This is a genomic window from Crystallibacter permensis, assembly GCF_025960875.1.
GTDB classification, from domain to species: Bacteria; Actinomycetota; Actinomycetes; order Actinomycetales; family Micrococcaceae; genus Crystallibacter; species Crystallibacter permensis.
In genome coordinates this window covers 1-57671 of sequence record NZ_JAODLR010000016.1, presented here as the reverse complement: position 1 = coordinate 57671, position 57671 = coordinate 1, and the positions used below count along the sequence as shown (strand labels likewise).

Annotated in this window: 53 protein-coding genes, 1 pseudogene and 1 riboswitch (1 of these 55 running past the window's edge); of the genes and pseudogenes, 18 read left to right on the top strand and 36 right to left on the bottom strand. The window is 63.8% G+C overall.

What is annotated here, in order from left to right:
* From B0G38_RS16705 to B0G38_RS23405, 4 genes are all read right to left on the bottom strand, one after another.
* Positions 1-207, bottom strand: partial view of a heavy metal translocating P-type ATPase gene (locus B0G38_RS16705; RefSeq protein WP_264670454.1) — the 5' end (the start) only. Its footprint begins 2286 nt before the window's first position; the window shows 207 of its 2493 coding nt (coding positions 1-207); the start codon lies at positions 205-207; its stop codon lies beyond the left edge, outside the window.
* 854 nt (positions 208-1061) lie between these two features.
* On the bottom strand, positions 1062-1397 hold the full coding sequence (locus tag B0G38_RS16700; RefSeq protein WP_071416372.1) for a heavy-metal-associated domain-containing protein: 336 nt from the start codon (positions 1395-1397) through the stop codon (positions 1062-1064).
* Positions 1307-2050 (bottom strand): LOG family protein, encoded by a 744-nt coding sequence (locus B0G38_RS23410; protein ID WP_461610108.1) that lies wholly within the window; start codon positions 2048-2050, stop codon positions 1307-1309. Before B0G38_RS23410 ends, B0G38_RS16700 begins: the two co-directional genes overlap by 91 nt.
* A gap of 108 nt (positions 2051-2158) precedes the next feature.
* A complete protein-coding gene (locus B0G38_RS23405; protein WP_461610107.1) occupies positions 2159-2464 on the bottom strand; it encodes an LOG family protein in 306 nt (101 codons plus the stop codon).
* Between the two features lie 444 nt (positions 2465-2908).
* On the opposite strand from B0G38_RS23405, the gene B0G38_RS16685 reads away from it, so the two are divergent.
* Positions 2909-3334, top strand: a complete 426-nt coding sequence (locus tag B0G38_RS16685; protein WP_264670453.1) for a pyridoxamine 5'-phosphate oxidase family protein — start codon at positions 2909-2911, stop codon at positions 3332-3334.
* Positions 3335-3521: 187 nt separating this feature from the next.
* Here B0G38_RS16685 and B0G38_RS16680 read toward each other — a convergent pair whose 3' ends face one another.
* From B0G38_RS16680 to B0G38_RS16665, 4 genes are all read right to left on the bottom strand, one after another.
* Complete coding sequence (locus B0G38_RS16680) at positions 3522-5804, bottom strand: heavy metal translocating P-type ATPase (RefSeq protein WP_264670452.1); 2283 nt, start codon at positions 5802-5804, stop codon at positions 3522-3524.
* A 31-nt stretch (positions 5805-5835) separates the two neighbouring features.
* On the bottom strand, positions 5836-6057 hold the full coding sequence (locus tag B0G38_RS16675) for a heavy-metal-associated domain-containing protein (protein WP_264670451.1): 222 nt from the start codon (positions 6055-6057) through the stop codon (positions 5836-5838).
* Positions 6058-6093: 36 nt separating this feature from the next.
* Positions 6094-6426: a metal-sensitive transcriptional regulator gene (locus B0G38_RS16670; RefSeq protein ID WP_264670450.1), complete on the bottom strand. Its 333-nt coding sequence runs from the start codon at positions 6424-6426 to the stop codon at positions 6094-6096.
* A gap of 599 nt (positions 6427-7025) precedes the next feature.
* Positions 7026-7229: a hypothetical protein gene (locus B0G38_RS16665; RefSeq protein WP_071416379.1), complete on the bottom strand. Its 204-nt coding sequence runs from the start codon at positions 7227-7229 to the stop codon at positions 7026-7028.
* A gap of 1063 nt (positions 7230-8292) precedes the next feature.
* Here B0G38_RS16665 and B0G38_RS16660 point away from each other — a divergent pair.
* Positions 8293-8514 (top strand): annotated as a pseudogene (locus B0G38_RS16660) (IS1595 family transposase); the annotation flags it as partial.
* 17 nt (positions 8515-8531) lie between these two features.
* Positions 8532-8756, top strand: a complete 225-nt coding sequence (locus B0G38_RS16655) for a DUF305 domain-containing protein (protein WP_264670449.1) — start codon at positions 8532-8534, stop codon at positions 8754-8756.
* A 78-nt stretch (positions 8757-8834) separates the two neighbouring features.
* Here B0G38_RS16655 and B0G38_RS16650 read toward each other — a convergent pair whose 3' ends face one another.
* The 4 genes from B0G38_RS16650 to B0G38_RS16635 form a co-directional block, all read right to left on the bottom strand.
* Entirely contained in the window at positions 8835-9752 is a 918-nt protein-coding gene (locus tag B0G38_RS16650; protein WP_264670448.1) for a metal ABC transporter solute-binding protein, Zn/Mn family, read from the bottom strand.
* Between the two features lie 315 nt (positions 9753-10067).
* Entirely contained in the window at positions 10068-10376 is a 309-nt protein-coding gene (locus B0G38_RS16645; protein WP_264670447.1) for a hypothetical protein, read from the bottom strand.
* 155 nt (positions 10377-10531) lie between these two features.
* Positions 10532-11059, bottom strand: a complete 528-nt coding sequence (locus B0G38_RS16640; RefSeq protein WP_264670446.1) for a DUF2269 domain-containing protein — start codon at positions 11057-11059, stop codon at positions 10532-10534.
* Positions 11056-11265: a hypothetical protein gene (locus B0G38_RS16635; RefSeq protein ID WP_264670445.1), complete on the bottom strand. Its 210-nt coding sequence runs from the start codon at positions 11263-11265 to the stop codon at positions 11056-11058. Before B0G38_RS16635 ends, B0G38_RS16640 begins: the two co-directional genes overlap by 4 nt.
* Positions 11266-11375: 110 nt before the next feature.
* Here B0G38_RS16635 and B0G38_RS16630 point away from each other — a divergent pair, with 110 nt between their 5' ends.
* Positions 11376-11963, top strand: coding sequence for a TetR/AcrR family transcriptional regulator (locus B0G38_RS16630; protein ID WP_264670444.1), 588 nt, complete (start codon positions 11376-11378; stop codon positions 11961-11963).
* A 142-nt stretch (positions 11964-12105) separates the two neighbouring features.
* Complete coding sequence (locus B0G38_RS16625) at positions 12106-12684, top strand: signal peptidase II (RefSeq protein ID WP_264670443.1); 579 nt, start codon at positions 12106-12108, stop codon at positions 12682-12684.
* Between the two features lie 57 nt (positions 12685-12741).
* Here the strand turns inward: B0G38_RS16625 and B0G38_RS16620 are convergent, their stop codons facing one another.
* A complete protein-coding gene (locus tag B0G38_RS16620) occupies positions 12742-13638 on the bottom strand; it encodes an aldo/keto reductase (protein ID WP_264670442.1) in 897 nt (298 codons plus the stop codon).
* A 279-nt stretch (positions 13639-13917) separates the two neighbouring features.
* Here B0G38_RS16620 and B0G38_RS16615 point away from each other — a divergent pair, with 279 nt between their 5' ends.
* The gene (locus B0G38_RS16615; protein WP_264670441.1) at positions 13918-14793 is read left to right on the top strand and encodes a potassium channel family protein; all 876 of its coding nucleotides are present in this window, start codon (positions 13918-13920) and stop codon (positions 14791-14793) included.
* Positions 14794-14903: 110 nt separating this feature from the next.
* On the opposite strand, the gene B0G38_RS16610 is transcribed toward B0G38_RS16615, so the two are convergent.
* Entirely contained in the window at positions 14904-16139 is a 1236-nt protein-coding gene (locus B0G38_RS16610) for a DUF1624 domain-containing protein (protein ID WP_264670440.1), read from the bottom strand.
* A 316-nt stretch (positions 16140-16455) separates the two neighbouring features.
* Between B0G38_RS16610 and B0G38_RS16605 the strand changes: the two genes are divergently transcribed.
* From B0G38_RS16605 to B0G38_RS16585, 5 genes are all read left to right on the top strand, one after another.
* Entirely contained in the window at positions 16456-20658 is a 4203-nt protein-coding gene (locus B0G38_RS16605; RefSeq protein WP_264670439.1) for a Pls/PosA family non-ribosomal peptide synthetase, read from the top strand.
* A gap of 348 nt (positions 20659-21006) precedes the next feature.
* Positions 21007-21144 (top strand): hypothetical protein, encoded by a 138-nt coding sequence (locus B0G38_RS16600; protein WP_264670438.1) that lies wholly within the window; start codon positions 21007-21009, stop codon positions 21142-21144.
* Positions 21141-21335 (top strand): hypothetical protein, encoded by a 195-nt coding sequence (locus B0G38_RS16595; protein ID WP_264670437.1) that lies wholly within the window; start codon positions 21141-21143, stop codon positions 21333-21335. Before B0G38_RS16600 ends, B0G38_RS16595 begins: the two co-directional genes overlap by 4 nt.
* Positions 21336-21385: 50 nt before the next feature.
* Positions 21386-21514, top strand: a complete 129-nt coding sequence (locus B0G38_RS16590) for a hypothetical protein (RefSeq protein WP_264670436.1) — start codon at positions 21386-21388, stop codon at positions 21512-21514.
* Positions 21515-22191: 677 nt separating this feature from the next.
* Entirely contained in the window at positions 22192-22536 is a 345-nt protein-coding gene (locus B0G38_RS16585) for a hypothetical protein (protein ID WP_264670435.1), read from the top strand.
* A gap of 175 nt (positions 22537-22711) precedes the next feature.
* Here the strand turns inward: B0G38_RS16585 and B0G38_RS16580 are convergent, their stop codons facing one another.
* Positions 22712-23848: a sensor histidine kinase gene (locus tag B0G38_RS16580; protein ID WP_264670434.1), complete on the bottom strand. Its 1137-nt coding sequence runs from the start codon at positions 23846-23848 to the stop codon at positions 22712-22714.
* Entirely contained in the window at positions 23845-24567 is a 723-nt protein-coding gene (locus tag B0G38_RS16575) for a response regulator transcription factor (protein WP_264670433.1), read from the bottom strand. Before B0G38_RS16575 ends, B0G38_RS16580 begins: the two co-directional genes overlap by 4 nt.
* Before the next feature lie 565 nt (positions 24568-25132).
* Between B0G38_RS16575 and B0G38_RS16570 the strand changes: the two genes are divergently transcribed.
* Complete coding sequence (locus B0G38_RS16570; protein ID WP_264670432.1) at positions 25133-26365, top strand: heparan-alpha-glucosaminide N-acetyltransferase domain-containing protein; 1233 nt, start codon at positions 25133-25135, stop codon at positions 26363-26365.
* 188 nt (positions 26366-26553) lie between these two features.
* On the opposite strand, the gene B0G38_RS16565 is transcribed toward B0G38_RS16570, so the two are convergent.
* From B0G38_RS16565 to lgt, 4 genes are all read right to left on the bottom strand, one after another.
* On the bottom strand, positions 26554-27639 hold the full coding sequence (locus tag B0G38_RS16565; protein ID WP_264670431.1) for a matrixin family metalloprotease: 1086 nt from the start codon (positions 27637-27639) through the stop codon (positions 26554-26556).
* 470 nt (positions 27640-28109) lie between these two features.
* Positions 28110-29693 (bottom strand): cupredoxin domain-containing protein, encoded by a 1584-nt coding sequence (locus B0G38_RS16560; protein ID WP_264670430.1) that lies wholly within the window; start codon positions 29691-29693, stop codon positions 28110-28112.
* A gap of 584 nt (positions 29694-30277) precedes the next feature.
* Positions 30278-30520 (bottom strand): SHOCT domain-containing protein, encoded by a 243-nt coding sequence (locus B0G38_RS16555; protein ID WP_264670429.1) that lies wholly within the window; start codon positions 30518-30520, stop codon positions 30278-30280.
* Positions 30517-31509, bottom strand: coding sequence for a prolipoprotein diacylglyceryl transferase (lgt, locus tag B0G38_RS16550; RefSeq protein WP_264670428.1), 993 nt, complete (start codon positions 31507-31509; stop codon positions 30517-30519). The genes B0G38_RS16555 and lgt overlap by 4 nt, the downstream gene beginning before the upstream one ends.
* 236 nt (positions 31510-31745) lie before the next feature.
* Here lgt and B0G38_RS16545 point away from each other — a divergent pair, with 236 nt between their 5' ends.
* The 3 genes from B0G38_RS16545 to B0G38_RS16535 all read left to right on the top strand — a co-directional run bounded on the left by B0G38_RS16545 (position 31746) and on the right by B0G38_RS16535 (position 35178).
* Positions 31746-34523, top strand: a complete 2778-nt coding sequence (locus B0G38_RS16545) for a heavy metal translocating P-type ATPase (protein ID WP_264670427.1) — start codon at positions 31746-31748, stop codon at positions 34521-34523.
* 104 nt (positions 34524-34627) lie between these two features.
* Entirely contained in the window at positions 34628-34963 is a 336-nt protein-coding gene (locus B0G38_RS16540) for a hypothetical protein (protein WP_264670426.1), read from the top strand.
* 2 nt (positions 34964-34965) lie between these two features.
* Complete coding sequence (locus B0G38_RS16535; protein ID WP_264670425.1) at positions 34966-35178, top strand: hypothetical protein; 213 nt, start codon at positions 34966-34968, stop codon at positions 35176-35178.
* Between the two features lie 232 nt (positions 35179-35410).
* Here B0G38_RS16535 and B0G38_RS16530 read toward each other — a convergent pair whose 3' ends face one another.
* From B0G38_RS16530 to B0G38_RS16505, 6 genes are all read right to left on the bottom strand, one after another.
* Positions 35411-36442 (bottom strand): M56 family metallopeptidase, encoded by a 1032-nt coding sequence (locus B0G38_RS16530; RefSeq protein WP_264670424.1) that lies wholly within the window; start codon positions 36440-36442, stop codon positions 35411-35413.
* Positions 36439-36813, bottom strand: coding sequence for a BlaI/MecI/CopY family transcriptional regulator (locus tag B0G38_RS16525; RefSeq protein WP_264670423.1), 375 nt, complete (start codon positions 36811-36813; stop codon positions 36439-36441). Before B0G38_RS16525 ends, B0G38_RS16530 begins: the two co-directional genes overlap by 4 nt.
* A gap of 339 nt (positions 36814-37152) precedes the next feature.
* Positions 37153-39192 carry a copper resistance CopC/CopD family protein gene (locus tag B0G38_RS16520; RefSeq protein ID WP_264670422.1) on the bottom strand — a complete coding sequence of 680 codons (2040 nt, stop codon included), beginning with the start codon at positions 39190-39192 and terminating at the stop codon, positions 37153-37155.
* A gap of 719 nt (positions 39193-39911) precedes the next feature.
* On the bottom strand, positions 39912-40835 hold the full coding sequence (locus tag B0G38_RS16515; RefSeq protein ID WP_264670421.1) for a WD40/YVTN/BNR-like repeat-containing protein: 924 nt from the start codon (positions 40833-40835) through the stop codon (positions 39912-39914).
* A gap of 391 nt (positions 40836-41226) precedes the next feature.
* The gene (locus B0G38_RS16510) at positions 41227-41454 is read right to left on the bottom strand and encodes a hypothetical protein (protein WP_264670420.1); all 228 of its coding nucleotides are present in this window, start codon (positions 41452-41454) and stop codon (positions 41227-41229) included.
* A gap of 561 nt (positions 41455-42015) precedes the next feature.
* The gene (locus tag B0G38_RS16505) at positions 42016-42630 is read right to left on the bottom strand and encodes a recombinase family protein (protein WP_264670419.1); all 615 of its coding nucleotides are present in this window, start codon (positions 42628-42630) and stop codon (positions 42016-42018) included.
* A 590-nt stretch (positions 42631-43220) separates the two neighbouring features.
* Here B0G38_RS16505 and B0G38_RS16500 point away from each other — a divergent pair.
* A complete protein-coding gene (locus B0G38_RS16500) occupies positions 43221-44009 on the top strand; it encodes a cytochrome P450 family protein (RefSeq protein WP_264670418.1) in 789 nt (262 codons plus the stop codon).
* Positions 44010-44556: 547 nt separating this feature from the next.
* Positions 44557-45171, top strand: coding sequence for a DUF305 domain-containing protein (locus B0G38_RS16495; RefSeq protein ID WP_264670417.1), 615 nt, complete (start codon positions 44557-44559; stop codon positions 45169-45171).
* Between the two features lie 235 nt (positions 45172-45406).
* Here the strand turns inward: B0G38_RS16495 and B0G38_RS16490 are convergent, their stop codons facing one another.
* Entirely contained in the window at positions 45407-45679 is a 273-nt protein-coding gene (locus B0G38_RS16490; RefSeq protein ID WP_264670416.1) for a hypothetical protein, read from the bottom strand.
* 131 nt (positions 45680-45810) lie between these two features.
* Positions 45811-45986, top strand: a riboswitch (cyclic di-AMP (ydaO/yuaA leader).
* Between the two features lie 4 nt (positions 45987-45990).
* Here B0G38_RS16490 and B0G38_RS16485 point away from each other — a divergent pair.
* Positions 45991-46887, top strand: coding sequence for a LysM peptidoglycan-binding domain-containing C40 family peptidase (locus B0G38_RS16485; protein ID WP_264670415.1), 897 nt, complete (start codon positions 45991-45993; stop codon positions 46885-46887).
* Positions 46888-47121: 234 nt separating this feature from the next.
* On the opposite strand, the gene B0G38_RS16480 is transcribed toward B0G38_RS16485, so the two are convergent.
* The 9 genes from B0G38_RS16480 to B0G38_RS16440 all read right to left on the bottom strand — a co-directional run bounded on the left by B0G38_RS16480 (position 47122) and on the right by B0G38_RS16440 (position 56923).
* Positions 47122-48555, bottom strand: a complete 1434-nt coding sequence (locus tag B0G38_RS16480) for an NADH-quinone oxidoreductase subunit N (protein ID WP_264670414.1) — start codon at positions 48553-48555, stop codon at positions 47122-47124.
* A gap of 3 nt (positions 48556-48558) precedes the next feature.
* The gene (locus tag B0G38_RS16475) at positions 48559-50049 is read right to left on the bottom strand and encodes a complex I subunit 4 family protein (protein ID WP_264670413.1); all 1491 of its coding nucleotides are present in this window, start codon (positions 50047-50049) and stop codon (positions 48559-48561) included.
* Between the two features lie 2 nt (positions 50050-50051).
* The gene (locus tag B0G38_RS16470; protein WP_264670412.1) at positions 50052-51965 is read right to left on the bottom strand and encodes a proton-conducting transporter transmembrane domain-containing protein; all 1914 of its coding nucleotides are present in this window, start codon (positions 51963-51965) and stop codon (positions 50052-50054) included.
* Positions 51962-52264 carry an NADH-quinone oxidoreductase subunit NuoK gene (locus B0G38_RS16465; protein WP_264670411.1) on the bottom strand — a complete coding sequence of 101 codons (303 nt, stop codon included), beginning with the start codon at positions 52262-52264 and terminating at the stop codon, positions 51962-51964. The genes B0G38_RS16470 and B0G38_RS16465 overlap by 4 nt, the downstream gene beginning before the upstream one ends.
* Positions 52261-52824: an NADH-quinone oxidoreductase subunit J gene (locus B0G38_RS16460; protein ID WP_264670410.1), complete on the bottom strand. Its 564-nt coding sequence runs from the start codon at positions 52822-52824 to the stop codon at positions 52261-52263. The genes B0G38_RS16465 and B0G38_RS16460 overlap by 4 nt, the downstream gene beginning before the upstream one ends.
* A 3-nt stretch (positions 52825-52827) precedes the next feature.
* Positions 52828-53778: a complex I subunit 1 family protein gene (locus tag B0G38_RS16455; protein WP_264670409.1), complete on the bottom strand. Its 951-nt coding sequence runs from the start codon at positions 53776-53778 to the stop codon at positions 52828-52830.
* The gene (locus tag B0G38_RS16450; RefSeq protein WP_264670408.1) at positions 53771-55171 is read right to left on the bottom strand and encodes a hypothetical protein; all 1401 of its coding nucleotides are present in this window, start codon (positions 55169-55171) and stop codon (positions 53771-53773) included. The genes B0G38_RS16455 and B0G38_RS16450 overlap by 8 nt, the downstream gene beginning before the upstream one ends.
* Positions 55162-55506: an NADH-quinone oxidoreductase subunit A gene (locus tag B0G38_RS16445; protein WP_264670407.1), complete on the bottom strand. Its 345-nt coding sequence runs from the start codon at positions 55504-55506 to the stop codon at positions 55162-55164. Before B0G38_RS16445 ends, B0G38_RS16450 begins: the two co-directional genes overlap by 10 nt.
* A gap of 298 nt (positions 55507-55804) precedes the next feature.
* Positions 55805-56923, bottom strand: coding sequence for a glutamate--cysteine ligase (locus B0G38_RS16440; protein ID WP_264670406.1), 1119 nt, complete (start codon positions 56921-56923; stop codon positions 55805-55807).
* Positions 56924-57671: the final 748 nt, after the last annotated feature.

The following is a 57671-nucleotide window of genomic DNA, read 5'->3' as shown; positions in this document are numbered from 1 at the left end:
GTAGCCGCACTCACGCACCCACCGGGTCAGTTCCGCGACCGAAGTCCGGTCCGGGTCGAAAGTGACGTTGGCGGTCTGGGCCACAGGATTGGTCTCCACGCTGAGCACGCCCGGTCTGCGGGACAGCACGGATTCGCTGACCGACTTGGACGAGGCCCAGTGGACACCGGATACCTCCATGACCGCGGTTTGGGTTTTTTGATTCACGGGTATTTGTTCCTCTCGGAATTGACGTTGCTCAAGCGATGCGGAAGTTCCAGCTCAGCGTGATCGCACGCCGGGAACATGCGGTGGCGGAAGGACCTGATCCGCTGGTGCCCGGCAAAATGGATCAGGTCAAAGTTGTCCTAAACGCGGCTGGTGGAAAGCTGAAGAAGGCAGACGGGTTTCGCGTGCGTCTTTGATGTGTCAGCCGTAGCAGCCGGCGGACCCGCCACCATGAAGGTGGGGCTGAAATCGGGTCTGTCCGACAAGGACTCCGTCAACACCGCAGGGGCTATGCCAGTGGAGCACTTGGCTTCCTGGCCGTCGCTGTGTGGGCAATGGTCAGAGGGCGCCAAGCTGTCGGGAAGGACTGAGGCAGAGACGTTCGCCGCAGCGGTGTTGTCATTGGAGAGGCGGTGGCCGTGGTCCGGGGAATCTGAACCCGCCGGCGCGGGCGGTTCGAGTTGAGCGCCCCATCCGGAGGCTTCGGACCATTGGCCTGGATTCATGGGGAAGCCGATGCTCACGGCGGTAAGAACGGCGAGCAGGGTAAGTGCCGCCAGCCACGCGGACAAGGGGGAGCGAAGGCATCGGCGCCGTGCTCCAGGCATAGTGCTTACCCCCTGATCTTCGATCTGAAAGTCCCGCCGGGGCAAGCCCCAAGTCCGAGCATACATGCGCACTCAGGGCTTTGAGCTTTTGTTTCCAACGATCCGCCGTGCGTCCCGGTCTTTGCCATATGGCGGCAGGAGGCAGGGGGAGGAGGAGGGAATCCGGGGGATGTGTCTTCGCCGGCACTTTCACTGTGACGGGTCAGCCTTGCCGGCCCGCACAGTGCAGGCCGGCGTCAACAGCGGCTACCTGCTTCCGGCGAGCTCATAGCCCGCATTGGCTACCGCGGCGCGGACGGCCTCAGGGGACAACGGTCCAGTGCTGCGAACCGTAATCTTCGAGGTGCCGCCGGGAACCAGCGAGACCTGGACATCACCGACACCGTCGAGCCTGCCGATCTCGCGCGAGACGCCGGAGGCGCAGCCCCCGCAGGTCATGCCGTTAACCAGGTATTCCGACTCTGTGGCGGCAGGGGTTGTGGTCTGGATGATCACTTCGGAGTGCTGGGCCGGGCCGCAGCAGGAGCAGCCTGGCGCGCTGTTGGTGTTCCGGGGGGTTTCCTGGACTGTTGAACCGCACATATCGATCTCCTCAAAGATGGTTGCAAAGCGTGCGGTGGGGCCGATTTTGACCTGGGAGGGCCCGGCCCTGCCGCACTGCGGGGACCTTCATCGCGTAGGACCCTTCGCGGGGCCGAGACAGCATGTTCCGGTAATCCCAATGTATACCCACTAGGGGTATGCGTCAAGGTCTTTACCATGGGGTATGGCTCACACCCAAGGCAGTATGGTGAACTGTGTCCCCGGGGTCCGCCCGCCGGCTTCCAATGCCAGCCGGAATCATCAGGGCGTGACCTGATGGGGGAGGATTTCCGGAAGACCCGCCATGGGGTCAAAGGGCTTCGTGTGCAGCCGGTACCGGGGAAGGGGCGGGCGGTGCTGGTGCCGTTGCAGGGCGAGTTGGCGGAGGTGACACTCATGGGCGAACCCGGCGGCGTCGTCGACCTGTCGGCAATTCGGAGCAACCGTAAATCGGCCGGGGCGATCAGGCCCCGGCTTCCGGGCTTCTCGGGCAACCACGAGTAGAGGCCGCTCCAGCACTCGGAGCCCAACAGGACCACTGCGAATTCGTGCATCTTCCCTGGCTGCACCAACGTGAGCGCTTCAAACAGTTCGTCCAAAGTTCCAAACCCACCGGGAAGTACCGGGAACGCTGATGAATATCGAACGAACATAAGCTTTCGCGCAAAGAAGTATCTAGAAGTATCTAGAAGTATCTAGAAGTATCTTAAACGTGACGGATACATCGAGGTAGTCGTTTAAGCCTTGCTCGTGGGGAAGCTCTATGCCAAACCTACCGAGGTTCCGCCCGCCTCCTTAGCACCCCTGTTCGCGGCCATGATGCCGGGGCCACCGCCGGTAATGACGGTGAATCCCTGTCCGGCTAATTCTGCTCCCAGCCGTCGTGCCAGGTCATAGTCGGGATCCTCACGCGGCGTACGGGAGGATCCGAAGACCGTGACGGCTTTGCCTATCCGGGCCAACGCATCGAACCCTTCCTCGAATCCAGTCAGGATCCTTGCCACCCGTGCCGGATCATCGGCAGGGCCGGCCGGTACTGATAGTAGTTCGGTGTCGGTCATTTTCATTCGGACCACAACCTTTCCCCTACAGCGCAACGCACAGGCCCGCACGCTTCAAAGCTCGTCGCGTCATTTTGCCTGCCCGTACCCATTCTCCGGCACACGCGGCTGCCGAAGAACGGCAACTGTTCTTATGCGGGACTCGAGGTGCCGGAATGCCTGGCACCAATTTGCCGGTGGCCTGGCTGACTGTCCTGCCCGGTCCGGGAGTGCCGGACTGTTGCAGCAGAATCCACACACGTACACCCTGATGCCAGGGGCAGATCATTGGGGGTACCGCAAATTCCCTGGAGCTGGCACAGTTGCCCCTTGGGCGCTCAAACGAAGGCAGTCGCCGGCGGCTCCGGCCACGAGGCGGGGCAGGCCTGCCGCACGGTTTACCCACCCGCACCGGGCGGACTGTCGCTGAACCGCTTTGCTTTTGCAGCAAACCTTTGAAGAATGGGGGGCATGATGTTCGAACATGACGATCCGATCCTTGAACTCACCGACGACCAGTGCTGGAAGCTGCTGGAAAAGACCCGGCACGGCCGGATTGTCCTGACAGCGGCGGGGGAGACGGACATCTTCCCTATTAACTACCTGGTGCACGACGGAGTCCTGCTCATGCGCAGCGCACCGGGCACGAAGCTCGCGGAGATCACCATCAACGAGAACGTGGTGTTCGAAACGGACGGTATCGGCAGTGACGAAGCGTGGAGCGTCGTCGTGAAGGGAACAGCCAGGGTCCTGCAGTCCGGCGCAGAGATTGCCGAAGCCGAAAGCCTGGGACTGAAAACCTGGGTTCCCACGCTGAAGGACTTCTACATCGAGGTGAAACCGGAGCGCATCAGCGGCCGGCACTTTATCCTGGGCGAACAGCCCGAGCGGTTCTAACGCTTCAACGCCTTTAGGCAGCGGCATGGACTGTGACCGATCGGAAGCGAATACGCCCGGTTCACACAAGGCGTGATCCATCCGTCTTTCTGCCCCGGAGCCGGCCACAGAGGGGACTGTGGGCCCTCCCCGTCTCGTTCAGACCCTTGACCTGCAATGACCTGCTGCTGCTCCAGCTCTGATTGGACTAGCGTCCGAAGCGGCGCAGCCGGAGCGAGTTTGTGACGACAAGTACGGAGCTGGCAGCCATGGCGGCACCGGCGATCATTGGGTTCAGCAGTCCTAGCGCGGCGACCGGGATTCCGACCGCGTTGTAGAAGAAGGCCCAGAAGAGGTTTGTCTTGATCGTGGCGAGGGTGCGGCGGGAGAGTTCGATGGCCTGGGCTACCTGCGGCAGGTGGTCGCCCATGACCGTCAGGTCGGCTGCTTCGATGGCCACGTCGGTGCCTGATCCCATCGCTATGCCCAGGTCGGCCTGTGCCAGGGCAGCGGCGTCGTTGACGCCGTCGCCGGCCATGGCCACTGTCCTGCCGGAGACCTGGAGGCGGCGGACGTGCTCGACTTTCTCATGCGGGAGGACTTCGGCCAGCACATCGTGCGCGTCGATGCCGACGGCCTTCGCGACCTGCGCCGCGACGGCGGCGTTGTCTCCGGTGAGCAGCATCGGGCGCAGCCCCAGCTCCCGGAACCGGGTCACGGCCGCCTTCGAGCCGTCCTTGATGGTGTCCCGGAGGCTGATGATCCCGGCAGGTGTCCCGTCGACGGCGACCCAGACGGCGGTCGCACCGGCGTCCTGCAACTCGGACAGCAGCTCGCGGTGTTCCTGCATGACGGTGATACCGTGACCGGCCAGCAGGCCTTCGCGTCCTGCCACGACGGTGTGCCCGCTGACAGTGCCGCGGACCCCGCCGCCGGGGGTGCTGGTGAAAGCGCTGACCGCCGGGAGCGGTCCGTGCTGCCCGGCGGCGGCGGTAATGGCGCGGCCGAGCGGGTGCTCGCTGGCGGCTTCGACGGCTCCAGCCAACTGCAGGATCTCATCCTCACCGATGGAGGCCAGCGGGGTGACGGCGGTGACGGCGAGGTTCCCGGTGGTGACGGTGCCGGTCTTGTCCAGCACGATCGTGTCTACCGTGCGGGTGTCTTCGAGGACCTGGGGTCCGCGGATCAGGATGCCGAGCTGGGCTCCGCGTCCGGTGCCGGTTAGCAGCCCCACCGGGGTCGCGAGCCCGAGGGCGCAGGGGCAGGCGATGACGAGCACGGCGACGGCGGAAGTGAAGGCGCCGTTCAGGTCACCGGTGATGACCATCCAGAGGACGAACGTCAGCACGGCGACGGCCAGGACGACGGGCACGAATACGGAGCTGATGCGGTCGGCGAGCCGGGCGATCGGCGCTTTGCCGCTTTGGGCCTGGCTGACGAGGCGGCCCATCTGCGCCAGAGTGGTTTCGCTGCCCACCCTGGTTGCCCTGACGAGCAGGCGGCCGGAGGCGTTGATGGTTGCCCCGGTGACCGGGTCGCCCGGTGTCACGTCCACCGGCACTGATTCTCCCGTGACCAGAGAGACATCGACCGCGCTTTCGCCCTCTGCGACAATGCCGTCGGTCGCGATCTTTTCGCCCGGGCGGACGACGAAGACATCGCCGGCGGCCAGGGATCCGGCCGGGACACGGGTCTCCACCCCGTTACGCAGGACCACGGCCTCTTTCACCCCGAGGTTCAGCAGTGCCTTGAGGGCGTCTCCGGCCCGCTGCTTGGCGTTGGCTTCCAGGTAGCGGCCGAGCAGCAGGAAGGTTACGACCACGGCGGCGACTTCGAAGTAGAGCGCGTGCGCATCCATGTCCATGCCAGGGTGGGCGGTGAGGTCAGGGTCGGCGAAGAGCTGCCAGGCAGAGAACAGGAACGCGGCGGTGACCCCGAGCGAGACCAGGGTATCCATCGTCGATCCCAGGTGCCGGGCGTTGATGGCCGCAGCCCGGTGGAACGGCCAGGCTGCCCAGCTCACCACCGGAAGCGTCAGGACAAGGGCCAGCCACCCCCAGTTCGGGAACTGGGCTCCCGGGACCATCGAAACAACAACCACGGGAACGGTGAACACCGCGGCTACGATCAGCCGCCGCAGCAGTCCGGCAGCGTGCACATGGACCGGTGTTCCGGCTGCCGCCTGCCCCTCACCGGGACCGCCGGTATCGGGTGCAATGGCACCCCGCTCCGGTACCTCCGGGGCGGAGGCCGTCTTGAGTGTGGCCTTGTAGCCGGTCGCGTTGACCGTCTCGACGATCTGTTGGTCGGTTACCGTCGCCGGGACCGTGACCTGGGCTGACTCAAGCGGAAGGTTGACCGTGGCGCTGACGCCCTCGAGTTTGCCCAGTTTCCGTTCGACGCGGGCCACACAGGAGGCGCAGGTCATGCCTTCGATGTCTAGTTCAACGATGCGTGTGTTCGGCGCTTCTGTCTGCGTCGTGGTTGCCATAATCCTGTTCCGTCGCTGTGGGGTGAGGTGTTCAGGCGCCGTTGGAGACGACGACGTAGCCAGCCTCCGCGACAGCTTCGCTGATTTCCGCCGGCTTCAGCGGCGTGCTGGAACTGATGGCCGCGCGGGAGATACCGCCTTTGTTCAATTCCACGTTGACCTCTTCGACACCGTCGAGGGCCGAGAGTTCCTCGGTCACGGCGTCCACGCAGTGTCCGCAGGTCATTCCGGAGATGCTGATGGTAGTTTCCATGGTGATTGTCCTTATCGGTAGCTGGGGAGGTTTCGGCTAGCGCAGCAGGCGGCTGATCGCCTCCGAGGCTTCCCGGACTTTGTCCTGGACTGCGGCAGGGTCCCCGGTGGCCACGGACTCGTTCGCTGCACCCACGACGCAATGCGAAATATGCTCCTCAAGCAGTCCGATGCTCACCGCGTGGAGCGCCTTGGTGACCGCGGAAATCTGCGTGAGAACGTCGACGCAGTACTTGTCGTCCTCAATCATCCGTGCGATACCGCGGACCTGCCCCTCAATCCGGTTGAGCCGGCGTTTGTAGGCGGCCTTGTCGGCGGTGTATCCGTGAATGGCCCCCTCGTCAAGGGGTGTCGAAACTACGGCTTCCATGGCCGGTCCTTTCATCGTTTCCTCCAATATATACCCCTAGGGGGTAATCGGTCAAGGTATCGCGCTGGCCTATTAAAGTGCTCGGCGCGAGCGGTGGGTCGGCCCTGCAGGCTGAGCGTGCGCGGCATCGTGAGACCGGAGCGGACGGGGAGCGAGCACAGAGCGGTCACGAAGACCATTGCCATCGGCTGCGCCGGGCCCGTCCGGACCTCCAAGAAGTCCATTCCGGGTGAGTTGTGCGACGTGACCGGCTGTCACTGCGATCAGCCCGCAAAGCCATTCGCCTCGCACTCGTGTTCTGGCCAGGCAGGGTAGCGCCGTGCCCGTTGAGCGGAGCGATGAAGGCCGCACAGGCCCTCGCTGCCGTGGTCCACCAGGTCTGCTGCAATAGCAGCGGAGTGTCCATCGCCAAGGCCTGCTGCAACGGGCCGGGATTGAGCGAAAGGTCCTGCCAGTTAGTGGCTGCGGCGTGGGGTGCATGTATGCGATGTCGGTTTCCGGCTGGCTATGAGCCCGGCGGATTGCCTCGCCCGGCATTCGACAACGGGGCAGGCCCGGTCGTCCTGATTCCGCACTTAAGCGTTACGGCCTTGACACAATCAACGCCGTCCACGGGAAGCCCAGGCTGTGACGATGGCCAGGACCGGGCCCAGGAGCGGGACAAGCGATCCGACGAGCATGCCGATCCTGGCCACCGCGCCACGCCGACCCGTACTGCCAAGCACCAGGAGGAAGGAGGCCGAATGCACTACCGCTGAGGCGACGACGATGCCCATGATGGCGTCCCCTACCAGCTCCTCCAATGGATCCTCCTTTGGCGACATCTGTAAAGCTGTAGTGCCCACGCCCGCCGTCTGTCATGCCCACCGGCCCCGGGGTTTGAAAACCCAGCCAGCCGGTTTGAGTTTACGGCATCTGCCTCCCGGCTACGGATGACGCGGCAGCGGTCAGCCAACGTGAAGCCGGGGGATAGCGCGCGGGTTGGCGTTGTTCCGGCTGATGACTTCTCGTACCACGCAGGCCGGTCTTTGTGCGCATTCGGTAACCCTTCAACTGGCTGGCACCCTGCCGGCAACACCATCGTGTTACGGCGGACAGCCCAAGGCAGCGGGCCCCGGGGCCCGGTATCGCCCTTTGCTGTACGCAGGGGGTGTTGTTAGCGGCCGTGGCCGGGTGGGACGATCCAGTATGGGTGACGAATGAGACGAGGAAGCCGGCTCCCGGCGGCAGCCTGCCACTTCTGCCATACCCCTGATCCTTCCCGAGGCCGACGGTAGCTGGGGCAGCGGGCTGCGGGGACAGATGCGCCGCCGCCGCGATGCCGCAGAGAAACTTCGCCAACACCAGCAGCAGGCCAGGGAAAAAGCCGAAGGGCAGGACAACGACGGGGAATCCGGATGCGCATCCTCCTAAAGCAGCGTCGGCGGCGCGGCTGCTCCGCCCTGACATCGGCTTCGCGGGCGGAAGATGGTGCAGTATCGGTCCGGAAGGCGGATCATGTCTTCTGCTCGGCGCATGCTTAGCTCTGCCTGTTCTGCCGGCCCCGGCAGGGGAACGCCCCGCTTCAGGCGGCGACGAGCTGATCGCACAGATCGTATTCGGCATGGTCCGGCTGATGCGGGGCGGGAGTGTAGACAGAATGGTGGCCAATGACGGACTCGGGGTCTACACACAATTATCGTGGCTTTCGCGCACATCGCCTTCGTCGCGTTTTTGCTGGGCAGCACATTGGCCAATATCTTCCGGTTCCCGTGGTTCGTATAGGCAGATGATCCAAAACCTGCCGTTCAGCGCCTGGCAGGAACCGCGGAACTGGTGAGCGCTCAGCTTGCCGTACTTCTGGCATGGGGGTCTGTTACCATGATTGTCGCCTCCCAGCTCAAGCGCTGGATGATCGGCACCATGCATTACGGCGCCTCAAGGGAACAGTTCGCCTACTACCTCGACGAGTTCACCTTCCGGTTCAACCGGCGCACGTCCAAGAGCCGCGGGCTGCTCTTCTATCGCCTGCTGGACCAGGCTGTGAGTACCGGCCCCCATCCACTGAAAACCCTCGTTATCCCGGAAAACGAGAAGGACTTCAGCTAAGCAGATACCTAATACAAATGATCAAAGAACTGCGCCGGGTCGATGAAGGCGAGGGCTTTGACAAAGCCTTTGTCATGCGCATGATCCCGCATCACCAGGGCGGAATCATTGAGTCCTTGGAGCCGCAGTCCAGGGCGCCCCATGCCCAGCTGAGGGTGGCTGCGGCCACTGGAATCCTGAATCAGGAAGCGGAAGTTGTCGACTTCCGCACCTGGCTCTCCGCACAGGAGGGGGAGGACTGACCCGCGCCTTCAACCTGACTGCGTCGTGCCGCCGGGCTCACGGTCCGGCGGCATGAACGTCGAGTATTGTCCCCGCTGCTAAGACTGCAGGGCGCCAGCGATGTTGTCGGCATTCTCATTCATCCATTGAACGAATGTTGTACCTTCGGGCAGCGTCTCGCTGAACTCGACAACCGGCAGTTTGGCCGCATCGGCAGCCTCCCGGACTGACTCCGTCTGCGGACCGGAAGTCTGGCTGTTGAAGGCCAGCAAACGTACGCTGTCGGATGACATGAGCTCAACGGTTTCCTTCAGCGCCCCTGCCGGTGCATCAGTGCCTTCCTCGACCGCTTCCAGAAAATCTTCGGGGGTCCGGTTTACCAACCCGGCAGCTTCAAGCATGTATGCCGGCAGCGGTTCGGTGAGTGCTGCGCCTTCTCCCGCATGTGTGGACTTAACGTCCGCTAATTTGTCGGAGATCTGCCCGATGTCGGCCTTGAAGCGTTCAGCGTTCTCTGTGAACAGTTCGGCGTTTTCGGCATCAAGGTCACCGAGCCGCGAAGCAATCAGATCGGCAACCGCTGCAACGGACGGCATGTCGTACCAGATATGCTCGTTGGAGCCGCTGCCGTTTTCTCCGGAGACCTCCACCGCATCGATAATTTTGGCCGGGCCAAGACCAAGGCTGTCGGTAAGGGTGTCGAGGAAGGGATCGTAACCTCCTCCGTTGCTGACAACGAGGTCGGCTTCCGAAACCGCGAGCCTATCCCGCACCGTCGGCTCATAGGAGTGCGGATCCTGACTGATTTTAGTGATGATGGGCGTTACCTCTACTTGGTCCCCGCCAATCGTCCGCACGATGTCGCTATAAACGTTCGTGCTCGTCACCACGCTGATCGCGGCGGACGTATCGGATGTCTCCGGCCCGGCAGATCCGCCGGGGGACTGGCCGCAGGCAGAAAGGAGGAGGACTCCGGCAGCGGCAAAGATCCGCAAAAGGGCAGGGGGACGGCGCATTGGTTAATCCTCAAAGTCCAGGGGATGAAATCGGTTCAACCTCATCATTGTAAATGAGAATCATTCCAGAAGAAGTGGCAGCTCGTCCGGCCGCTACCAACGCATATTCACGGACCCCCAGCTCCGCGGCGGCCACCTGCACTCTTTGTCGGGCCGGACCGATAGCAGGAAGCGTGGCCGTAACCAACCTTGGATTGGCCCGGACGGACATCAGTCCGCGCCTCGATGGACTAACAAAGCCGCTGCGTTCGCGGGTGAAGCCTGGAGGGTTAGGGTCGGTCGGGGCAAGCTGCTTGCTGGGCTTGCCCCAGCCACTCAGTCCGGCTTCACGCTGATCAAAGCGGCGTTCTCGGTGCTGACTGACCGGCCATCCGCGGTGCCGGCCGACGGGATTCCTGCAGCGGCGGGGCTTGGCTCCAGGCGTTCGAGGACCATTGAACGGTAACGGACTTTCCGAATGTGGGAAGCCATGGAGCGCATCAGTAACACAACGGCGACGACCAGGAAGAAGGTGGCGAAGAAACCGAGGGCGCCGGGGGTCACCTGGTCCGGTTCCAGGCCAGGGCGTAAATCCGTTCCTTGGTCCGGAAACGGGTTCGTAACGGCCCAAATCAGTGCGTTCATCTTCAGCGTCCTCGTTCTCTAAAACCGGCCGGAGCCGAATAAAAATTATGGAAACGGCTGTTTCCAGCCAGACTCATTATGCCGGTGCAGGGGCCAACGTGGGGCCGCGGTGGAAAGGCCTGAAGCGGTTGGACGGACCCGCGTTGGCGCAGGCCTTACGGCAACAACGCCGTGCGCTGTTCCTGCTGCTTGCGCCACCCGTACCGGGTCCTGCCCTGGGGCTTGTAAACGGAGAGCACTACGGCCACGAGCAGAACCGCCAAAGCGGCGCCGGCGTCGGCGAGCAGCTGGACCTTCAGTCCGTCCGGGTCAGCGAACGTCAAGGCCGTCCCGGCAGCCCGATCGGCCATGAGGCTGACCGGCTGCATGTGCACGACCAGGAGGAAGCTGGCAACGACGGTTATCAGCAGTTTCGCAAGCACCCAGTAGTGCCGGAACAGCCCCCAGACAGTGCCCAGGGCCTGGATGACTCCGGTCAGCAACGACGCAAGGCTCAGCGGGACGATCGCGAACCAGCCGATGAGTTCCATGGAAATGTAGGCCGCGCGCACGGTCTGCAGGTCCCTGCTGCCCAGGCCCGCGATGGCCAGGACCAGGAAACCGGCCACGGCGCCAAGCCAGCCAACGGATGCCGTGACGTGGGCGGTGAGGGCCAGTTTGCGAAGCCGCGGAGGCATTTTCATGGCTGCCGTACGCCGTACTCCCAGCCGCTGGAGGCCGGAGCGTGCCTGCCCATCCCGCCGCCGGCAAGGTGGAAGATCGCAAACGCCAGGACGAGGACGGCGGCGATGATTCCGAAGATGTATACCCAGCGGGGCGTCCGCGGAGCGGAATCGCGGCCGGAACCGGTCTGCGGGTCCTGCCGGGGATTGTTGTGCGGTTCGTCCATGAGCGGGGTTCTCCTCTGAAGGCGGGCATCAACGGCGGTCGACAACAACAGTTTACGATACAGAGTGTCTTGATCAATCCGGGTCTTACCACGCACCCTAAACTAAAAGCGTGCCCAAACTGTGGAACGAGACGATAGCGGCCCACCGTGATGCCGTACGGGCTGCAACACTGGACGCGACTGCAGACCTCGTGCACAGGCATGGGCTTGCCTCGGTGACGATGACCCAGGTCGCCGAGGCGGTTGGCATCGGAAGGGCCACGCTTTACAAATACTTCCCGGATGTCGATGCGATTATGGCCGCTTGGCACGAACGCCAAGTCACCGGCCATCTTGAACAGCTGGCCGGGATCCGGCACGGGGCCGGCAACCCTGCCGAGCGGCTCAAAGCCGTACTGGAAGCCTACGCGCGGATCTCTTATCAACGTCACGGCACCGAACTCGCTGCCTTGTTGCACCATGGCGGACATGTTTCCCGAGCCCAACAGCATCTCCAGGATTTCATCCGGGATCTGATAGGCGAGACGGCGGACGCCGGTGACCTGCGGACTGACGTTTCGCCGGAGGAGCTAGCCGTCTACTGCCTGCATGCCCTCGCAGCGGCAAACACGCTGTCATCCCAGGAAGCCGTCCACCGGCTCGTGGCCGTCATCATGGCCGGCCTGAAGTTCCCTGACGGCGGTACAGGAAACATGTAAGCCGGCACGAAGCCGGGTAGAACAAGAAACCGGGGCCTTCGCCTTCCGCCCCGTACACCGGAACCGGTGGTAAAAACCGATGGCCTCCTGTCCGCGGTCTGCCAGAGTGCCTGGCCGTAGACTAAGGACGGAGATAGGAAGCATGGGGCACGGCCAGCGGATTTCCTCGCTGAATACGGACGTTCTTTGTGGCATAAAAGGCAGGACTTCGATGACTGGGCCAGAGGCTTCGGATCATGTTCCGGTTTTTCGGCGGCTGGTGCAGGTTTATGTGACGGCAGCTCTTCTGGCGGTCGCCGATCTGGGCCTAAAATCCTGGACATCGGCCCGCTTGCCTGATGCCCCGGTTTTCGATTTCGGCTTCCTGAAGCTGCGGCCGGCCTACGACGCACAATCCAACGCTGACGCTGTTGAATTTCCTGAGCGGATACTCCTCACAGGAATGGGTTTGGCCGTCATCATACTGGGCGCTTATACACTGCACGCTGCAATGGCGGGGCATACCTCAGATCTGATTGCCAGCGCACTGATCCTTGGTGGGGCGACGGCAGAGCTGGTTGGCCGGGTGGAGGGACACGGTCATATCGAATACTTCTATACGGGATGGCTCCCCGACTTCAACCTCGCTGAAGTGTGGCTGATTGCTGGAATGTGCCTGCTCGGCCTGGCTGCCCTGAGCAGACGGCCCAAGCCGCCGCTGCGGAGCCGGGGACGCGCGTGAGGAACCCCCGGGAATCTGGCCGTCCCACATGGAACGCCGGTCCCGCCTTCTGCCGGCCTATCCGGTCGACTCGATTCTCTTGAGCAATTCCCGCGGCAAACCTTTGCCCGCAGCCTCGATATTGCTGACAAGATGTTGGGCATCGACGGTTCCGGTGATGGCACTGGTGACATGAGGGTTGGCGAGCACAAAGTTGAGGGCCGCTTCGCTGCCGGTCATGCCGTCAATATGGTTAGGGAACCGGTAGTTCCGGCCGCGGGTGAACTTGCTTCTGTGATTCTTCATTGCCCGGAGCAGATACCAGATGTCGCTTCGGCGCCTGATTTTGAAAATATCGTTCGAAAACAGGGTTTGCGCCAGCGGGGATTTAATCAGAACACCCATGCCCCGGCTGCCGGCTGTATCGATGATTTTTGCCGGGCCGGCCCTGTTGATGACGTTGTACTCAATCATCAGCGAATCGAAGACGTCCAATTCTGCAGTTTTCCTGGCGCCGGAGCCGTTTGCTGAGACGCCAACGTGGCCGATCAGGCCCCGCTCCCTGAGCTCCAGGAGTTTCTCGACTGCCGGGCCTGCCGGTCGGGGGAATCCGTGGAAGTGAACCAGCGGTAGTTGATCCAGCTGCAGGTTTCTCAGGCTCGAGACAATGCTTCTTTCGATGCCGCCCGGGGTGAAGTCCTTAATGTGCCTGCCGTTGACGAATCTGGTGCCCACCTTGGTAGCCACGACGGGTTCTGCGGATCTTTCCTTAAGGATTCGGCCCAACCTTGTTTCGGCGTTCCCGGCGCTGTAGTTGGGTCCGGTATCGAAAAGGTTGATTCCGTGCTCGAGGGCTATGTCGATCAGCGCGGCCGCCTTCTTCTCGGGAAAGGCCGTGAACCCCCAGTATCCACCGGCCCCAAACCCAAGTTCGGAAACGAACAGGCCGGTTTGTCCCAACAACTTCTTCTGCATCCTAAGTTCCTCTTGTCCTCGGTACTGCTAGATTACTGAGACCTGTGAATTTCGTTGCAAGAAGCTGGTGCCGTTTCTCCTCAAGGAAGCCGCGAGGCAAGCGTGCAGAAGCACAGGGAACATGAAGAGGCGTTGCCCCCTGCCTACGATGGAGCCTTCTCCGATGGGATCGTGATTGATACGGGCGCCGGAATGCGCAGGCGGCCGGTTACTTGCCGGCCACATGAGCGAACCTGCGGGCCAGCACGACTGGAACAACACCAAAGACGGAGGCCGGACGTGGATCTACTTCTGACAGTTGCCGGAATTTCACTCGCCGCACTGGGATTAATCGACATGTTTCACAGCTTGCTGCACCCGAGCGGCAAGGGCTACCTGAGCCATCTGGTGCTCTCGGGTGTCTGGAGGGCGTCGAGGGCGACCGGCCACCGGCTGGGGTCTGCCGTGGGACCTGCGGCGATGGTCGCCGTGATCCTGCTGTGGGTGTCCCTGCAGACAATCGGCTGGGCGCTCATCTACTACCCGCATATCCCGGGCGGTTTCATGTACTCTCCGGGGGTGAATCCAGCAGACTACCCTGACTTCGCTGAGGCAATCTACGTTTCCCTCGTGACCCTGGCGACCCTGGGCTTTGGGGATGTTGTGGCCACCGACCCGTGGGTTCGCCTGGCCTCCCCGCTGCAGGGGCTGACCGGTTTCGCCCTGCTGACCGCGGCACTGACCTGGTTCACCCAGGTCTATCCTCCTCTGTCCCGGCGCCGGGCACTGGCCCTGGAGCTCAAAGGCCTCGCCGACGTCAATTACGCCAAGGCACTCGGCGAAGTCGACCATGCTGTAGCTACCCGTGTCCTGGACACCCTGACGGCCCAGCTTGAGAAGATCCGCATCGACTTCACCCAGTACACGGAGAGCTATTACTTTCAGGAAGAGGACCCTGACCTTTCCCTGGCCCGGCAGCTGCCGTACGCGCTGGCATTGCGGGATGCGGCGGACGCTTCCCCAGTCAAGGAGCTGCAGCTCAGCGCCCGGCGGATCTCCCTCGCACTGGAACAGCTCGCGAAAAAACTCCAAGAGGATTTCGTGGCCAGGGATAAGAACTCCGAAGACGTTTTCGCGGCCTACGCTAACGACCACGGCCAAGGCACCCAGGCCTGACCCGGACCCGGTGCCACACGCAGGGGGCGGTACCAGACCGGCGAGGAACCCAATCCGCTGCAAAAGCCCGCCGCATATCCCCGTAGCCTCGGTGTCTCCGGTAGATCTACTCACTCGGCCGCCGGATCCAGCGCTGCCCGGCGCCGATGCCTGATCCGGTTGCGGACCTTTTCGGACAACGCACCCAGCGGGCCTTCCAGCGGCCCTTTGCCCTTCGTACTGTGCCAGACCACGGCGAAGATGACCGCTGCGCCTGCCTGGACAGCCAGCGAGACAAAGGGCCTGTCGCCGAGGAACCTGGTGGACACGAAGAGCAGATGGGCGGAATACAGGGTCAGCGTCATGCTCCCCGCCGGGGCCAGGACGCCGATAATCGGATCGAATGCCTTGCCCAACAGCAAAACGAGCCCAAGTGCCGCCGCAGACGTACCGATCGTATGCAGCAATTCCAAAGGCATCGACGAGTACGGGGCCATTACCGCCAGCCACCACCAGGACCCGCCCGGCAAACCCGAATCCGGACCATAGACAAAGACTTCGTTCACGTCGTCAGCAGCGAGGCCCGGCGACGAAGCAACGAGCTGGCCAAAGCCGCCGGCGGGCCCGAGCAGGAACGCCGAGACACCCCATGCCAACAGTGCGAGCAGGACGCCGCCGGCCAGCAGCCAGGCCGCGGATCGCCGCGAAGACAGATTCAGCCGCCCGATCACCATGCCGGCACAGATATAAGCCATCCACGGTACTGCCGGGTAGAAGCCGGTGAACGTCAGGAGGACCGCCGACCCGACCGGCTCTTCAAAAATGTCAGTGAACGTGGGATTGTCCGTTTGCACGGTAGGCAGATCGCCTTGCAGGCCCAGCAGGAGAGCCGGTGCCAGAGTGGCGGAGCCGACCGCAAGGACGGCCAACGCCCACGGTGGCAGGCCCAGCAGCGGCACCGCCAGCAGGAACATCACACCGTAATAGGCCAGAATAATCGCCGGACCCGGTTCCGCGTAACCTAGCAACAGGCCAAGCCCCAGAATGAGTAGTGCCCTTACCGCAAGCCCGGCCTTTGCCGCCAACAGCGGGCGGCCGAGGAACCGGCGGCGCCCGCCGGAAATGAACGCCAGTGAAACGCCGGCGAGGACCGCGAAAAGTGCCGAAGCGTGCCCCGCCAACATCATCGTCGTCATTGTCGGCTCGTGATCTGCTGTTGCGGCCGGCAGTACGTTGACGGCAAGCATCCCCAGCAACGCCGCTCCGCGCGCCGCGTCAACACCCTTTATCCGGGGTCTGCGGCTTCCTGCAAATTGCTCGGGGGAAGGCGGCAAGAACCCTTCGGTGGTGTCATCTGCCTTGGGCACAGCCGCTCCTCAGGGACAGCATTCCGGAGCATGGGCATCCTGTCCGGCAATGTCGGTATCCAACCTTCCGGATCAACCTAAAGTCAAAAACTTGGAAAATCCTGAGTGCCTGCCTCTCGGCCTCGAACACAGCAATGCCTGAGATGGTGCGCCTAAAGCCCTCTCACTTCAAGTATTTGCATGCGGAATCTCACGGTCTTGTCTCCCAGTAACGGCGCCGTGACGAGCGGATAACAGGCGGTGCGCTCCACTAGGCCCTATCTGTGGGTTCTCATGCGATGGGGAGAAGCGAATGGGAAAAAAGGCGAGAACTGGCGTGGTCGCAAATCGCCCGGTGGAGCTTCAGGGTCGGATCTCCGCGAGGGCGGGTGTGGGGGAGGGTGCCGTTCTCACGTCAGCTTCCCCTGACCAGTCCATCCGCTGGCGCCCGGGTGAACGGTTGGAGCGGCTTTTTGAAGACCGTTGCGACCAGCTCCTGGCAGAGGGACGGGGCGCCCACCCGGCGGTGGATGCCGGGGATGTCCTTTTGACATATAAGCATCTGGACGGGTGTGCCAACCAGCTCGCGCGCCACTTGCTGGTGTTGGGGGCACGTCCCGGTGACCGCATCGCTCTGCTGTTCGACCAGCCGTGGCGTGCCTATGTGGCCATGCTTGCGGTGCTGAAGATCGGTGCCGCGTATGTGCCGATGGATCCGGCGTTTCCCTCCGACCGGTTGAAATACATTGTTGAGGACGCGGATGCCGCGATGGTGCTCTCGCTCAGCCATTTGAAGGACCTGCTTCCTGAGGTCGCGGCTCCCGTGGTGTGCCTCGACCACGAGCATCTGCACATATTCGGGTGCGAATCCTCGCGCCTGACCGACTTGTCGGACTGGGGCACACCCACCGATCTGGCGTACATCATTTACACCTCCGGCTCGACCGGCCGGCCCAAGGGCGTGGCCGTTGACCATGCGAGCATCTGCAACTTTGTCCGTGTGGCCTCGGACGTCTACGGATACCGGTCCTCGGACCGTGTCTATCAGGGCATGACACTGGCCTTCGACTTCTCCGTGGAGGAAATCTGGGTTCCCTGGCTGGCCGGGGCAACCTTGGTTCCCAAACCCGGCGGGTCGAGCCTGCTCGGGACCGAACTTTCAGCGTTCCTGACGGAGAAGCAGATCACCGCGCTGTGCTGCGTGCCGACCCTGCTTGCAACCATCGAGGAGGAGCTGCCGGATCTGCGCTTCCTGCTGGTCTCCGGGGAGGCCTGTCCCCGGGACCTGATCGTGCGCTGGCACCGGCCCGGTCTGCGCTTCCTCAACGTTTACGGTCCGACCGAAGCGACCGTTACCGCGACGTGGAACGTTGTTGATCCGGACCGTCCGGTCACGCTGGGCGTGCCGCTGCCGACCTATTCCGCCGTCATCCTTGACCCTGAGGAAAGCCGGGCGCTTGGTCCGGGCGAGACAGGCGAAATCGGTTTGGCCGGCATCGGGCTGGCAAGAGGCTATGTGAACCGCGATGACTTGACCGAAAAGGCGTTCATCCCCGATTTCCTGGGGATCGGGAACAACCCGTCGGCGCGTATCTACCGCACCGGGGACCTGGGCCGGATCAATACAGACGGAGAGATCGAGTACTTCGGCCGTATCGATACGCAGGTCAAGATCCGCGGTTACCGGATCGAGCTGACAGAGATTGAGTCCGTGCTGCTGAAGGCCCCCGGGGTCGCCCAGGCGGTCGTGGGAACCTATGAGCCGGCGCCGGGTTTCGTGGAGCTTGTCGCGTACTACACCGTCCGCCACGACAGGGACGCCGATGAACAGAAAATCCACGAGATGCTGAGGAAGCTGCTGCCCGGCTACATGGTGCCGGCGTATTTCGAACGCCTCGATGCCATTCCCATGATGGCCAGTGACAAGGCGGACCGTAAGAAGCTGCCCGCCCCGACGAACAGGCGAAGCCTGACGGGTCCCGACAGCTACACGGCCCCGGCGACCGGAACGGAAGAATCGCTGGCAACGCAGCTCGGCGCAGTCCTGGGCCTGGAGCGGGTGTCAGCCGAGGCGAACTTCTTTGAGGATCTGGGGGCCAATTCGCTGCTGCTCGCGCATTTCAGCGCCAGGGTCAGGAAGCACACCGGGTTGCCGCCGATCGCCATGCAGGACGTCTACCAGTCCCCGACGGTCCGGCAGCTGGCCGTGGTCCTGGACGCTGCACAGTCCGCAACGGTCCTTGAACCGGAACCCTCAAGACTGCCTGAAGCGGTGCCTGCCGGCCCGTTACCCGGCACCGGCAGCTTCGTTCTGTGCGGCGCCATCCAGCTGCTGATTTTCCTTGGCTACACGACGTACGCCGCGTTCCTGCTGATCTTCGGATTCAACTGGGTTTCCGAAGGCACCAGCCTGATCGACATGTGGGTACGGTCCGTCGGATTCGGGGCAGCCATGTTCGTGGCGCTCTCCATCGCTCCCATCATTATGAAATGGATACTCATCGGCCGCTGGAAGCCAGCGGAGATCCCGCTCTGGAGCATGGCCTACATTCGGTTCTGGGCCGTTAAAACACTGACCCGGGCCAACCCCCTCGTGATGTTCGTCGGCTCGCCCCTCTACATCCTCTACCTACGCGCCCTGGGGGCGAAGATCGGGAAGAACGTGGTGATCTTCTCCCGCACCGTACCGGTGTGTACCGATCTGATTACCATCGGAGAAGACAGCGTCATCCACAAGAACTCGTTCTTCCTCGGCTACCGCGCCCGCCCAGGCACCATAGAGACCGGTCCTGTGACGCTGGGACGAAACGTCCTCATTTCCGAGAAAACCACCTTGGACATCGGATCCTCGATGGGCGACAACGCCCAGCTCGGGCATGCCTCCTCACTGCAGAGTTCACAATCAGTGCCGGACGGACAGACCTGGCACGGTTCCCCAGCTGTCTCCACAGACGCGAACTACAGAACAACCGAACCCGCGAACTGCACCACCCGCCGACGGGTCATCTACAGCCTGCTGCAGCTTTTCAACCGCTTCGTTCTGGTCCTGCCCGTCGGCCTCGTCGGCCTGGCCATGCTGCTCCCGGACTACCTGGAGACCGAACACCTGCAGCTGAACAATCCGCGCTTCTACCTCGACGTGCTGGCTACCACCCTGGTGCTGTTCATCAGCGGCCTGATCACCGGCCTCGTCTTCGTGCTCACCGTCCCCAGGATCCTGAACCGGGCGCTGAAACCCGACACCGTCTACCCGCTCTACGGCGTGCACTTCACCCTTCAGCGGATGATCGCCCGCATGACGAACGCCAAAATGTATAAAGACATCTTCGGCGACAGCTCATACATTGTGCATTTCCTGCAGGCCCTGGGATACGACCTGGGCAAAGTCGAACAAACCGGGTCGAATTTCGGTCCCGAAGTCGCACACGAAACGCCCTACCTCAGCTCCGTCGGTTCCGGCACGATGGTCTCGGACGGCCTGAACATCATGAACGCCGACTTTTCCAGCTCATCCTTCCGCGTCTCACGCGTCACCATCGGCGAACGCAACTTCCTTGGCAACGACATCACCTTCCCACTCGCTGCGCGCACCGGAGACAACTGCCTGCTCGCGACCAAGGTCATGGTCCCGATCGACGGGCCCATCAGGGAAGGCGTGGGCCTGCTCGGATCCCCACCGTTTGAAATCCCCAGAATCGTTGATCGGGACAAGGAATTCGATGAACTCAAGAACGAAGAAGTCAGAAAGCCCCTCATTCAGGCCAAGAACAAGCACAACATCGTGACCATCGGACTGTTCCTGACCCTACGGTGGTTCCTGTTCTTCGAGGCGACGCTGCTCGCGGCCATCGCCGTGACCTTCTACGACGACTTCGGGGTACTGGCCGTGGGAGTCGCGACCATCGCGTTCCTGATCGTCGGCATCCTGATCAGCGTGGTGGCCGAGCGCTCCGTCCTGGGCTTCGGCCGACTGAAGCCCCAATACTGTTCCATCTACGACCCCTACTTCTGGCACCACGAACGCCTCTGGAAGCTCCTGGCCGTAGCACCCTTCAGCGGCACGCCCTTCAAACCCATGATCTGGCGACTGCTCGGCGTGAGGGTGGGGAAGCGGCTTTACGATGCCGGCTGCGACATACCGGAAAAGACTCTGGTCTCCATCGGCGACGACTGCGCACTCAACGAAGGCACCGCCATCCAGAGCCATTCAATGGAAGACGGCACCTTCAAATCCGACTACATCACCCTCCGTGACCGCTGCTCACTAGGTGTTGAGTCCTTCGTCAACTACGGAGTCACCATGCACAACGGCTCAACGCTGCTGGCCGACTCGTTCCTGATGAAGGGCGAAGAAGTCCCGGAAAACACTCTGTACGGCGGCAATCCGGCACGCGAAATAAGGGACCGCAACGTGTATGTGCCGCCCCAGGTCACGCTTCCGCGCATTCCCCGTCACCGTACCAAGCGCTGGATCGGGCAGATGAGGCCGACGCGAGACCACAGAACAAACCCGGGCAAGCATGTGGGCATTCCCGCCTAATCGTGCAGGAGACTCCAGAAGCCCAGCCGCACGCCACAGTAGGATGCCAGGTACTCCCGGAAGTGCAAGACCCCTATTTGCTGTTATCGGCGTTTGCGTCACACGCAGGATAACAGTGCTTCACAATGATCATGTCCTTCGGACCGTCCTCCTGAGGCTCCTGAAGCTCGACAGGCGAGGCTGCTTCAACGCACCAGCACTGCTGCAGCGGCGTGGAGCGACAAGAGTGACTTTAGGGATTTAGCTAAGTTTATTAGGATCAGATGAAGTTGCCTAAAGTGAGGAAACTGGCTTTCATTGCCTAGGTGCTCAATCACTCCGAACTGACACTGGACCCTCACGGACGTCTTGGTCGCTATCGGCGAGGCGGCGGACCACGGCACGGGTCTGGCGCTGCTCGTCGACGAGGTCCAGTTCCTGAGCCGATTCCAGCTGGAAGCCATCATCCAGGCGATCCACAAGACCGTACAGCGGAAACTTCCGTGACGTTCGTCTGTGCCGGACTGCCGCAGATCGCCAAACTCACCGGCGACGCCAAATTCTATCCCGAAAGGCTCTTCAAGTTACCGCGCATCGGTTCCCTCGATGAGGAAGACGCGCCAAGAGCGCTGGCCGAGGCCGCACTAGCTGAGGGGCTCGGTTCGAGCAGGATGCACTCGAACGGGCTTTCAAGCTGACCGAAGGTTATCTCTACTTCATCCAGGAGCTGGGTTACCAGGTCTGGATGGTGGCCAACGATGAGGTGGTCACGCTCGGCGATGTCGAGGATGCCACGGACGCGTACGAAGCGAAGCTGGACGAATCGTTCTTCCGGGTCCGTTTGAACCGGGCGACGCAGCTTCAGATTGCTACATAAGGACGATGGCCGAGTTGGGGCCCGAGTCGCAGAAGGCTGCGGATGTGGCAGCGGTGATGGGTGGTGAGTCGACCCCGCTGGCGCCGACCCGCTCGCACCTGCGCTGACGTTTCGGTACCAGTTGAAGCCCGAGGCATTCGAATGATCCCCGTCTATCACGGCCCGGCAGTATGGTTCAAGGTTTTCGTAGCGGCGTCGATGTTCAGTGTCGAGTTGTCGGGGATGTTACTAAAAAATTCACCAAGGTGCCGTTCCTACGGAATTTCTTACTAAAGTGAGGCACCTTGTGGTTGTCCTGCTCACTTTAGTTAGCAAACCCGCGTCGACGTTGCCACAAAATTCCGTGGCCACCTACGGGCAGTTTTTCATGGCCGCTTAGATCCCGGTCTTCCTTGAGAGAATTGTGAGAATCACGCAACGCCAGCGCATAGGCGCTTTGCCATTCTGATGATGCGGGCCCTGTTCAGGACCTGCCGGCCTCCTCTAACGGACAGGTGGCGGTCGCGCCCACAAGGAGGATGTGTGAACGTGATCAAGGTGAATGGGAAATCCCAGCCTGGGGCGCTCGTCCAGCTCCGCAACACGTCGATCGGGGGATTACTGCGTCGCGACATGGACGGCTTCACCGCCCTATCTGCGACCCCGGACGCCGCCCATCGTGACGGGAGGGCCTCCTGATGGCCAGGTTCAGTATCGCCTCCCTGCTGCGGTGGCGGCGCACCCAGAAGGATCACGCCGCCGCCGATCCGGCCGGCGCGTTCGCCTACGGCACCGTCGTCTCCTCCCAGGGGCTGCAAGCCACCATCGGTGGGCTCGACGTCGTCGTCGGGGACGTGGTGGCTATTTCCGGCTGGGAGGCCATCAAGGGCCCCCGACAGCCTGGCTGCTATGAAGCGGGAGTCGAGGCGCAGGTGGTGGCGGTGAACGGCGCCGAGGCCACCGTCGTACCGCTGGTCGGGGGCTGGACCCCATTGATCGGGACCCGAGTGGTGCTCTCGCGCCACGGTGGACTGGAACTGTAGGAGACGGGTTGATTGGCCGCGTGGTCCACGTCCTCGGTCATCTGATCGACGGGACGGGCCGATCATGGGCGCCGGTATGCGGGCCGTGGACACCTTCACAGGTTTGGGCAGCGGCCAACAGATCGGCTTGATCGCCGGATGGGCAAGTCTTCGTTGTTGTTGAGCTCGCGCGAGCTCAGGAAGACACGGAGCGGGGCAAGAGCAGCTCGAAGCTCGCTCCACGGTCAACCCCCGCGCTGCTGGCCTGGAGTCTCCCACCATGGGCCTCGACCAGTGCCCTGCTGATCGACAATCCCAGACCCGATCCGGGACCGGCTTCCCTCCCGGCACGGGCACGGTAGAACCGGTCGAAGATATGGGGCAGGTGCTCCGCTGGGATCCCGTCCCCGGTGTCGGTCACGGCGATCGTCACCGCGTCCACGGCGTGGTCGGTGTGCACCGTGATCCTCCCTGTGGCAGGGGTATGGCGCAGTGCATTGACCAGCAGGTTGCCCAGTACCTGGCCGATCCGCTCCCGATCCATAAGCACTGGCCCCGCGTCCAGTCCGGACATGGTGGTGGCGAGCGTGATGTCCTTGGCCGCGGCTTCCTGCTGCACCGAGGCTACCGCCTCGGCAACCACCTCCGCCGGATACTGCGCAGCCAATTGGAGATGGACGAGACCTTCTTCGGCCTGGGCCAGCAGCCGGATGTCCCCGGCCAATCGTTCGAGCCGGCCAGTTTGGGAGTACAGGATGCGGGTAGTCTCCTCATCCATCTCCAGCACTCCGTCTTCGATCGCCTCCACATGTGCATTGATGCTGGCCAGCGGGGTGCGCATCTCATGAGCCAGATCGGCCAGCATCTGGCGCCGCGTGGTGTCTACCGCGGAAAGCCGGGCGGCCATGTCGCTGAACGAGGACGCCAAGGTATCGAACTCCGGACCCAACCCCGGCGATGTGAGCTGGACTTGATAGTCGCCCGAGGCCACCTGCTCGGCAGCGGAGCTGAACGCCGTGAGTGATCGGCCTATGGTCCGGTACAGGTAGAAGCTGAGCAATACAGCGATAACAAGGGCAGGCAGCCCCCCGACAATCACGGCACTGAAGCTGACCGTGCGGAAGGCGCCCTGCAGGATTTCCTCACCCACATGCGCCGCCTCCTCGGCATGGCCGGACACCGCCAGCTCGTGGAAGAACATCGACGGGCCGAACCACAACACCGTCACGAGCATGAGGACCAACCCCACTAGCAGCACCAAGGCCTGCGCCAACATCAACCTTAGCGTCAGCGGTTGCCAGTGCGTCACAGAAGGCGTGGAGGTGCTCGTCATCGTCCATCTCCGATCCGGTATCCGACCCCGCGGGCTGTATGAATGAACCGGGGGGCGGCGGCGGGATCGTTGAGCTTCTTGCGGATCCGCCCGATGTGGACGTCCACGAGGTGCTCGTCCCCGTTCCACTGGGCGTTCCAGATCATGTCTACCAGCTGCCGACGGCTGAGCACCTGCAGGGGATGCTCCGCCAGGGCGGTTAGCAGGTCGAACTCGATCCGAGTGAACGGCACCGGTTCTCCGTCCACGTGGACCTGGCGTGCGGCACGGTCCACCACAAGATCCCCGATCGTCACGGTCCGATCGCTCGACGTCGGCTCAGCTCTGGGTGCCGAGTCGAGTTGGTGGATCCGGCGCAACCTGGCTTGCACCCGCGCCAGCAGTTCACGTTGGCTAAACGGTTTTGTCATATAGTCATCGGCCCCCACCGACAGTCCCACGACCTTATCCACCTCATCGTCACGGGCCGTGAGCATCAATACGTGGCAGTCCGAGAACGTACGCACCCGCCGACAGACCTCGATACCGTCCAGCCCCGGCAGACCCAAGTCCAGTACCAGCACATCCGGTGTGAAAGCCCTCACCGCCTCCACCGCGTCCGCCCCGTCGTGGCACACCGACACCTCCAGCCCGAACTTGCGCAGGTACTTTTCCACCACGCGGGCCAAAGTAACCTCATCTTCGACCACTAGCACACGGCCTGCTCGAACTACAGACATAAAACTCCTTTACTGCAGGAGGCCCCGTAGCTGCCTCAGACGAGAGAACCGCATCGTTGCCACTCCGCGTAGACAACCATTCTGCTGGATGGCACGCTCGGTCTCTACCTCGTTCCGGACCTTAACGTTCTGCCGATACTCCATGGAGACTCAATGAACACCCTAGGAACGAGACGGGCCAGCTGCAGAAGGACGCGGACACAAAGGAGCAAGATTTTGCCAAGGTGTATCCTCCAAAATGAGGTCGGCCAAGGAAATGACAGCCAGACTAGAAGAGGAGGGTGGTCCTACAGTCTATAGAAAAAGGGGGCCGGCCATGCAGGATCAGCATGTACGTCTGCACCGCGCGGCTATAGTCTCAGTCGGCATCTTATCGCTCTCAGCGGCAGCACATGTCACTGGCGGCGGCACGCTGCCGCCAGTCGGGATTGTCCTCGGGCTGGCAGCGATGAAAGTAGGACTTAGCCGGCGGTACTGAGCTCGTAAACGAACAAGCCACACGACAAGCCACACGACAAGCCAGACCCGAGGAACGTCCCATGACGAACGAGGATAAGGATCCGCGATGAGTGCAGATGAGGTCTCGCAGAAGTCCACCGTGGATCCGCCCGCGACGCCATCGGCCCGGGCCGGTAAGCGGCTGATCGGCATCGACGCGGCCCGCGGCCTGGCGCTGATCGGGCTGATGGCCATCCACCTTTTTCCATCCGAGGACGAGTTAACGCACGAGCCGACCCTGGCGTGGAACCTGTTCTCTGGAGACTCGGCTGCGCTGTTCGCGCTGCTGGCCGGGGTGGGGCTGGCCCTGTCCTCCGGCGGGTCCGCCCCGCACCGGGGCAAGCGGATGACTGCGGACAGGATCGGCCTGGCGGCGCGGGCCGTGGTGATCGGGTCCATAGGGCTGGTGATCTCGGCGATCATGCCCGCGGACCCCCCGGCCTACGGCATCCTGGTGTACTACGCGGTGTTCTTCCTGATGGCCATTCCGTTCCTGCAGTTGCGCCCTCTGATGCTCTTCCTCAGTGCAGGGGCCTTCAGCATCATCGCCCCGATCCTGCGCCAACTGCTGGGTCCTGTGTTGCCGGAGTCCTCGGCCTGGAACCACACCGTGGTGAACCTGGTCACCGAGCCGCTCGGCACGGCCTCGGAACTGCTGCTCACCGGCTCCTATCCGGCCCTGGCCTATATGACCTATCTCCTGGTCGGGCTGGGCCTGGGCCGGCTGAACTTGCGCAGTATCCGGGTCCAGGGACTCGTCGCTGGGGCCGGTGCGGTCCTGGCTGTCCTGGCCAACCTGGCGTCATCCCTGCTGCTAAAGTTCGCCGGCGGGTACGAGGCGCTATTGGCCACCACGGGCATGACCCGCAGCGATCTTGAGCGGGCCCTCACATTCGGTCCGGAAGGACACTCTGATACGTCTGCCTGGTGGCTGGCCATCGCTACCCCGCACACCAATACCCCCTTGGCTATCGCCGCCAGCCTGGGCATGGGGCTGCTGGTGACCGGGGTCTTCCTGCTCGTAGCAAGCAAGGCCGAGCTGTGGCTGAAGCCCCTGGCCGTCATGGGTGTCATGACCCTCACTCTCTACTCTGCCCACCTGATCGCACTGGCCCCGGAGCTCCACTACGATGAACCCGCCCTGTGGTTCGTCCTCCAGCTGATCCCAGCCGCCGTGTTCGCCTGGGTCTGGCACCGGAAGTTCGGTCAAGGGCCGTTGGAGAGAATGGTCGCGGCGGCCGCCCGGAATGTCCGGCAAACCGTGAAGGACCAGACCATCGACACCCCACCCGGTGCATGAGCCATTGGACTTCCGGATGCCCCCAAGGCCGATCCGCTCTTGGGGGGCGGCCGCGAAAGACCGGACGGATCCAACAGCGGGCGGCAGGGAATTATGAACCTGGATCGGTTTTTCGTTTCATGCCCATTTTAGGAATGTAGGCATCTCCGGCCAGACATAGGGTCGTCGATAGGAAGTGAAGAATCTTCTTACAGTTGCGGTACGCACTCCCCGGTCCCTAGGAGAGCCAGTCCCGCACGGTCGCCGTCAGCGAGCTCTGTAACTCCGTTTCCTTCTCCATACATTAGCTGGCCCGGATCATCAGTATGGTCCAGGCCGAGGACATGCCCGAGTTCGTGCATGATAGTTGCTTTTACATGATCCGGTCCTTCCCACTGCCCCATGAGGGGCGCTAGGGCCGGCGCATCTAGGTTTACCTGTCCCGCAACATAAATGTAAGGATGACCCGGGGCATGGGCATAGGCACTGCCGCCCAAGCCGACGATGTTACCGGCGAGACCAGGACTCTCCTCCGGAGTCGACCAGGCGATCAACACAGGCGCCCACCTTTTGCCATAAAGGTCGGGCTGATACTTCTCGCGCTGTTCACTGGGACCTTCCGTCGTTATTCCGTCATAAACAAACTGCAGCCCGGTTGCAGCAGAAACTTCCGCTACCGCTTCCTGAACCAGCCGATCAGCGCCTGCGGGCATATTGTCTGGCCGGACCACGTAATGGACCGGGCGGCAAGGGTCGTAGGCTACGAAAGGCTGAAACGAATCTGGTGAAGGCTGCAACCGGTACTCCAGCGAAGGCGATACGGCAGGAGGTACGCCCAGCGGCGCAGCCGCAGCCTCAAACCCTCTTGGCGGGACATTGGAACCGGGCAAATAAGGCAGGACCGGCGGCAACACCCATCGCTCAAACAACGCAGGGCTGAAGTAGAGGCCTACGACCAAAGCAATGCCTAAGCCAGTCCTGAGACCGCCCCGCAGATAGCGGCGAAACTTGGACCCGCTCTTTCCCGTGGTACGACGGTTTGTAGTGGCCCTGTCCTCAGCGGTAACAGGGCCACTGTTCTTCCCGGCTGATTCTTCGATTGCCCACTGCTGGATACTGCCGCTGGAAGACTGACGGATGCGCTCGTACTTTTCTTGCTCTGCTCCGTCCATGCGGGCTGAGGGCCAGCCTCGCTTTCCGAAATTTATACCAGACATTTCCCCCACCAGCTGTTCAGCATCACCTACACCGATTAGACACCAGAATAGGGCCAAGGGAAATCTCTTCAGACTCACTCATCCTTGGAATGCGCCCGTCACCCCTGGCGCTTTCTATCCGTCACAGCGCTGAGGTGAAACTAGGCGTGTCGTTCACGCGGCTGGCGCTTCCGAGGTGAGGGTCTGGCCGACGTCAGCCTTGTAAGCATCTGCCCGCGTCAGAGGCTCGAAGACCTACGCGCGACCGGCCTTGTTTCGGTGCAGGACTAAGCTAAGGGGGGACAATTATGCGGCCAGTGGAGACAGCATGCGCTGCCATTGCCATTGAGCCATTGAGCCGTTGCGCGGAAGCGCACACAGTGCTGATGCAATGTCATCTTGCAGAAGGGAACAACGCGAAGGCGCAAGCTGTTCCTTTCCTTTCCGGCTTCATCCTGCCGGGGATCGCCCAGCATCGGAGGCGGACCTGTCGGTCTAAACTTCCCCGTGGCACGCGACTCGCTTCGGCTCCTGGAAGCTCAGCCTTCGGCCCGGGAGCAATGTCTCCATTATGATGACGCTCCATCCGTAGGCGCTTTAAGGATCCAGTGAGAGGTCAGGCCACCCGGGTACATGCCACCGGCAGCGGTTTGGGAGGATTCGGAGTGGCAGTGCATGGGGTACGCCCAGTCGGTTTTCCTGTTGTCCCAAACCTCGTCGACCGCGTCCGGCGGCCGCTTGATTGGGATGATGGCCTCTTTGATCTCCATCCCCCTGACCTTGATGACGTCCTCCCACTGCTGGATGCAGACGTAGCCGTTCTCATCCACGTAGCCCTCGGTGCGGCCCCAGTCCTCGTTATTGCAGCGCACGGTCCACAGATGGTTGCCGTGGAAGTGCATCTGGTGGTAGACAATCCCGCAGTTGACGATGCGTACCAGCTGCCCGCCGCGCAGTGAGCCGATGGCCGAGCCCTCGGCGAACTCCCGGGCGTCGAACTGCCGCGGGTACCCCGAGATGGTGGTCTCCTCATCGGAGGCCAGGTTCAACGCCGTATCCCGGGTCATGCCCATGGACTCGTAGCCGCTGCGGCCGTTGAGCGTGAAGTAGCGCGGTACGGCCTTTTGCCGGGCCGGGTCCACGGTGCCGCCCTTGGCCTCGATATTGGCCCACACAGGATCGACGGCGTGGCAGAGCCAGACCCACTGGCGTTCGAACTCGGCGCCGTCCGGCGAGATGCACCAGGCGTCCGACGGGTCCATGACAACCAGCGCGCCGTATAGGCCCAAGGTCCGTTCCACCGGCTGGTTGCCCGGATCGCTGTAAATGTAGACCCCGGGTTCCGGCGCTTTCAGTTCCAGCGTTCCTACCGCGCCTGGTGCGATTTTGCCCGTGCTGACGTCTTCGCCGTCGTCGCCGGCCTTGTGGATGGCCAGCTCGTGATCCTTGGCCAGCCGGTTGTGCACGCGCAGCTTGATCTTGCTGCCTGTTTCGGCCACGATCACCCGCTCCGGCAGGAAGCTGCCCCAGTAGGCCCTGCGGACGAAGTACTGGCCGGGATTATCGGGATCCGGCTGCAGCGGCGTCGGCGTCCCACGGGGAGGTTCCGGCGCCCCTACCGGGTAGATCCGGCTGTCCACCCAGGTATCGTCCTTCAGGAAGACCTTGGGCTTGATGGTAAGGCTGGGATTCGCGTCGTTCTTCTCCGTGGGGCGGTCGCCGAACCCGCGGAAGTAGACCAGCGAGTCATCCACCATCTTGAGGTAGCCCTCGTTGATGTAGACATCCAGCACTTCCCGGTCCGATTCCAGCAGCTTTGCGTCAGCAGCTGCCGCTTCATCAGTCGCCTCGTCAGTGGGCTCCAGGTCCTCAGCCTCATCGGTCGCCTTGTCGGTCGGCTCCAGGCCCTCAGCCTCTTCGGTCGCCACGCCGGTCGCAACACCCGTCGCTAGATCGGTGGGCTCGGGCGCCTCAGCCTCTTCGGTCGGCGTCGCGGTCCGCGCATGGGCCGGCTGCGCGCCGGCCAGTGCCAGCGCGCCAAGCCCCGCGGCAGCCCCGTATTTCACAAAGCTCCAGCGGCTCACCGGCGCGTCCTCGCCCAGGAGGGCCCCGCCGTCGTCGTTATGCTGAACGTTGTTTTCGAACTCATTCATGGCCGTGCTCCAACCAACCGGGCTCGCATAGCGTTACGGGTGCTAGGCAGGCCCTTACTGGTCCTCCAAATATCGTGCGCGTCAGGCCGTTTGGAACCCCGGTTCCTTCGGTTTCAGACCCGACAGTGCGTTCCCCAACTACTGTCATCATTTCCGTACCCCAATTACGTATGGATGGTGATTGTGACAGCTTGCAGCGGCGACCTTGTAGAAAAGTTTGGAAGCGGAGCAAAAATGAACCTGCTTTCGGGCCATTGTTGCTTGAGGCCGTTGCTCCTTCAGAGCATTATCATCGCGCCGTCTCAGAGGGATACTGTGCCAACCGAATAGGGCAGGAGAGTATCTCCGTCGGTGTTCCTGCCGGAGGCCGTGAGCAGAGTGTGCAGGTCGGCCTGACAATGACCAGGACTGCCCTGACTGGGGCGGCTAGCCGAGCAACATGGACTCCCCGTGGTCCGTGTTCTCTTGGTTTCCCGTCACGCGGATCAGCTGGTCAAGGTGGGGTGAGGCTCTACGGCTGGCTGTAACGGCAGGGCTCATTGCAAGGGCACGAAACTTTGTCCAGCAATGCTTCGTACGGCCGGCTACGAATTCTCATTGAGGATGTGCAGGCGCTCCTGGTATTCCTCGGTACTTAGTTCCCCCCGCGCATACCGCTCCTCCAGAATGCCCCGGGCACGTGTAGCTTCTCCGCTCCTGCGGCTGCCTCGGTTGGGGCCGGCGGACAGGGCACGTACTAGGAAAACGATGAGCAGGACCAGGCCCGCGAGCAACAGAAGGCCCAAGATCCACATCCACGCCATACCGAATCCCATAAAGTCCATCATTGCGGGTCTCTTCTTTCAGGGTTGTTTTGGGCCGGATCCGTCTTGTGGCGGCCGGCAGCGTTGTCCGTACTGTTTTTGTTTCTCCGGCTTTCCTCGGGTTCCATCGTGTTCCCGTCTTCGGCGGGCTCATGGCCGGGAAGATATACGTTCTGTGGCGGCCCTGCTTTCCGCTGCTCCCGCCCGAGGGCGATAAAGACAGCGATGGAGAAGATGAAGACCAGGATGCTGGTCCATATGTTGAGCCGGAGGCCCAGCACGAGTTCGGCCTCGTCGATCCGCATCGCCTCTATCCAGGCGCGTCCGAGCGTGTAGTAGGCGGCGTAAAGCCAGAAAAGACGGCCGCCGCGGAATCCGAAACGCCGGTCCAGCAACAGGAGAACGCCGACCCCGAGCAGGTTCCACAAGGACTCATAAAGGAACGTGGGGTGAAAGAGGGTACCTGCCGGCAGGCCGGCAGGATAATCCGGGTTGCCGGGGTCGATTTGAAGTCCCCAGGGCAGTGTGGTCGGGCCTCCGTACAGCTCCTGGTTGAACCAGTTTCCCCAGCGGCCGATGGCCTGGGCGAGCAGGAGCCCGGGTGCGGCCGCGTCCATGAAGGCGGTGAGCCGCACTCCGGAGCGGCGGCAGCCGATCCATGCCCCGAGCAGTCCCAGGGCGACGGCGCCCCAGATCCCCAGGCCGCCGCGCCAGATCTGGGGGATCAGGGACAGGTCGCCGTTGGGGCCGAGATAGGCGTCCGGTGACGAAACGACATGGTAGAGGCGGCCACCGATGATGCCGAAAGGGATGGCCCACACGGCGATGTCCCATACGGCGTCTTGCGGTCCTCCGCGTTGTTTCCAGCGGGCGGAGGTCAGCCACAGGCCGGCGGCAATTCCGGTCAGGATGCACAGTGCGTAGGCATGTATGGTCAAGGGGCCGATGGTGAAGCCGGTCCAGTCAGGACTCGGGATGCCCGCGGGTAAGGCAGGGCCAATGGCTGGTTTCATAGTCTAGCTTCCTCTGGTAGATGCATTTCTCGCAGCCTTGCCTGTTGGCGTTCGTTCTGTCCTTGCCTGCCTGTTCCCCGGCCCCGGGACTGTGGAAGCAGTGATTTCCTTAGCCGAAGGCAAAACGCCCGGCCACATGTACTAATCTACATAGTAGCTAGTTAAAGGTGTTTCGCGGACAACAGCAGCAGCGGCAGGCCGAACAGGGCGGGCGCACTGCGGATGGAGAAGCAGAAATGGATACGCTCGATTTAGCCGTCATTGCCGCCGGTATCGCTTTGATAGGTTTCCTCGCCTGGTACTTTTTCCGGCCCCGGAAAGCGACGCGCGCCGAGGTTTCCGGCGGCGTCCAGACGGTCGACATTGCGGTGCGCGGCGGATATACACCGGATCTGGTGCATGTTACGGCAGGTACCCCGGTCAGGCTGCGGTTCAACCGGCAGGACAACAGTGACTGCACCAGCCGGGTCGTTTTTCCCGATCTGCGCAAAAGCGCATCGCTGGCGGCGTTCGGCACCACGACGGTTGACCTGGTCATTGACGAGCCCGGAGAGTATCCCTGGGCGTGCGGGATGAACATGCTGCACGGCCGCCTGGTCGCCGAACCTGCCGGAAGCACACCGGCCGATACCGGTCGGGAGGAAGAAGCCGAAACCGCCCGCGCCGTCGGCGTCGGACCCCGGCTGGAGGCGAACCGGCCCCGTGAACGCGCCGAGTTCATGCTCCCCGGCGCGCTGCGTAGCATGCTGATCGACACCGTGAAAGCCGAATCCCGGCTGCAGCGTATCGACGGGGTCGAATCAGCGGAGATCAATTTCGGCGCCGAACGTGCCGTGCTGGTGTACGACCCGGAGCGCGCGGGTACCGGCGAGCTCGAAAAAGCCGTCGCCGACGTTACCGGCTTCCCCGCCCGCCTGCGCCCGGACCCGGGGAGCGAACCGACCGAGGAAGCCGAAGCGGAGGCCCAGCACCAGGAGGTGCGGGACCTTAAATGGCGCGTGGCGCTCGGAACCGTGTTGACGGTTCCGGTGCTCTACGCGGCCATGGTTTCACACTTCATCGGAAGCCGGTATGTCCCGGATTTCCTGGAAAACCCGTACACGCAGCTGGTGCTGACCCTGCCGGTGATGTTCATCGTCGGCTGGCCGATCCACCGCATCGGCTGGCGCGCCCTGGCCAACCGCTCGGCGGAAATGAACAGTCTTATCGCCCTGGGGACCGCGGCCGCTTTCGGATACAGCCTGGCAGTGACCTTCTTCCCCGGGGTGTTTCCCGAAGAGGTCCGTGAGGTCTACTACGAGGTCGTCAGTTTCATCGTGACGGTCATCCTGCTGGGCCGCCTGGTTGAAGCCCGCGCACGTTCCGGCACGGGCGAGGCCATCCGCGCGCTCCTGGCCCTGACCCCGGCCACCGCCAGGGTGCTCAGGGACGGCCAGGAAGTCGAAGTCGACGCCAACGAAGTGCAGGCCGGCGACAAAATCCGTGTACGCCCGGGGGAGAAGATTCCCGTCGACGGGGAAATCATCGAGGGACGGTCAACCATAGATGAATCAATGATCACCGGCGAAAGCGTCCCGGTCAGCAAAGGCGCCGGCGACCCGGTCACCGGGGCCACAGTGAACACGACCGGGGCATTCACCATGCGCGCTACCCGTGTCGGTGCCGAGACCGCCCTGGCGCAGATCATCAAGCTCGTCCAGGAAGCCCAGAGTTCGAAGGCACCCATCCAGCGCCTCGTCGATACCGTTGCCGGGTACTTTGTGCCCGCGGTCGTCTTCATAGCCGTCATCGCCTTCGTCGTCTGGTTTGTCGTCGGCCCGGCCCTGACCCTGGCCGTGGTCGCGGCGGTGAGCGTCCTGATCATCGCCTGCCCGTGTGCGCTGGGCCTGGCCACGCCTCTGTCGATCATGGTTGCCACCGGTAAGGGGGCCTCCATGGGCGTGCTGGTCAAGAGCGCCGAAGCGCTTGAATCCGCTCACAAAGCCGACACCGTGGTGCTGGATAAGACGGGCACGATCACCAGGGGCGAGCCGTCCCTGACCGATCTGGTTCCGGCTGCGGGCCAGGACCCGGACGAACTGCTGCGTCTCGTCGCTTCGGCAGAAGCCGACAGCGAACACCCGCTGGCCGCGGCCATCGTCCGGAACGCGCAGGAAAAAGGGCTGCGGCTCTCACCCGTGAGCGCCTTCGACTCCGTCACCGGCAAGGGAGTGAGGGCCAGCGTCGACGGCCGGGAGGTGCTGATCGGCAACATCCGCCTGCTCTCCGACGCGGCCATCGAAACCGGGCAGTTCGGCGAGCAGGCCGCCCGGCTCTCGGAGGAGGGCAAAACCCCCATGTATGTTGCCGTGGACGGGCAGGCGGCCGGCCTGGTGGCGGTCGCCGATACGCTCAAACCCAGCTCCCGCGCCGCGGTGGCCGCCCTCCAGCGGCTCGGCGTCGAGGTCGTCATGATCACCGGGGACAACGCCGCCACCGCCCGTGCCGTCGCCGGCCAGGTAGGCATTGACCGGGTCCTGGCAGACGTCCTGCCCGAACACAAGGCAGCGGAAATCCGCACCCTGCAGGACCAGGGCAAACTGGTGGCCATGGTCGGCGACGGCATCAACGATGCACCCGCACTGGCCCAGGCCGACGTCGGCATCGCCATCGGCACCGGCACCGACGTTGCCATCGAAGCCGCAGACATCACCCTGATGTCGGGGGACCTGCAGGCCTTGGTCACGGCGGTCGCCCTGTCCAAGGCCACCATGCGCAACATCCGGCAGAACCTCTTCCTCGCCTTCGGCTACAACACCGCCGCCATCCCGATCGCCGCGGGACTGCTCTACCCGGCCACCGGAGCCCTGCTCTCGCCCATGATCGCTGCCGCCGCCATGGCCGTTTCAAGCATCAGCGTTGTTGTCAACGCCAGCCGGCTGCACCGCTTCGCCCCGGAACCGGCCGAAGAACCCGGCGACGCCGGAACGGTACCGGTGCCGGCCCAGGTGAAGGCTTCCGGAGCCGGCCGCTGACCTTCCCCGGGGCGCGGCTGCAGCAGGAGGAACCGCCGGCGGGAACCATTGCAGCCCGTCATCCGTTCAACTACTATGGAACTTAGTAGATTGGAAAGGTGATCATGATTTCTGCAACTTTCGCGGGACTTGCCGCAACAGCCGCTGTGCTGGCCGCTGGAACCGCCGCGTCCGTACCGGCGGCCGATGCCACTCCGCCTTCATCCCCGGACGTATCCGAAATTAACGGGGCCGGCATGGCGCGCATGCATGAACTGATGATGGACGAGAATCCGGGCATGGCGCGCATGCATGAACTGATGATGGACGGGAATCCGGGCATGGCGCGCATGCATGAACTGATGATGGACGGGAATCCGGGCATGGCCCGGATGCATGAACAGATGATGGGCGAATCCGGCCCGGCCGGGACCCCTGTCGACCGCACCGAAGGGAAATGATGATGGCTGAAGCATTTTATGCCCTGGCACTGCTTGCTTGCCCCGTGGGGATGGGGCTGATGATGTGGTTCATGATGAGGGGTGCAAAGAATACCGCCCCGGACACGGCGGCTTCCCCGGACGAGATCCGCAGGCTGCGGGCGGAAGTTGAAAGCCTTCGCGGTTCCCGGCAGGAACCCGGCGTCACCGGGCATGATTCGGCCGGGGTTCGGTAGTGGATACGGTATTTGCCGCAGCGCTTTTCCTGGCATCGGTGTCCGCGATGTATTTCCTGTGCCTGCGGCCCATGCGACGGGGCAACTGTTCACTTGCGGCCCTCACAGGGGCGGCATCCAAACCTCAAGGGCCGGCAGGCAGCGCCTCGGAGGCAGAGCTGCTTCGGGCGGAAATCGCAGAGCTGCGCAGGACTTCCAACGAACAGGGGAGCGCCTGAAAGTCATCGGGATCCTAACTACGGGCCGCTTCCCCCGGGCATGCCTGCGCCGCCGGCAGGCAACCAAGGGCCGCCATGTCTTTATGGCTTGCAAGGGCGGCGGTCGGGCATGAATAATCGTGCGCAATGCCGGCAGCGGGTACGGCAGCCAGGAGGACCGGTCCGGCAAGCAGGACGGCCGCGGCCAACGCAATGGCCGCCCTGCGCCCGGGACCCAGGGGATTTAACGGTGCCGCCAGACGGCGTACGCGCATGAGTGCGCTCTGGCCTCCGGCCCCCAGCGCGGAGGCGGGCGCCGCGCCGCCCTCAGCCAGACGGACCAGGGCAGAAGCAACCGTAAGCCGCGGATAGTGGCGCACAGCGGTGTCATCGGCCTGCAGCTCAATTAGCCGGGCAAGTTCAAGGCGGGCGGCGCGAAACGCGGGAACGCGGGGAAACGCCTGCTCCAGGGCCTCCGCGCCGGCCATGACCAGATCGTGCCGGCCGCGCAGATGTGCTCTCTCGTGGGCCAGTACTGCGCTGAGCTGCTCCTCGTCCAAGGCGTCCAGTGCTGCCGTGGTCAGGACAATCTGCCGTCCGCGGCCGGGCAGGCAGTACGCGGCTGCGACCGGGTGGTCCACAACGAGTACCCCATACCGGTCATTCCGGCGGGCGACCAGCGCCAGCGCCCGAAGCTGCTCCAGCCTGCTGCTCCTGGCTGAGACCATGCATCTGGCGAGGCAGAAGCCGTAGCGTGCCAGAACACTGACGGCCAGAATCGCGCCCGTGATTCCTGCCGCGGCTCCGCCAGGAGTCGAATACTGTGCCTTAAGGAGCATCAGGCAGGACTGCAGGAACTCGGCAAGATTGGCTGTTGCAGGCAGTGCCGGTACGGCCAGCGCTGCTCCAGCGAGCAGTGCCGAGAGCAATACCGAGCCGCTCAGGGCCTGCCAGGTGAAAATGCCCATCTGCGGCGACCTGGTGAGCCAGTCTCCTCGCCGAAGCAGCCGCGGCCCCAAGACGGCAGCAGCTATGGCAAAAACGACCAGGACAACCGGGACAGTCATGACGTTGCGGCTTCGCCGTTCCCGGCCTGATCCAGTGCCCGACGCAGCTCGGCAACTTCATCGGCGGGCATCTGTTCAAGGAAATGCAGCAGTGTCGCGGTACGGTCGCTGCCGGAGGCCAGCACGTTCTGCATATACTCGGCAGCGTGCTGCTCGCGTGTCCGGGCAGCCAGGTACCGGTAAGCCCGGCCCTCTTTCTGGCGCACCAGCAAACCCTTGGTATGAAGGTTGTCCATCACTGTCATGACCGTTGTATACGCGATAGTGCGCTCCTGCTGCAAAGCATCGAGCACCTCGCGGACCGAAACGGCAGCATCTGCAGACCACACACGCTCCATCACCGCAGCTTCCAGCTGTCCCAGCTGACGCACCACAACCACCTTCTACCCCCGGGCTTGGCTTTTATTCCTACCTTACATAGTAGCTGGCATGACAGCCGGTCACGAAAACCCGTACGTGAATTTACCGCGCTGATCTTGAGGTTCAGCTAGCAGGGAATCGACTTTCCACTTGTTTCATCGGCTCCTGCCCGCAGTAATCATGACGCCTGCACGGCCTGCATACCCTCCGCACGAGGCTTCTACAGGCAGCGCAGATACCGGTGGGATTACATCTACAAATTCACCACCTGTAACGTGCTCATGGCGGTGTTCCTCGGGGGAAGGATTGCGTCAGGACGGCCATGGCCGGCGGGACGGGAACACTACTCCTTATCCGGCGTAGATGTAGGTGCGGGTGACCTGGTGGTGGGGTGCGGCGAGCGTTTCGGAGAGGATTCTGCCGTCATCGGAAAGAGTCAGTTCGAAGTAGGCGTTTTCAGCTGGGTAGGCCAGTGCGAGGCGCCGGTGGCCGTCCTCGTTTGGAAGCCGGTTGGTCCACGGTGCAGTCCCTGACCCGTAAAGTGCCCGCTCAAGGAACCCCGGGCCTTCAACCTGCAGGGACGTGGGGGTCCCCAGGCCCTGGGTCGTGTCGCTGGTCACGACTTCGTGCACCGTGAATTCCGGGATTTGCGCCATCGTTGAAACGACTTCCGTGAGAAGCTCCGGGGCAGGCGATGCGGGCCAGGCGACAGTGAGGCCGGCGCGGCCGCCGGTCCAGCCTTCGGCCGTGACGGTCAGCGTCAACCGGCTGGATCCGTTTTCCCAGGTGGCGGCGCTGACGTAGCAGCCGGTGCCGCACCCGCGCAGGTCCAGCTCCTGCGTCCCGCCGGAAGGGCCCGCCAGTGCCCCGCTCAAGCTGTACTGCTGATCGGTGCCGCCGCTGCCGTCCGGGGTTTGCGGTGCCGCCAGCTGCACCACGAGCTGGCCTTCGCTGGCCATGGCCGTGATGCCCACATTGCCGGCCAATGCCCCCGTGATGACTGCCGGTCCCGTGGCAGGCGGCGGAAAAGCCAGCGCTGCGTCTTTGGTCCCCGGCATCGGCAGCACCGTCAGCAGGGCCGAAAGGCCCAGGAGCACCAGCAGCGCAGCCGCTTCCATCCGGGCCGGGAGGATGATCTTTGAACCCGCTGTCCGGCGGCGGAGCCGGCGCCGGGCCAGTAGGGCCAGTGCGGCGACGGCGGCGACAAGGAGAAGTTTGATGGCCAGGGCGCGCCCGTATTCGGTGGTGGCGATTTCATCGGGCGGCACCAGGAGCAACGCCGAACCGGTTCCGGTCACGGCGACGGCGGCAAAGAGCCACACTGCCAGGCCCGCATAGGTGCCAAAGACTGTACGAACCCCCTGCGGCGCGTGCCGCCGCGCTGCCGCGGCACGCAGGGCATAAACCAGCGTACCTGCCCACGCCGCCGCGGCGGCCAGATGAACCAGAGACAGCGGAATGCCGAGAACAGGATTCACCAGCTGCGGATGCGCCCGCAGGGCCTCGCCCGCGACCACCATGAACAGGCCAGGCCACAGCCAGCGGCGACGGGACACGAGTTCGGCTGCCACAGCCAAAGCGAACCCGCCTGCGGTAATCAACGCCAGAACCCCGGGACGTGAAGAAAACAAGGCTTCCGGATCCGGGCTGAGGACACCTTGAGCAAGGGAGCCGTTGCCTGCCAGCACCAAGGCCAGGCCTGCCGCCGCGGCCAGACCCGACAGCAGCACCGGCAACATCCAGGTGCGCGGCGCGGCGCCTGGTTCGCGCCGCAACAGGCGGGCCTGAACCAGCTCGCCAAGACTCAGGGCCAGGCCGGCAAAAACGATCCACCGCAAACCAGCCGTGATCCAGAATCCCCGCGTCTGCGTTGACTGCACGGGATCGAGGGAAGCTGTGGCCGGACCCACAGCGAAGCGATAGCTGCCGCCCATCACGTCCCCGTCACGGGCTGTGATCTGCCATTCCACCACATAAACACCCGGTGCCATCACACCGTCGACCGTCACTTCCACCGCCCGGCCTTCATGGCTAAGCGTTGCCGGACCCATGGCGATACCTGCATCGCCGCCCGACACCTCAACCACCGTGCCGCCGGCAGATACCGGCTCATCGAACAGAAGAGTCAGGGCCTGCGGGGCATCGGCAACGGCAGCACCGGCTGCCGGAGCGGTAAAGAGAAGATTGGCATGGGCGGAAGCCGGACCGGCCCCGCCCAGCAACGCAATGCCAGCCAGCGCTGCAAGGACCAGCAGCCGCCTGCCGCTGCGGGCAGCGTAGCCCAGCCGCGAACGCCAAGTGGAATCTCCGGGGATACTGCCTCCCGTGCCGGCGTCCAATGCGGTGCCTGCTGGCTGCGGCAGGAGCCCCACCTGCTGGTGATCCGTCAAAAGTTCTCTCCGTAATCGTTGTCGCAGGCACCTGGAGGCCAGCTTCAGCATCAGGCACTCCAATGTCGGCTGCTGTACCTGCGGTCCTAAGAGTCCACCGAAGCCGGAGTCGGAGATACCAACTCGAACCGAGTGTCAATACTAACAAACATAGTAGTGTCTGGACTTGGCGGGACCTTAGAGAGGACGCGTCGGAATGGAGATATACCTGCTGCTGGTCATTTCGGTCCCAGTGGGCCTGGCTGGACGTTCCCGGAATCATCAAGGCCAGGGGTGCTACGGCTGCGTCCGCCGCCATCCCACTGCGGCTCAAAAGGTGTGGCGCGCTGTTGTCGGCCGCTAGCAGCGGCACGGTAAGCATGTGGAGCTCAACAAGGATAAGGTCTATAGGCCGACGGAACATAGCGTGACGCTCCATCCTGCAAGCCGCTGGGCTCCCGCGAATTGACTGCCATGCGGCAACAAGCCCGTGATTTCCAAGTCTGGCGTTGCCACTTGAGATAAGGCCCGCGCCGCGGCCAATCACCTCCGGCGGCACACAAGCAGCGGCTTCCGGAGCAGAAGAGCCCGGGAGCGCTAACCTACGGGGCTGCATCTCCGAAATGACTCATCAAGGCTCATGGCAGAGGGGGCGAGGGCGCCGGCCGCGGGGCCCGGGGTGGCAGGGGGAGCTGACGCGAGTTTGCGGCAGTGCCCTGCCCGGGTGATACTTTGCCGCCCTAAACCAGACTCGTCCAAGACCGGCCCGCGTCGCTGCTGGCGTAAACACTGGCGTCAGTGCCGTTGCGGACGGCGGCGAAGAGCGTCTTCCCGTCGGGGGAGAAGGCGGTGGCGGTAGTACCCTCAGGTGCAGTCAAAGGGGCCCAGGTTTCTCCGCCATCATTGCTGATGGCGCTTTCGGCCATACCTGAAACCACCAACCGCGCAGTGTTGGTCGGGTCCCACGTGACGGCCATCGGCCCACCGGGTCCGCCCAGGCCTGCCCATGTTCGGCCACCATCGCTACTGGTAACGAGGCCGTTGGCCATATCCGTCGCGATCAGCCGCTCGGGCTCGGCTGGATCCACCAAAATGACTCCCATAAAAGACTGACCGATCTCAGCGTTACGGGTAGTCCAGCTCTTCCCGCCGTCATCGCTGACCTGCAGGCCACCCTCTACTGTGCTGGCGTAGAAGATTTCGCCTGAGCCGCCAAGGGCGTGCACATCATCGAGTGCCCCTTCACCTGTAACTTTCGTAAAGGACTTACCGTCGGTGGACCGGTAAAGGCCGGGGTGGCCACCGATGAGTGTAAGTTCCTCTGTTGCTGCCGCCCCCATCGGGTCGGTCCCTTTAAGCGATGGCAGTTGTGTCCAGGTGACACCGCCATCGGTGGAAACAGCCCCGCCGTCGTGGCCGCCCACGTAAAGCCGGCCCTCGAGAGAGGTCAGTATGTGCAGATCTCCGCCAACGTAGGGACTGGTTGCAGCCCCTGATGCTTCTGTAGCAGCATCTTTCCCGCCCGTGGCCGCAAACACTCCGATCCCACCGCCGACGGCGATAACAGCTGTGGCTACTGCTGCCGCTACCCACCGGGGCCGGCCAGCACTGGCTTTCTTTTGCTTCTCGGCTGGTACTGCGGGCGTACGGGATGTGTCGTTCACGATATGGATCCTTAGTCATTGATACGGCTGTGGGTGGAAGCAGCAGGCGCTGCTGTGGAAGTTAGCCGAGCGGGGGCGAGTGATGTGGTTGCAAATAGTGGCACCCTTTGGGTTCCTGAGGCGACCGGTCGGCGGGGCTAATTAGGGCGACGATGCCGTCCGGAGGCAGACCATGGGGATCGGCTCCGGCGCTAGTCGATTGATTGGTAAGCGGCTCCGCGCAGGGCTGCCGCTGCCTTCATGAGGAGCGGGATTTCACCCCTTCACCTGATACTCCCGGATGCGCCGTTTTCCGCCATCGTGCTCGGGCTTGACGCGTCGTGCGGAGGCAGAAGTAGTCGCGGTCAGTGGCAGGAGGAGGACCGTTGCGCGCGAAGTAGGCAGGATTCGCTCACCGGGAGCCAATGTCCGTTGAGGGCGAGGCCAGGGCGTTCTGCCCGGCGTCCCGCCCGCCTTCCCATAGCTGGTCCACTTCGGCGCGCAGCTTTATCAACTGGGCGTTAATGGCAGGCGGGGGAGGCGGCGCCGTCCGCGAACTGTGCTTCCTGCTGTGCATCACCATCAAGCCCATGCCAACCGGGCATGCTACTACGGCCAACGCAAGCGGCGCTTCATTCATCGGGCTCCTCCTTCGTCTTCGGCGGTCGGGTACAGAGGGTGCCTCCCCTCGGAGCGATCGTCCATACATGTGTTCGTGCATGTCGGCCATGCGGGGCCTATCTACTAAGCTATATAGTAATTGCGAAACTATGCATCCGCAACAGCAGGTCGGCTTGTGCGGGAGATGGCAAAAGAGTCGGTAGTAGAAAATGCTAGTTTCCGTCTATCGCTGCCGCGACCACCATGCATGCCAATACTGGAGGCTGGGCATCCCCTTGAACATCAGCCGTAGCAGCCAGCTCACGCGCGAACCGGGCAGGTCCGCGCCAGATGTCGGCCGGCTGGTAGGCGAGCTCCGCCGTACAGAGGAGAAGCCGGCGGGCGAAGACCACGTGGTAGCCTCGGCGGAACCAACGTCTCACTTCCTTAATGTGGAACGCGCAGATGGTGTGGGGAAAGAGTCCTCGTTCCTGGGCCGAACGTCCGCTTTGCTGGTCCAGAAGCCGGTTTCAAACCCGTGTACACAGTTAGATTTGGCACGTCCACTGTTCGGGGCATCCCCTCTGTGCAGGAGGCCGGCCTATTTCTTCGCGAGCAGTTTGGCTCCGTCTGGCCTCAGTTCCCCTGCGGGCGAGACGTGCCGGTACAGGGTCTGCCGTGTAATCCCCAGCTCGTCGCAGAGGTCTGCGACTTTGGTGTCGGGCTGTCCCATGGATGACATGGCCAGTCGGACTTTCGCGGGCGTCATTTTGAAGGGCCTTCCGCCTTTTCGTCCGCGAGCACGCGCCGACGCGAGGCCGGCGAGGGTGCGTTCTGAGATGAGTTCGCGTTCGAACTCGGCCAGCGCGGCGAAGATCCCGAACACGAGTTTCCCCGAGGCGGTGGTGGTGTCGATGGCGTCGCCCTGTCCGGTCAGGACTTTGAGTCCTATGCCGCGTTGGGTAAGGTCGTGGACGACGTTGACCAGGTGGCGTAAGTCACGGCCCAGACGGTCCAGTTTCCATACCACCAGGGTGTCACCGTTCCGGAGCGCTTTGAGGCAGGCGGCCAGCTGCGGCCGGTCCTCGCGTTTGCCGGATGCCTTGTCTTCATACAGCTGGCCGGAGTCGACGCCGGAGGCCAGCAGGGCATCCCTCTGCAGATCAGTAGTCTGTGATCCATCGGTTTTTGAAACCCGCATGTAACCGACCAGCATCTGGCTGCCTCCATCATTTAAACGGCCGTTTAGGTGACGCTGGATTTCGGACTGACAAACAGTGGCAAAAGTGTCACTTTATCCGTTGCTTATTCTACGTTTTTCAAACGTACCAGACCTTATGTGACATTGAGCTGGGCGGGGCGCAGTTCGTCCGTTCGCGTCGTGGCGCCGGCTGTGAGAGGCGATGTTCCGGTCATCGTTGCCGTTGCGGTAGTCCGCCCGCCTATCCGACAGCAGGCGTTGGCAGCCAGGGCGATTATTGTTGCAGCGGACACGGCGAGAAAATGCTCCGCTATGTAGTGGCGGTCCTGCGGCAAAGGGGTGGCCAGTAGGAGTTGCTTCGGGCGTGTCCTTGACTCTGCCACTGACCGTGGCGACGATATGGGGGACGCACTACGGCGGCACTTGCCGGTACCCTTCGGCACCCGGATCCCAAGGAAAACGAGGGCACCATGATTCCAACCGTTGCGACGCTTGACAGTTCGATTCCTTTTCTCCGTGAAGGCTATGGTTTCATCTCCTCCCGCTGCGACAGGCTCGGCACTGATGCCTTCCGGACCCGGATAGCAGCGCACCAGGTTATCTGCATGCGCGCAGCAGAGGCGGCGGCTCTGCTGTATACGAGCGGGTTGTTTACACGACGGGGCGCGTTGCCCCCGAACACTCTTCGTCTGCTTCAGGACAAGGGCAGCGTCCAGATGCTCGATGGCGGGGACCACCGCCACCGCAAGGCCATGTTTATGGATCTCATGTCCGAAGACTCCGTCGGTCGTCTCAGGGACACTTTCGAGGGCGTCTGGCAGGACCGGGCCAAAAAGTGGCAGGAACCGGTGGTCCTGCATGATGAGGTGCGGCTCATTCTCACCCGGGCAGTCTGTCAATGGGCGGGTGTGCCGGTTACCGGCCGCGGCGCCGAGACCCTGGCCCGCGAACTCAGCCGCATGATCGATAAAGCAGCCTCTCTGGGCCCCGGCGACTGGTGGGCTCAGCTGCGCCGGAACCGAACAGAAAAATGGGTCACAGAGCTGGTCGACCGGATTCGTTCGGGCACGGTGAAGACGCCTCTGGGATGCCCGGCATCCCAGATCGGAGGACACAGGGACCTCGACGGCGAGCTGCTCCCTGCCAAGGTCGCAGCTGTGGAGCTGATCAATCTGCTGCGTCCGACGGTGGCTGTGGGCCGCTTTATTGTGTTCGCTGCGCTGGCACTGGTGGAACATTCCCGCTGGCGCTCAAAGATTGTTTCGTCCGGGGAGAGAGATCTGGAGGATTTCGCGCAGGAAGTCAGGCGGTTTTACCCGTTCTTCCCGGCGGTGGGCGGAGTCGCCCGCGAAGAAGCCGTCTGGCGGGACAACAGGCTGCCGGCCGGAACCTAGGATCAGACGGACGACCACGGTATCGGATGCGGGTAGACGTTGGCGGATCATCCTCGGCACATGTCACTGGACTCTTACTCTGTTCGGCTCCGATTCAGTTCGTTGGACATGGTCCCCAGCGTCGCCATCGCCTTCTTCGCCGGAGCCCGCCCCGGACTCGCCTTGCTAAGGGCCCGGGCGGTACATCGTCGAGTTCTGCGACGGCTGGAAACTGCTCGCGCACTGCTGCGGGTACCTAAGTCACCACCAATGGCCGGCAGACAGGGGAGGGCGTGGTCGCCGCACGAATTTATGCTCGGGATGAAAGTTCGACCACCGGGACGCCTTCAAGACGATGTACCGGCATCTGCGGTGCCCACGCGGACTATTCGAGAACACAGTGACTATCATCCGTCCGACGGTTGCCCCTATGCGCGAAGACGAGTTATTCGTCCACTTCGCCTCGCCCGTACAGCCTTCGTCGAAGGAGCCATCCCTGCCCTGACAGTAATTAACCAGCCCGCAGCCCCGCGGAGCCACGCGGTGCTCGGCAAAGAGAGGACATGCGATGAAGTCAGATACCGACAAGAACCAGGCAAGCCACGAGCAGGGCAAAGGAGGAGGGATGAAGATGAGCTATTGGCGTTTCGGCGCGATGATCGCCACCGCCACCGTCGTAATGTACGGACTGATGTTCATCGACACCTACGCACTGGACCACTTGCGGTGGAGCGAGAGCCGGATGTACATGGCGATCACGATGGGCGGCGTGATGGCCCTGGTCATGCTCGGCTGGATGTTGAACATGTGTCGGAACCGGAAGATGAACATAGCCATCGTGGGGGCGGCTTTGCTCGTACTCGCAGCCTCCATCAGCCTCGATCGCAGCCAGGCGACCATCGACGACACCGCGTTCATGAACTCCATGATCCCCCACCACTCCATGGCGATCCTGCGGTCGGAACGGGCCGGGATCGAGGACTACCGGGTGTGCGAGCTGGCTGTTGCCATCAGCGATGCCCAACGGCGGGAAATCAGCGAGATGGAATGGCTCGTCAACGACATTGCGGAGAATGGGCCGGCGGAAAGCGCCGCCGAGGCTGAAAACCGACCGGTACCGGAGTACGAGGTGAGTGCGTTCAGGAACTGCCAGGGCGCTTCATCTGCGCTGAGCTTGCCCTAGTTGGCCACAGGATCGCGGCTCCGCTGAACGTCAGCTGCCCTGGCCCTGCCGCATGATCGCCGACGTTCAGTCAACGGTCAGGGAACGTTGCTCGGTCACTCAGGAGATGCCGATAGCGTGGGAACCGCCTCATAGGTGCTAGTGAACAGGGGCACCGGCCATCGTCGGGAGGACTCCCAACCTCCCGGTCCGGCCGGTGCCCGCTAATTTAAGCATCGACGGGCTGCTGTCATGCTTAGTTTTTGCGTTTTTGTGCGTTCCGAGCGCCTTCTGCCGGCTCCGTACCGAGAACAGGCCGGGCCAGGACAAACTGCGGAAGCGCCAGGCAGACGGCGCGCGGCATATTCTCTTTGAGCCACGTGTGCGGTGCGGACGACTGGCTGTATTTGAACCAGAGCAGGATCTGATCCGTTTCCTGGGCTTTCTCCACACGCATTAACGAGCCCGTGACTGTGGTGAATGCCGATCTCCGCCGATATGAATGCTTCGTGCCGTTATCGGCATTCATGTTGCGGCAACCGGTCGTTGGCGGCGTGTCCGTTTTGCGTTGTTACCGATTCGTTATGTAGGGTGGCAATCACGTCGGCGCTACCTGGGCCGGCCCCCTCGGAATGGCTTTGCCTAACTCTGCCACCGTTCCGAGTCCGTTCGCCAAACAGATGGCAGAGGCGGGGGACCCACGTTTACCGGGCTCCCTCCAGAGCCCTTGGGGTTAAGCCGCAGTTCGCCACGGAGCGATTTTCCGAGGTGGAACGCGGCCGGGTGACTCCCATCCGAACCCGACAGCTTACCTCGCAGGCATTGGGAGAGGCTACAACCTTGTTCAAGAACAATCACGCACGCCACCGTGCCACCCCGGTCCGCAGCAACCCGTTCAGCGGAGTTTCCAAGGCCGTATCGTCCCACGCAGGTACCGTTGGCCGCAGTGCCGCAGTTGTCACCGCTGCCGGTGGCCTGATGCTCGGCGCCGGCCTGCCCGCCAATGCTGCTGCAGAAGTGGATTCCAGCAACTTCGCAGCCCAGACCCAAACCGAAACCGGTGCCGCTCCGGCCTCAGCACCGGCTTCCTCTGAGGACGCTGCAACCCACACTGTCAAGGCCGGCGACACCCTCGGGGCCATCGCCTCGCAGCACGGCGTTGAGCTGAATGAACTCTTCGCCGTCAACGGCCTCGACTGGACTTCGATCATCTACCCGGGTGACGTCATCGAACTCTCCGGTGCCTCGCAGGCGCCGGCTGCCCCGGCCCCGGCCGCGCCGGCGGAGACTGCTCCGGCAGAGAACGCTCCGGCGCCGGCTGAAGCGCCGGCCCAGTCCGCGCCGAAGGAAGAAGCCTTTACGGTTGCTGCGGCAAGCGCCAACATTGAACCGGCCGCCAGCACCTCAAGCATCGCCGATGTCGCCAAGTCCATGGTGGATTCGCCGTATGTCTATGGTGGAACTTCACCGAGCAGCGGGTGGGACTGCTCCGGCTTTACCAAATGGGTCTACGCCCAGGCAGGCATCGACCTTCCCCGTACCAGCCAGCAGCAAATCGCCGCCATGACGCCGACCAGCAACCCGCAGCCGGGCGACCTGGTATCCCAGAACGGCGGAGGCCATATCGGCATCTACCTTGGCGACGGCAAGATGGTCAGCGCCCTGAACCCGGGCGATGGCACTCTGGTCCACCCGATCAGCTGGATGCCCGTAGACGGTTATTACACCGTCCGGTAAATCCCCGCAGCCGTTCACCTGCGGCAGCAATAGAGGTATGCATCGTCGGAACTGCCGACGGTGCATACCTCTTTAACGGCAGGTCCAGTTGCCTCTCTGCTGAGGCTCGCTACACTTTTCCGCCGGGCACTTTCAGCCAGCCGGACCACTCCGTCCTCGAAACCGGGTCACGGCAGTCCGTACGGAGTTTCCCTGATGTCTCGATATGTACCGCGTGGGCGGAACCAGCCGGACCTACATGGCCAGGGGACCTTCGAGGGCCGCCCACAGGGGCCCGGCAAGGAGGCCAAGTGCCAGGCTCGCGGCCGCGGCGATACCCGCAGTGGCCCCAGGCCAGGCGGCGGCCCCGCCCGGTTTTGGGAACCCCATGGCACCTTGGCGCGGGTGGGCGAAGACGGGGGCAAACCAGCGCAGGTAGTAGAAGAGGCTGAGCAAACTGTTGAGCATCACTGCCAGGGCCAGCCAGCCGTGCCCGCCGTCCCAGGCGGCGGTGGCGGTGGTGAGTTTTCCGACGAAGACCGCCAGCGGCGGGGTGCCCACCAGGCCCAGCAGCGCGACGAGCAGGGCCAGCGCCAGCCCCGGACGGGCCCGGACAAGGCCCCGGTAGGCCACCAGCTCGCGGTGCTGGGGCAATGCGGCGGTGACTGCGAAGGCGGCGACATTGGTGACGGCATAAGCGGCCAGATAGAACAGCAGTGAGGGCAGGGCCAGGCCGCTGCGCCCGGCCGCCGCCACAGGTACCAGCAGGAATCCGACCTGGGCAACGGTTGACCAGCCAAGCAGCCGGCGGGGGTCAGTCTGCCAGTAGGCGGCGAGGTTGCCCAGGAACATCGACGCCGTAGCCAGTATCGCCGCGACGAACAACAAAGTGTCCTCACCGGTGGAGACCGTATCCACGAGCCGGTACACCGCCACCAGCGCCCCCACCTTCGGAACCGTGGTGAGGAAAGTGGCGGCGGCGCCCCCGGTGCCCTGGGATGCGTCAGGCACCCAGAAGTGGAAGGGCACCCCGCCGGCTTTAAAGAGCAGCCCGGCCAGCACGCCCAATACACCGGCCCCCACCGCCGCGTTAGGAGCGTCGGGTAGAGTCTCCCCGAGCAGTGCGTAATCCGTGCCGCCAGCCAGGGCATAGAGTACGGTGACCCCGAGCATGAGCAGGATCCCCGACAGTGCACCCATGAGGTAAGTCTTCAGTGCAGCCTCTGCCCCGGACCAGCCACCGGCCAAACCTACGATCCCGTACAGGGGGATGCTGGCCAGCAGGAACCCGGCAATGAGCACCAGCAGGTCCGTGGCCCCGGCCAGGACCATCACCCCGGTGGCGGCGAACAGCAGCAGCGCGTAGGTGTCGGATTCCCGAGGCGAGGCGGCGATTTCCCCGGAGGCCACTCCAAGCACCAGCAGGGTAGCCACGGCGGTGACGATGCGGGCCATGCCGGTGGCGGTGTCAACGGCGAAAGTGCCGCTGAAGGCGGTCTGCGCCGGCTCCACCATGGCGAAGATAGCGGCCGCCGTGGCACCCAGCAGGGCCAGGGCGGCCATGATGCGGGCGATCCACTGGCGCCGGCGCGGCATAAACGACCCGCCCAGCAGCACCGCGAGGGCTCCAATGAAGACGATGATCTCGGGCAGCAGCAGCGCGGGCAGCATCCGCATCGATGCCTCCATCGGCTAGCTCCTGACCAGGGTAGCGAGGGCGGAGGCGGCCGGCTCGATCACCTCGAGCAGGAACCGGGGCAGCACACCGATGAGCAGGGACAGGCCCAGCAGCGGCCCGACCGACCAAAGTTCCCGGGGACGCAGATCGGCGAACCCGGGGGAGCGGCCCTCCGCGGGCCCGGTAAAGACCCTCTGCAGAGCCCGCAGGAACAGGGCGGCGGTGACCAGGATGCCCAGCAGTGCGACCGCGGTCACGGGGGCGAGGGCGATGCTGCCGGCGAAGACCTGGAACTCGGCGATGAACCCGGAGAAGCCGGGCAGGCCCAGGGACGCGAAGGCGCCGACCGCGAACAGCGCCGCGTACCGGGGCGCCGGGGCGGCGAGGCCTCCGTAGGAGCCCATATCGTAGGTGCCGGACCGGTCCTGCATCACCCCGGCCAGCAGGAACAATGCGGCGGTGATCAGCCCGTGGCTGACCATTTGTACCATCGCGCCGGTGACCGCCACGGAACGGGCCTGGGCGGCGTTCTCGGCGATCAGCCCGACCGCGCCCAGTGCCAGGACAATGTAGCCCATGTGGTTCACCGAAGTATACGCAATCATCCGTTTGAGATCGGTCTGGGCCAAGGCCACGAACGCTCCGTAGAGCACTGAGATAATGCCGATCACCACGATCACCCAGGCCCACGCCCGCCATGCATCAGGCAGCATAGGCATGGCGATACGCACGAACCCGTAGGTTCCCATCTTCAGCAGCACACCCGCCAGCACAGCCGAGCCGATAGCCGGGGCGTCGGTGTGCGCCGGGGGGAGCCAGGTATGGAACGGGACGGTGGGGGTCTTCACCGCCAGACCCACCAAGATGGCAGCCAGCACCAGCCCCCCGGTAAGTGCGCTGCCCTCAAGCGGGGCCGCGGCGACAAGCTCGGGAATGTCGAAGGTATGCGGTTCGGCGGCCACATAGAGCCCGATGAAGCCCAGCAGCAGGGCCAGGGAGCCCAGGAATGTGTAAAGGAAGAATTTCAGCGCCGACCGGGCCGCATTGCCGTGGCCCCACCCGGCAATCACGAAGTACATGCCCACGATGGAGAGGTCGAAGAAGACGAAGAACAGGATGAGGTCGGCCGCCACGAACACACCCAGACTCACCCCCTGCAGGAAAAGGAACAGGGCGGCCTGCACCCGGGTCCGGTCGGTGTCCCGCAGGGCGTAGACCGAGCAGGCCAGGAACACGACGGCCGTCATGGCCAGTAACGGCAGGGAGAGGCCGTCCACGCCCACGTGATAACTGCTGTTGACCCCGGGGATCCACGGCACCTGCTCCTCGAACGCCAACCCGTTCGGTCCCGGATCCTCGTAGCCTGCCCACACGATCCCCACGAGCACCAGTTCCGCGGCGCACACGGATACCCAGATCCACCTTCCGGCGGTGGGACCGATTGCGGGCGCCGCAGCCAGGACGGCGGCGACGGCCAGGGGCAGGAAGACGATCAGACTCAGCATGCTCATCCCATCACGGCGTAGACGAACCAGGCGAGGACCCCAACGGCGAGAACCGCGACGGCCTGGAGAAGGTACTGGTGGACCGCCCCGGTCTGCGGTGCCCGGGCGATCTCGCCCAACCGGCGAACCCGGCCGGCGAGGCCCTCGACAGCGCCGTCCACCCTCGCGTCATCGAGACGTGCAGCGCCCCGGCCGGTTGCATCGGCGGTGGCCGCCGAGGCCTCGACCCCGGCGTCGAGGACCCGGTCATCGAAGCGGGCAACCGCACGGGCTGCCACGGCCACGGCCCTGGCAGCAGCCAGGGCGGCACGGTCGAGGACTCGGTCGTCGAAGCGGGCCAGCGCTCTGGCGAGGGCCAGTGCAGGGCGGACGACAACGGCGTGGGCGGTGTGCTCCAGCCTCAGCCACTGCCGGGCCCATCCGGGCTCCGGGGCACGCCACCGGAACATGGCCAGCAGCACCACGAGGGCGATTCCCGCCGAGACCAGCAACTCGGTCAACGCGACCTCTCCGTGTCCGCCGAGGGCCCCGGCGAGCGTGCCGCTGATAGGCGGCAGGGCGAGCACGCCCAGCACCGCGGCTCCGGCGGCGAGCACGACCAGCGGGGTCCGCTCCAGTGCCCCCACTTCGCCGGTGCCGCCCTCCTCCGCTTCCTCGCGTTGCCCGCGACGCCAGATCGTCCACAGGGCCTTCCCTGCATAGGCCGCGGACAACGCCGCGGCCACGAGACCGGCAGCGTAGAGCCATGGGGAGGCCCCGAGTGCGGCGGCGAGTACGGCGTCCTTGGTGGCCCACAACGACAGCGGGGCAATCCCGGCCAGGGCAAGCGCCCCCAGGGTTGCGGCCACGCCGACGACCCGCCACCGGCGTCCCACGCCACGCAGCCCGGCCAGCTCCCCGGTACCCAGTGCCGTCAGCCACGCACCGGCCGCTAGGAACAACAGGGCTTTGGTCGAGGCATGGGCAACCAGGTGGGCAGCACCGCCGCTGACCGCGCCCACACCGGCCGCAAGGACCACGAAGCCCATCTGGGCGACCGTGGACGCGGCCAGCAGCTGCTTGAGCTCCCGCTGGGCCAGCGCCACAACCCCCATCAGGACCGCCGTGACCACCCCGATCCACGCCGCCAAGGGACCGGCCCAGCCGGTGGAGGCCAGCAACGGCTCCACCCGCAGCAGCAGATACCCGCCCATGGCCACCATTGCCGCCGAATGCAACAGGGCACTCACCGGACTCGGGCCCTTCATCGCACCGGAGAGCCAGAACGAGAAAGGCAGCTGGGCCGCCTTGCCCAGTGCGGCGACCAGGATCCCGGCGGTGATGACATGGCGCCACGGATCCGTAGCTGCCGGCAGGTCGGCCAAGGCCATCCCGGCCCCACCGGCCAGGGCGGCGCCGGCGGCCACGTACAGGCCGAGGTCGGCGGTACGCGTAGTGACAAAGGCCGTCAGCCCGGCCGCGACCCGATCGGTGTTACGCCACCAGAACCCGATCAGGGCGTAGGAAGTCGCACCCATCAGCTCCCACGCGAACAACAGCGCCGGGATGCTGGCTGCCGTCGCGGTGGCCAAAGCCGCCGCCGAGAAGATCAGCATCAGCCCGTGGAACCGGCTCCGTGACTCCCGGATGTTCCCGGCCGCAAAGACCAACACGAGGAAAGTCACCGCGGCGACCGCCGGCACGACCAGTGCCGCCAGGGCGTCAACCGCCAGCGAGAAGTCGGCCCCGACCATGAACGGGAGCACCAGGCTTGGCCGGGCCAGGGCAACAACGAACGCCATGGCCGTCGTGAGCCCGGCGGTTACGACGGCGACCGGTGTGGCCACTCGTTCGGTGCCTCGGACCAGAGCCAGCAGTACGCCCACGGCGGCGGGCAACAGCACAAGTGTCAGCAGCGCGGCCTGGACCGCCGTCACCGGGACAGGTCCTCGGCCATGTCGGTCATGTCCGTCTGCCGCCGCCGATGCAGCAGCGTGGCCACGGCAAAACCCATGGCCATCTCCACGGTCATCGCCGCCAGCACCACCAGCAGCAGTACCTGCCCGGAGGGGGCCGGGGCCATGAACCACCAAAATCCGGCGGCGGCCAGCAGCACCCCGTTGACCATCAGCTCCAGGCCCATCATCACCATCACCACCACCTGCTGCGAGAGGGCCCCGTAGAGCCCCACCGCAAACAGTGCGGCGGCGACGAGCAAAACAACCTCCAGGCTCATCGGCCCACACCTCCGGGCTGAGGGTCATCCGCCGGGCGGCGGCGCAGGTCATCGCCCAGACGGTCGTAGCGGGTCCGGCCGGCGGCGAGGACCACTCCGGACACGATGGTCGCCACCATGACCGGGCCCACCACCGCCATCACCAGCATCTTTTCGCCCATGATCTCGAGTCCCAGCGCGTTCGTGATGTCCTCTGCCGGAACCCCGCGGCGTTCAGGCCAAGGGATCAGCAGCGCACCGGAAGCGAGCAGGACGAAGACACCGGCGGAAGCACCGATCGCCGTTTTCTTGCCGTGGGTCATGTCCATGGGCATCAGCGCAGGGTTCATGCCCATGAACATCACCATGTAGACGGCCATCACCGCCATCTCCATCACCATCATCAGGATCGTGATGACCCCCAGATAACTCTGCTGCAGCAGGATGATCAGAGCCCCGACGGCAATGAACGACAGCGCCAGGGCGTAAGTGGCCCGGGCCATGGAATCCACCACGAAGACCGCCACCCCGGCGGCCACGGCCACTACGGCCAGTCCCCAAAACACGATTGCAGCCACCACGGCTCATCCCTTCCACACGACGACGAGAGATACCACGAGATCCTGGGCCACGGCCGCCGGGAGCAGCACCACCCACCCGATCTCCAGAAACCGGTCCGGGCGGAACACCGGCAGCTTCCGCCGCAGCCACACCAGTACCGCCAGAACCGCGACCGTCTTCACCACCACCCACGCCCACTCCGGCAGGAACGGCCCGGCGCCCCCGCCCAAAAACAGCGGCACCGAAAACGCGGCCCCGGCCGCCAGGAAGGCGTAGCGCCCAGCCTGCAGAACCAGGCGGTCGACCCCGGACAGTTCGGCCAGCACACCGCCGGCGACATCCGCGCCGAGGGCCGCGGCGAAAGGCCCCCATACTGAGAACCCGGTTACTCCAACCAGGAAGATGACGAACGCTACCGGCATCCACACCGCGAACCACAGCCGGTCCTGGGCGCCGGCCACATCGCTTACCCTGAGACTGCCGGCCGCGATCGCCGGAGCCACCAGCGCGAACATCAACGGCAGCTCATACGCCAACCCGTGGGCCAGGAACCGGTAACCGCCGACCAGACCATGGACCGAGTTCGCCCCCCACCCCGCCAACCACACCAACGCCCACACCATGACATCAACCGTGTTGAACCACACGACACCAACGTCCAGGTCTGCCAGTGTCCACCGGCCGAACGGGATCACCGCGACCATCAGGAACGACCCGCCCAACATTCCGGCTGCCCCGACCCGCAGCAACAAAGTGTCCGCGGCCACGACGGTACGCCGCCGCTGCCGCAGCAACCGCGCCGTTGACCACGCAGGTGCCAGCCATCCTCCGCGACCGGCGCCCTCGGCTCGGGCGGACAGGGCAGAGTCCAGAGCGGCCGCGAAGAAGGCCAGGGCGCACAAAATCATGCCTGCGAGTACCGCCCAACCGGCGGGAACAGTCGTCAGCAGTGTCTCAGGCATGTTTTCAGGCATGTCCCACCTCGTGGACGGCCGGGAACGGGTCAAGGTCCAGGCTCGCAACCGCCAGACGCACCGTCCCTATCTCCAGCCCGGTCACCAGGTGCGGCACCATGCCCCACGGCACTCTTTCAGCGCCAACCGGTGCCCCTGGATTTGCGCCGTTCACCTCGGCCCGGACCCGCTCCACCAGTGACAACACCCTGTCGTAGGCATCCCCGAGGCAGCGGTCCGGCAAACCGTGGCGTTCCAGATCGGCCGGTGCGAGCGGCAGAACCCCGCGCAGGGACCAGCGCACAAAGATGGATCGGCGCACAACCCGGTGCAACCGCTCCACGGCGCCTCGGGCGCCGCCAGGGTCACCGTGCAACAACGCGTCTCTGGCCGACCGGGCACGGGCGGCGAGGTCCTGCGTGCCGATCAGTGTCAGCAGCGCCACGAGGTTGTCACACCGCACTGCCGCAGCCGGCACCAAGCCGGAATGCCGGCTGTGGATGCCGTCCGCGTGGCTTCCGCCGTCTACCACCGCCGCGTCAGCAGCAACCACCACATCGCCCTGCAACGAACAATGCAGGACCAGGCCAGCCGGCCAGAACGGCAGCACCGGGCCCAAGGGCAGATGCAGCACATCCACCCCCAAACCGTCGCGGTCCTCCCCGCCTTGGGCCAGCGGTATACCTTCCGGGGCCATGTCCATACCCCCGTGGCTGCTGTGGTCCATCTCGCCGTGTCCGCCATGGTTCATGCCGCTGTGGTTCATGCCGTGATGGTCTTCGTCGCCTGGCTGGCCCTGGTCCGTGTCCCCGTGGTCCATCCCCCTATGGCTGCCGTGGTCCATGCCGTCGTGCCCGCCATGGTTCATGCTGCTGTGGTCCGTGCCGTGATGGTCTTCGTGCTTCATGGTGCGGTGGTCTTCGTCGCCCGGCTGGCCCTGGTCCATGCCCCCATGACTGGTGTGGTCCATTCCGTCGTGCCCGCCATGGTTCATGCCGCTGTGGTCGATGCCGTGATGACCCATTTCACCGTGGCCGCCATGGTCCATGACTGCGGGGATCTGAGGTTTTTGTGCCCGCTCCTGGGCATCGGTCCTGTGTGCGGGGGTGTCAAGAAGGAGGGCTGCGGCGTCGTTGAGGGCTGGGGTAACGGCTGTGGGCGAGGTGACGGCGGCGCGTACGCGTGGTCCGGGCATCTGTTCCCAGAGGCGTTCCACCAGTTGGGCCAGTTCGGGACCGGGCGCCCCGCACACAGCAAGCACGTCCGCGTCTCCTGGCGTCCACGCCGGGCGCCATCCTAGGCGCAGCATCTGCTGCTCGAGCTCCACCCGTGTCTGCCACTGCCCCGGGGCCTCCACAACGAGGATCCGGGTAGCGCGCACGGCAAGGCGGGCGAGGGTCTCGGTCAGGCCCATCGGAAGGCTCCCTCCCTCCAGGCCCAGACCACGCCCACAAGCAGGGCGCCGAGGAACAGGAACATCTCCACTACGGCGGACATCCCTCTTTCGATCACGATCACGGCCCAGGGGTACATGAAGAGCATCTCGATGTCGAAGGCGAGGAAAACGATCGAGGCCAGGTACCAGCGCACATGGAACCGGGACAAAGCGTGCTCCTGCGGCATCCACCCGGACTGGGCGGGCAGAACCTCCAACGGGCTGGTATCGACAGCGGTGAGGCGGTGAAACGTAAAAAGGAAGACGACGGCGAGCACCGCCATCAGGGCCATGGCCACGATTCCGGAGTACACGGGGCGGTCAGGGGCTCGACGCTCAGGCCAGGGCGGCGACCAGGTCCGCGCAGCAGGCAGGCCTCTCCCGGTCCACACCTCCCATGTCCTTCGGATAGGTTCCGAGCATCGAGCTGATGTGATTCATGGTCCTGCTCCAATCCGGTTTGCTGCGGTCCGGCGGGCGCCGAGCCCCAATACGCACAGTACCCTTACTATTCGATGTCTGGCCAGTGCATCACAGGCCCTGAGAGCAAGGCTGGAAGCGGATGGTTCAGTAATCGATGCCGTCCTCGAAGGCGGCGCCGCCCAGGCTGATCTACCCGGTGCCGGTATGCTTCAGGGCTTCGGCCACTACAGCGGTGAAAGACCGTGTGTCCTTGTAGGCATTCCGCTGCTCGCTGGATCCGGTGCCCCGGCGCAGGAGCGCCTTGAGGAGTTCTTCGGTCCGTGCGTCGTCTCCGGCGTCGGCGAGGGCCGGAAGGGTGCGGTTGAGCAGTAAGCTGATGATGTCTTTCGCCGGGCCGGGTCGGGCCTCCAATGGATGGAGGAGATCGGCTTCGACGCCGTGTCTGCTGGCTTGCCAGGATGCGAGTTTGAGCAGGGGTGCGGGCATCACCGGCGGCGGTTGTCCGGAGCGCCACTGCCTTGCTGCCGTTTCGACCAGTGCACGGGCCAGGGCAGCGATAAGGACGGCATTATTGACGGTGAGGCAGACGTCCGGGACGCGGATCTCCACGGTCGGGTAGTTCCGGGAGAGCCGGGCATCGAAGTAGACCATGCCTTCGTCGAGGAGGACACCGGTCGTTAGCAGGTTACGCACGAGACGGCGGTAGGCGTCCGCGGAGCCGAATATCTCCGTGGGGCCAGTTGTCGGCCAGCGGCCCCAGAGCTGAGTGCGGAAGCTGGCGTATCCGGTGTCGGTGCCGTGCCAGAAGGGCGAATTGGCGCTCAACGCCGCCAGTATCGGAAGCCAGACCCTTATGCGGTCCAGCACTGCTACTCCTTCCTCGGGCGATTCGATGCCGACGTGCACATGGCAGGCGCATGTTAGCTGTTGGACCGCGGTCAATCCCATCCGGTTCCTGATCGCTTCGAAACGCGGCAGCCGCACCGTATGCAGTTCTGCGGGCAGGGGAGCGGTTCCGAGGGCAACGGCTCTTGCCCCGACCTGGCGCGCCAGGGCGTCAGCCCGTGCCCGGCCGGCCACGATGTCCCGGGTAAGTCCGTTCAGGGTGGTATGCACGGCTGTGGCGGTTTCGATCTGCTCATGGACGAACTCATGGGTCAGCGCCACTGCCGGCACTCCTGCGCCCGGATTGATCATAGGAGAGCCGGATCGGGCGTAAAGATCCATAACCTGCCCGGCTACGGGCACGGTTGCACCGCTGCCCGGATCGACGAGCATTAGTTCTTCCTCGATACCGAAAGTACGCATCAGTGTTTCCTGCCCCTGTCCGCCTTGGCGGGCAGCCAAGCCGCTCCAGGGCCAACGCGCGCATCGCTAACCGGGCAAGCCGGTATCAGAACCTTTTGAACGCTTGCTGGACCGGATGACATCAGCTGTTCAGCGAATCTGATCCCACTTTAACTTCGAAGCTAAGTACCCGTACAGCATCTGCGGAAGGCTCTTAATCAGAGATTCCGTCCGAGGGGCGAAGTGGCCCAAGGCGAGTTGGTCCAGCGGCAGACACTGCAGCGGCTGCTCCTACCTTCGATGCCCCGACAGTTCGTCTGCAGCACTGTCGGGGCCGGGGGGTGTTTGTGGTGTCTTCGCTGTCCGGAGCTCACCGGTGCCCTAAGGAGGGCCTCCCTAGGCGCCGGCATGCAGGGATGCTGTTCACGGACTGGGAAGGGCTCTCATTAGCGATAATCGCTTTGGCGGATTTAGACTCTGGCTGCAGACGGTCGACCCTGAGAAAGCGGATCCCTGGTCATCACGAAGTCCGGGGGGAATGAGTACGGTCAGCTGCCGGACCCGGGAAACAACCTGTCGTGGAACGGCAGGGTCTGTTTCCAAATGACTGTTACAGGACAGTGACTGTGCCCGGAACGGTTACGGTGTTAGGGGCTGCTGTCGGAAGGGGTGTGGAGGGCGGTTTTCCGGCCACATGCTACGCCCTCGACTCCGCCGCCAGGTTCGCAAGCTCACGCTACGTCTTCAGCGTAGCATGTGCGGTCAAACG

Excerpts from the sequence above, each read along its gene's own strand:
- B0G38_RS16575 (WP_264670433.1), bottom strand. The coding sequence starts at position 24,567 with ATGTCTGTAGTTCGAGCAGGCCGTGTGCTAGTGGTCGAAGATGAGGTT.
- B0G38_RS16555 (WP_264670429.1), bottom strand. The coding sequence starts at position 30,520 with ATGATGGACTTTATGGGATTCGGTATGGCGTGGATGTGGATCTTGGGC.
- B0G38_RS16545 (WP_264670427.1), top strand. The coding sequence starts at position 31,746 with ATGGATACGCTCGATTTAGCCGTCATTGCCGCCGGTATCGCTTTGATA.
- B0G38_RS16500 (WP_264670418.1), top strand. The coding sequence starts at position 43,221 with ATGCGCGCAGCAGAGGCGGCGGCTCTGCTGTATACGAGCGGGTTGTTT.
- B0G38_RS16440 (WP_264670406.1), bottom strand. The coding sequence starts at position 56,923 with ATGCGTACTTTCGGTATCGAGGAAGAACTAATGCTCGTCGATCCGGGC.
- B0G38_RS16490 (WP_264670416.1), bottom strand. The coding sequence starts at position 45,679 with ATGAATGCCGATAACGGCACGAAGCATTCATATCGGCGGAGATCGGCA.
- B0G38_RS16635 (WP_264670445.1), bottom strand. The coding sequence starts at position 11,265 with ATGGACGAACCGCACAACAATCCCCGGCAGGACCCGCAGACCGGTTCC.
- B0G38_RS16540 (WP_264670426.1), top strand. The coding sequence starts at position 34,628 with ATGATTTCTGCAACTTTCGCGGGACTTGCCGCAACAGCCGCTGTGCTG.
- B0G38_RS16625 (WP_264670443.1), top strand. The coding sequence starts at position 12,106 with ATGGGGCACGGCCAGCGGATTTCCTCGCTGAATACGGACGTTCTTTGT.
- B0G38_RS16580 (WP_264670434.1), bottom strand. The coding sequence starts at position 23,848 with ATGACGAGCACCTCCACGCCTTCTGTGACGCACTGGCAACCGCTGACG.
- B0G38_RS16655 (WP_264670449.1), top strand. The coding sequence starts at position 8,532 with ATGATCAAAGAACTGCGCCGGGTCGATGAAGGCGAGGGCTTTGACAAA.
- lgt (WP_264670428.1), bottom strand. The coding sequence starts at position 31,509 with ATGAAACCAGCCATTGGCCCTGCCTTACCCGCGGGCATCCCGAGTCCT.
- B0G38_RS16475 (WP_264670413.1), bottom strand. The coding sequence starts at position 50,049 with ATGCTGAGTCTGATCGTCTTCCTGCCCCTGGCCGTCGCCGCCGTCCTG.
- B0G38_RS16585 (WP_264670435.1), top strand. The coding sequence starts at position 22,192 with ATGGCCAGGTTCAGTATCGCCTCCCTGCTGCGGTGGCGGCGCACCCAG.
- B0G38_RS23410 (WP_461610108.1), bottom strand. The coding sequence starts at position 2,050 with ATGTTCGTTCGATATTCATCAGCGTTCCCGGTACTTCCCGGTGGGTTT.
- B0G38_RS23405 (WP_461610107.1), bottom strand. The coding sequence starts at position 2,464 with ATGAAAATGACCGACACCGAACTACTATCAGTACCGGCCGGCCCTGCC.
- B0G38_RS16650 (WP_264670448.1), bottom strand. The coding sequence starts at position 9,752 with ATGCGCCGTCCCCCTGCCCTTTTGCGGATCTTTGCCGCTGCCGGAGTC.
- B0G38_RS16675 (WP_264670451.1), bottom strand. The coding sequence starts at position 6,057 with ATGGAAACTACCATCAGCATCTCCGGAATGACCTGCGGACACTGCGTG.
- B0G38_RS16455 (WP_264670409.1), bottom strand. The coding sequence starts at position 53,778 with ATGCCTGAAAACATGCCTGAGACACTGCTGACGACTGTTCCCGCCGGT.
- B0G38_RS16505 (WP_264670419.1), bottom strand. The coding sequence starts at position 42,630 with ATGCTGGTCGGTTACATGCGGGTTTCAAAAACCGATGGATCACAGACT.
- B0G38_RS16465 (WP_264670411.1), bottom strand. The coding sequence starts at position 52,264 with ATGAGCCTGGAGGTTGTTTTGCTCGTCGCCGCCGCACTGTTTGCGGTG.
- B0G38_RS16535 (WP_264670425.1), top strand. The coding sequence starts at position 34,966 with ATGGCTGAAGCATTTTATGCCCTGGCACTGCTTGCTTGCCCCGTGGGG.
- B0G38_RS16570 (WP_264670432.1), top strand. The coding sequence starts at position 25,133 with ATGAGTGCAGATGAGGTCTCGCAGAAGTCCACCGTGGATCCGCCCGCG.
- B0G38_RS16480 (WP_264670414.1), bottom strand. The coding sequence starts at position 48,555 with ATGGAGGCATCGATGCGGATGCTGCCCGCGCTGCTGCTGCCCGAGATC.
- B0G38_RS16620 (WP_264670442.1), bottom strand. The coding sequence starts at position 13,638 with ATGCAGAAGAAGTTGTTGGGACAAACCGGCCTGTTCGTTTCCGAACTT.
- B0G38_RS16680 (WP_264670452.1), bottom strand. The coding sequence starts at position 5,804 with ATGGCAACCACGACGCAGACAGAAGCGCCGAACACACGCATCGTTGAA.
- B0G38_RS16685 (WP_264670453.1), top strand. The coding sequence starts at position 2,909 with ATGATGTTCGAACATGACGATCCGATCCTTGAACTCACCGACGACCAG.
- B0G38_RS16670 (WP_264670450.1), bottom strand. The coding sequence starts at position 6,426 with ATGGAAGCCGTAGTTTCGACACCCCTTGACGAGGGGGCCATTCACGGA.
- B0G38_RS16495 (WP_264670417.1), top strand. The coding sequence starts at position 44,557 with ATGAAGTCAGATACCGACAAGAACCAGGCAAGCCACGAGCAGGGCAAA.
- B0G38_RS16530 (WP_264670424.1), bottom strand. The coding sequence starts at position 36,442 with ATGACTGTCCCGGTTGTCCTGGTCGTTTTTGCCATAGCTGCTGCCGTC.
- B0G38_RS16560 (WP_264670430.1), bottom strand. The coding sequence starts at position 29,693 with ATGAATGAGTTCGAAAACAACGTTCAGCATAACGACGACGGCGGGGCC.
- B0G38_RS16510 (WP_264670420.1), bottom strand. The coding sequence starts at position 41,454 with ATGAATGAAGCGCCGCTTGCGTTGGCCGTAGTAGCATGCCCGGTTGGC.
- B0G38_RS16640 (WP_264670446.1), bottom strand. The coding sequence starts at position 11,059 with ATGAAAATGCCTCCGCGGCTTCGCAAACTGGCCCTCACCGCCCACGTC.
- B0G38_RS16645 (WP_264670447.1), bottom strand. The coding sequence starts at position 10,376 with ATGAACGCACTGATTTGGGCCGTTACGAACCCGTTTCCGGACCAAGGA.
- B0G38_RS16700 (WP_071416372.1), bottom strand. The coding sequence starts at position 1,397 with ATGTGCGGTTCAACAGTCCAGGAAACCCCCCGGAACACCAACAGCGCG.
- B0G38_RS16450 (WP_264670408.1), bottom strand. The coding sequence starts at position 55,171 with ATGGGCCTGACCGAGACCCTCGCCCGCCTTGCCGTGCGCGCTACCCGG.